The 56,235-nt window shown below is 63.2% G+C and carries 53 protein-coding genes (2 of these 53 running past the window's edge); 25 read left to right on the forward strand and 28 right to left on the reverse strand.

Annotated elements, in window-relative coordinates:
- Window positions 1-133: the end of a penicillin-binding protein 1C gene (gene pbpC / locus FP2506_RS13305; RefSeq protein WP_007068043.1), read on the forward strand. The gene continues 2,015 nt to the left of window position 1, outside the view; 133 of the gene's 2,148 nt are visible here — the last part of the coding sequence; its start codon lies beyond the left edge, outside the window; it ends in the stop codon at window positions 131-133.
- Window positions 134-230: 97 nt separating this feature from the next.
- On the opposite strand, the gene FP2506_RS13310 is transcribed toward pbpC, so the two are convergent.
- The 6 genes from FP2506_RS13310 to dctP all read right to left on the reverse strand — a co-directional run bounded on the left by FP2506_RS13310 (window position 231) and on the right by dctP (window position 6,154).
- Window positions 231-1,604: an aspartate aminotransferase family protein gene (locus tag FP2506_RS13310; protein ID WP_007068044.1), complete on the reverse strand. Its 1,374-nt coding sequence runs from the start codon at window positions 1,602-1,604 to the stop codon at window positions 231-233.
- 190 nt (window positions 1,605-1,794) lie between these two features.
- Entirely contained in the window at window positions 1,795-2,322 is a 528-nt protein-coding gene (locus tag FP2506_RS13315; protein WP_244404194.1) for an Lrp/AsnC family transcriptional regulator, read from the reverse strand.
- A gap of 69 nt (window positions 2,323-2,391) precedes the next feature.
- A complete protein-coding gene (locus tag FP2506_RS13320; protein WP_007068046.1) occupies window positions 2,392-2,832 on the reverse strand; it encodes a universal stress protein in 441 nt (146 codons plus the stop codon).
- 38 nt (window positions 2,833-2,870) lie between these two features.
- Entirely contained in the window at window positions 2,871-4,148 is a 1,278-nt protein-coding gene (locus FP2506_RS13325) for a TRAP transporter large permease (RefSeq protein WP_007068047.1), read from the reverse strand.
- Between the two features lie 93 nt (window positions 4,149-4,241).
- Window positions 4,242-4,901 carry a TRAP transporter small permease gene (locus FP2506_RS13330; protein ID WP_007068048.1) on the reverse strand — a complete coding sequence of 220 codons (660 nt, stop codon included), beginning with the start codon at window positions 4,899-4,901 and terminating at the stop codon, window positions 4,242-4,244.
- 119 nt (window positions 4,902-5,020) lie between these two features.
- Window positions 5,021-6,154 (reverse strand): TRAP transporter substrate-binding protein DctP, encoded by a 1,134-nt coding sequence (gene dctP, locus FP2506_RS13335; RefSeq protein WP_148227572.1) that lies wholly within the window; start codon window positions 6,152-6,154, stop codon window positions 5,021-5,023.
- Window positions 6,155-6,689: 535 nt separating this feature from the next.
- Between dctP and FP2506_RS13340 the strand changes: the two genes are divergently transcribed.
- The 6 genes from FP2506_RS13340 to FP2506_RS13365 all read left to right on the forward strand — a co-directional run bounded on the left by FP2506_RS13340 (window position 6,690) and on the right by FP2506_RS13365 (window position 12,491).
- The gene (locus FP2506_RS13340; protein WP_007068050.1) at window positions 6,690-7,490 is read left to right on the forward strand and encodes an aspartate racemase/maleate isomerase family protein; all 801 of its coding nucleotides are present in this window, start codon (window positions 6,690-6,692) and stop codon (window positions 7,488-7,490) included.
- The gene (eutB, locus tag FP2506_RS13345; RefSeq protein ID WP_425277085.1) at window positions 7,487-8,473 is read left to right on the forward strand and encodes a hydroxyectoine utilization dehydratase EutB; all 987 of its coding nucleotides are present in this window, start codon (window positions 7,487-7,489) and stop codon (window positions 8,471-8,473) included. Before FP2506_RS13340 ends, eutB begins: the two co-directional genes overlap by 4 nt.
- Complete coding sequence (locus tag FP2506_RS13350) at window positions 8,473-9,465, forward strand: cyclodeaminase (RefSeq protein WP_007068052.1); 993 nt, start codon at window positions 8,473-8,475, stop codon at window positions 9,463-9,465. Before eutB ends, FP2506_RS13350 begins: the two co-directional genes overlap by 1 nt.
- Window positions 9,466-9,488: 23 nt before the next feature.
- Window positions 9,489-10,670 (forward strand): ectoine hydrolase DoeA, encoded by a 1,182-nt coding sequence (gene doeA, locus FP2506_RS13355; RefSeq protein ID WP_007068053.1) that lies wholly within the window; start codon window positions 9,489-9,491, stop codon window positions 10,668-10,670.
- A gap of 5 nt (window positions 10,671-10,675) precedes the next feature.
- Window positions 10,676-11,689 (forward strand): N(2)-acetyl-L-2,4-diaminobutanoate deacetylase DoeB, encoded by a 1,014-nt coding sequence (doeB, locus tag FP2506_RS13360; protein WP_007068054.1) that lies wholly within the window; start codon window positions 10,676-10,678, stop codon window positions 11,687-11,689.
- 181 nt (window positions 11,690-11,870) lie between these two features.
- On the forward strand, window positions 11,871-12,491 hold the full coding sequence (locus FP2506_RS13365) for a DUF922 domain-containing Zn-dependent protease (RefSeq protein WP_007068055.1): 621 nt from the start codon (window positions 11,871-11,873) through the stop codon (window positions 12,489-12,491).
- A 166-nt stretch (window positions 12,492-12,657) separates the two neighbouring features.
- Here the strand turns inward: FP2506_RS13365 and FP2506_RS13370 are convergent, their stop codons facing one another.
- From FP2506_RS13370 to FP2506_RS13395, 6 genes are all read right to left on the reverse strand, one after another.
- On the reverse strand, window positions 12,658-13,911 hold the full coding sequence (locus tag FP2506_RS13370; protein WP_007068056.1) for a molybdopterin molybdotransferase MoeA: 1,254 nt from the start codon (window positions 13,909-13,911) through the stop codon (window positions 12,658-12,660).
- A gap of 185 nt (window positions 13,912-14,096) precedes the next feature.
- Window positions 14,097-16,046 (reverse strand): molybdopterin biosynthesis protein, encoded by a 1,950-nt coding sequence (locus tag FP2506_RS13375; RefSeq protein ID WP_007068057.1) that lies wholly within the window; start codon window positions 16,044-16,046, stop codon window positions 14,097-14,099.
- Window positions 16,043-17,164 carry a molybdopterin-binding protein gene (locus FP2506_RS13380; protein WP_007068058.1) on the reverse strand — a complete coding sequence of 374 codons (1,122 nt, stop codon included), beginning with the start codon at window positions 17,162-17,164 and terminating at the stop codon, window positions 16,043-16,045. Before FP2506_RS13380 ends, FP2506_RS13375 begins: the two co-directional genes overlap by 4 nt.
- A gap of 135 nt (window positions 17,165-17,299) precedes the next feature.
- Window positions 17,300-19,531, reverse strand: a complete 2,232-nt coding sequence (locus FP2506_RS18095; RefSeq protein WP_007068059.1) for an HWE histidine kinase domain-containing protein — start codon at window positions 19,529-19,531, stop codon at window positions 17,300-17,302.
- Between the two features lie 84 nt (window positions 19,532-19,615).
- On the reverse strand, window positions 19,616-20,071 hold the full coding sequence (locus FP2506_RS13390) for a response regulator (RefSeq protein ID WP_007068060.1): 456 nt from the start codon (window positions 20,069-20,071) through the stop codon (window positions 19,616-19,618).
- Between the two features lie 248 nt (window positions 20,072-20,319).
- The gene (locus tag FP2506_RS13395; RefSeq protein ID WP_007068061.1) at window positions 20,320-21,360 is read right to left on the reverse strand and encodes a LacI family DNA-binding transcriptional regulator; all 1,041 of its coding nucleotides are present in this window, start codon (window positions 21,358-21,360) and stop codon (window positions 20,320-20,322) included.
- Between the two features lie 201 nt (window positions 21,361-21,561).
- On the opposite strand from FP2506_RS13395, the gene FP2506_RS13400 reads away from it, so the two are divergent.
- From FP2506_RS13400 to FP2506_RS13430, 7 genes are all read left to right on the forward strand, one after another.
- Window positions 21,562-22,347, forward strand: a complete 786-nt coding sequence (locus FP2506_RS13400; RefSeq protein WP_007068062.1) for a ThuA domain-containing protein — start codon at window positions 21,562-21,564, stop codon at window positions 22,345-22,347.
- A complete protein-coding gene (locus FP2506_RS13405; protein WP_007068063.1) occupies window positions 22,344-23,456 on the forward strand; it encodes a Gfo/Idh/MocA family protein in 1,113 nt (370 codons plus the stop codon). Before FP2506_RS13400 ends, FP2506_RS13405 begins: the two co-directional genes overlap by 4 nt.
- 177 nt (window positions 23,457-23,633) lie before the next feature.
- Window positions 23,634-24,911 carry an ABC transporter substrate-binding protein gene (locus tag FP2506_RS13410; protein WP_007068064.1) on the forward strand — a complete coding sequence of 426 codons (1,278 nt, stop codon included), beginning with the start codon at window positions 23,634-23,636 and terminating at the stop codon, window positions 24,909-24,911.
- A 124-nt stretch (window positions 24,912-25,035) separates the two neighbouring features.
- Complete coding sequence (locus FP2506_RS13415) at window positions 25,036-26,034, forward strand: carbohydrate ABC transporter permease (protein WP_007068065.1); 999 nt, start codon at window positions 25,036-25,038, stop codon at window positions 26,032-26,034.
- Between the two features lies 1 nt (window position 26,035).
- Complete coding sequence (locus tag FP2506_RS13420; protein ID WP_007068066.1) at window positions 26,036-26,863, forward strand: carbohydrate ABC transporter permease; 828 nt, start codon at window positions 26,036-26,038, stop codon at window positions 26,861-26,863.
- A gap of 36 nt (window positions 26,864-26,899) precedes the next feature.
- Window positions 26,900-28,576, forward strand: a complete 1,677-nt coding sequence (locus FP2506_RS13425; protein ID WP_007068067.1) for an alpha-glucosidase — start codon at window positions 26,900-26,902, stop codon at window positions 28,574-28,576.
- Window positions 28,577-28,612: 36 nt separating this feature from the next.
- Window positions 28,613-29,704: an ABC transporter ATP-binding protein gene (locus tag FP2506_RS13430; RefSeq protein ID WP_007068068.1), complete on the forward strand. Its 1,092-nt coding sequence runs from the start codon at window positions 28,613-28,615 to the stop codon at window positions 29,702-29,704.
- 39 nt (window positions 29,705-29,743) lie between these two features.
- On the opposite strand, the gene FP2506_RS13435 is transcribed toward FP2506_RS13430, so the two are convergent.
- The 5 genes from FP2506_RS13435 to FP2506_RS13455 all read right to left on the reverse strand — a co-directional run bounded on the left by FP2506_RS13435 (window position 29,744) and on the right by FP2506_RS13455 (window position 33,982).
- Window positions 29,744-30,460: a fumarylacetoacetate hydrolase family protein gene (locus FP2506_RS13435; RefSeq protein ID WP_148227574.1), complete on the reverse strand. Its 717-nt coding sequence runs from the start codon at window positions 30,458-30,460 to the stop codon at window positions 29,744-29,746.
- A gap of 1 nt (window position 30,461) precedes the next feature.
- Window positions 30,462-31,214, reverse strand: a complete 753-nt coding sequence (locus FP2506_RS13440; RefSeq protein ID WP_007068070.1) for an ABC transporter permease — start codon at window positions 31,212-31,214, stop codon at window positions 30,462-30,464.
- 3 nt (window positions 31,215-31,217) lie between these two features.
- Window positions 31,218-32,030: an ABC transporter ATP-binding protein gene (locus tag FP2506_RS13445; protein WP_007068071.1), complete on the reverse strand. Its 813-nt coding sequence runs from the start codon at window positions 32,028-32,030 to the stop codon at window positions 31,218-31,220.
- Window positions 32,027-32,632: an ABC transporter permease gene (locus FP2506_RS13450; RefSeq protein ID WP_244404198.1), complete on the reverse strand. Its 606-nt coding sequence runs from the start codon at window positions 32,630-32,632 to the stop codon at window positions 32,027-32,029. The genes FP2506_RS13445 and FP2506_RS13450 overlap by 4 nt, the downstream gene beginning before the upstream one ends.
- Window positions 32,633-32,989: 357 nt before the next feature.
- On the reverse strand, window positions 32,990-33,982 hold the full coding sequence (locus tag FP2506_RS13455; protein WP_007068074.1) for an ABC transporter substrate-binding protein: 993 nt from the start codon (window positions 33,980-33,982) through the stop codon (window positions 32,990-32,992).
- Window positions 33,983-34,304: 322 nt separating this feature from the next.
- Between FP2506_RS13455 and FP2506_RS13460 the strand changes: the two genes are divergently transcribed.
- Window positions 34,305-35,042: a FadR/GntR family transcriptional regulator gene (locus tag FP2506_RS13460; RefSeq protein WP_007068075.1), complete on the forward strand. Its 738-nt coding sequence runs from the start codon at window positions 34,305-34,307 to the stop codon at window positions 35,040-35,042.
- Window positions 35,043-35,078: 36 nt separating this feature from the next.
- Here the strand turns inward: FP2506_RS13460 and FP2506_RS13465 are convergent, their stop codons facing one another.
- Genes FP2506_RS13465 through FP2506_RS13475 form a run of 3 tightly spaced genes read right to left on the reverse strand, consistent with a single transcriptional unit; the run spans window position 35,079 to window position 37,415 of the window.
- Window positions 35,079-35,669: an NADPH-dependent FMN reductase gene (locus FP2506_RS13465; protein ID WP_007068076.1), complete on the reverse strand. Its 591-nt coding sequence runs from the start codon at window positions 35,667-35,669 to the stop codon at window positions 35,079-35,081.
- A gap of 60 nt (window positions 35,670-35,729) precedes the next feature.
- A complete protein-coding gene (locus FP2506_RS13470) occupies window positions 35,730-36,395 on the reverse strand; it encodes an alpha/beta hydrolase (protein WP_007068077.1) in 666 nt (221 codons plus the stop codon).
- Between the two features lie 60 nt (window positions 36,396-36,455).
- Window positions 36,456-37,415 carry a ring-cleaving dioxygenase gene (locus FP2506_RS13475; protein WP_007068078.1) on the reverse strand — a complete coding sequence of 320 codons (960 nt, stop codon included), beginning with the start codon at window positions 37,413-37,415 and terminating at the stop codon, window positions 36,456-36,458.
- A gap of 85 nt (window positions 37,416-37,500) precedes the next feature.
- On the opposite strand from FP2506_RS13475, the gene FP2506_RS13480 reads away from it, so the two are divergent.
- From FP2506_RS13480 to FP2506_RS13490, 3 genes are all read left to right on the forward strand, one after another.
- On the forward strand, window positions 37,501-38,508 hold the full coding sequence (locus FP2506_RS13480; RefSeq protein ID WP_244404200.1) for a LysR family transcriptional regulator: 1,008 nt from the start codon (window positions 37,501-37,503) through the stop codon (window positions 38,506-38,508).
- 101 nt (window positions 38,509-38,609) lie between these two features.
- Window positions 38,610-39,446 carry a fumarylacetoacetate hydrolase family protein gene (locus FP2506_RS13485; RefSeq protein ID WP_007068080.1) on the forward strand — a complete coding sequence of 279 codons (837 nt, stop codon included), beginning with the start codon at window positions 38,610-38,612 and terminating at the stop codon, window positions 39,444-39,446.
- Between the two features lie 50 nt (window positions 39,447-39,496).
- Window positions 39,497-40,642 (forward strand): alpha-hydroxy acid oxidase, encoded by a 1,146-nt coding sequence (locus FP2506_RS13490; protein ID WP_007068081.1) that lies wholly within the window; start codon window positions 39,497-39,499, stop codon window positions 40,640-40,642.
- Window positions 40,643-40,693: 51 nt separating this feature from the next.
- Here the strand turns inward: FP2506_RS13490 and putP are convergent, their stop codons facing one another.
- The 6 genes from putP to FP2506_RS13520 all read right to left on the reverse strand — a co-directional run bounded on the left by putP (window position 40,694) and on the right by FP2506_RS13520 (window position 48,473).
- Window positions 40,694-42,199 carry a sodium/proline symporter PutP gene (putP, locus tag FP2506_RS13495; RefSeq protein WP_007068082.1) on the reverse strand — a complete coding sequence of 502 codons (1,506 nt, stop codon included), beginning with the start codon at window positions 42,197-42,199 and terminating at the stop codon, window positions 40,694-40,696.
- Between the two features lie 87 nt (window positions 42,200-42,286).
- Entirely contained in the window at window positions 42,287-43,630 is a 1,344-nt protein-coding gene (gene glcF / locus FP2506_RS13500; RefSeq protein WP_007068083.1) for a glycolate oxidase subunit GlcF, read from the reverse strand.
- A gap of 84 nt (window positions 43,631-43,714) precedes the next feature.
- Entirely contained in the window at window positions 43,715-44,962 is a 1,248-nt protein-coding gene (gene glcE, locus FP2506_RS13505; RefSeq protein WP_007068084.1) for a glycolate oxidase subunit GlcE, read from the reverse strand.
- Window positions 44,959-45,576: a Uma2 family endonuclease gene (locus FP2506_RS18100; RefSeq protein WP_007068085.1), complete on the reverse strand. Its 618-nt coding sequence runs from the start codon at window positions 45,574-45,576 to the stop codon at window positions 44,959-44,961. The genes glcE and FP2506_RS18100 overlap by 4 nt, the downstream gene beginning before the upstream one ends.
- Window positions 45,576-47,069: an FAD-linked oxidase C-terminal domain-containing protein gene (locus FP2506_RS13515; protein ID WP_007068086.1), complete on the reverse strand. Its 1,494-nt coding sequence runs from the start codon at window positions 47,067-47,069 to the stop codon at window positions 45,576-45,578. Before FP2506_RS13515 ends, FP2506_RS18100 begins: the two co-directional genes overlap by 1 nt.
- A 123-nt stretch (window positions 47,070-47,192) precedes the next feature.
- Window positions 47,193-48,473, reverse strand: coding sequence for a DUF3422 family protein (locus FP2506_RS13520; protein WP_148227575.1), 1,281 nt, complete (start codon window positions 48,471-48,473; stop codon window positions 47,193-47,195).
- 152 nt (window positions 48,474-48,625) lie between these two features.
- On the opposite strand from FP2506_RS13520, the gene FP2506_RS13525 reads away from it, so the two are divergent.
- The 7 genes from FP2506_RS13525 to FP2506_RS13555 all read left to right on the forward strand — a co-directional run bounded on the left by FP2506_RS13525 (window position 48,626) and on the right by FP2506_RS13555 (window position 54,071).
- On the forward strand, window positions 48,626-49,420 hold the full coding sequence (locus FP2506_RS13525) for a (Fe-S)-binding protein (protein WP_007068089.1): 795 nt from the start codon (window positions 48,626-48,628) through the stop codon (window positions 49,418-49,420).
- The gene (locus FP2506_RS13530) at window positions 49,417-49,956 is read left to right on the forward strand and encodes an O-acetyl-ADP-ribose deacetylase (RefSeq protein ID WP_007068090.1); all 540 of its coding nucleotides are present in this window, start codon (window positions 49,417-49,419) and stop codon (window positions 49,954-49,956) included. Before FP2506_RS13525 ends, FP2506_RS13530 begins: the two co-directional genes overlap by 4 nt.
- A complete protein-coding gene (locus tag FP2506_RS13535; RefSeq protein ID WP_007068091.1) occupies window positions 49,953-50,156 on the forward strand; it encodes a DUF29 family protein in 204 nt (67 codons plus the stop codon). Before FP2506_RS13530 ends, FP2506_RS13535 begins: the two co-directional genes overlap by 4 nt.
- A gap of 8 nt (window positions 50,157-50,164) precedes the next feature.
- Entirely contained in the window at window positions 50,165-51,616 is a 1,452-nt protein-coding gene (locus FP2506_RS13540; RefSeq protein ID WP_007068092.1) for a LutB/LldF family L-lactate oxidation iron-sulfur protein, read from the forward strand.
- The gene (locus tag FP2506_RS13545) at window positions 51,613-52,284 is read left to right on the forward strand and encodes a LutC/YkgG family protein (protein ID WP_007068093.1); all 672 of its coding nucleotides are present in this window, start codon (window positions 51,613-51,615) and stop codon (window positions 52,282-52,284) included. Before FP2506_RS13540 ends, FP2506_RS13545 begins: the two co-directional genes overlap by 4 nt.
- Window positions 52,285-52,379: 95 nt before the next feature.
- Window positions 52,380-53,633, forward strand: a complete 1,254-nt coding sequence (locus tag FP2506_RS13550; RefSeq protein ID WP_007068094.1) for a serine hydrolase domain-containing protein — start codon at window positions 52,380-52,382, stop codon at window positions 53,631-53,633.
- A 165-nt stretch (window positions 53,634-53,798) separates the two neighbouring features.
- On the forward strand, window positions 53,799-54,071 hold the full coding sequence (locus tag FP2506_RS13555) for a VHL beta domain-containing protein (RefSeq protein ID WP_081448338.1): 273 nt from the start codon (window positions 53,799-53,801) through the stop codon (window positions 54,069-54,071).
- 102 nt (window positions 54,072-54,173) lie between these two features.
- On the opposite strand, the gene FP2506_RS13560 is transcribed toward FP2506_RS13555, so the two are convergent.
- On the reverse strand, window positions 54,174-55,307 hold the full coding sequence (locus FP2506_RS13560; protein ID WP_007068097.1) for a carboxylate-amine ligase: 1,134 nt from the start codon (window positions 55,305-55,307) through the stop codon (window positions 54,174-54,176).
- A 179-nt stretch (window positions 55,308-55,486) separates the two neighbouring features.
- A protein-coding gene (locus FP2506_RS13565; RefSeq protein ID WP_187289082.1) for a metal ABC transporter permease crosses the window boundary here: on the reverse strand, window positions 55,487-56,235 show its 3' portion. The gene runs 67 nt beyond the window's last position; only the last 749 of its 816 coding nucleotides appear in the window; its start codon lies off the right edge, out of view; it ends in the stop codon at window positions 55,487-55,489.

Below are 56,235 nucleotides of genomic sequence, written 5' to 3' on the forward strand. Positions count from 1 at the left end.
CGACGGTGCGCCGATCGGCCAGGGAACCCTCGAGCGCCAGTCGGCGGTGGCGATTGCGGAACCCGGTTTTCTCGACATCTCGGTCGTCGATGCGGTGGGCGCCGCCGCGCGCACATCCGTTCGGGTCGAATAGCGCGGCGCGCGAAATCCGGCATCGGGCGACGCAAGTGCAACCCCCGACGCGTTCGAGACGCGTCGAAAGAGCCGGCCTCTCGCCTCTCCGAAGCGACCTATCCCAGCACGGATGCGACGGCTTCCTTCGCCTTGGCGACCACCGTGTCGGCTTCCTCGGCCGTCAGGCAGAAGGGCGGGGCAAAGCCCAGGATGTCGCCCTGGGGCATCGCGCGGCCGATGACGCCGCGCTCGGCAAGGGCCGCCGTGATCCGCGCGCCGACCTTCTCGTCGGCTTCGAAGAAGACGCGGTCGTCCCGGTCCTTCACGAATTCGACCGCCGCGATGAGGCCCTCACCGCGCACTTCGCCGACATTCGCGTGGTCGCCGAGCGCATCCTGCAGGCCGTTCCGGAAGCGTGCACCGACGGTCTTCACGTTCTCGATGAGGTCGAGATTGTCGATCAGTTCGAGATTGGCGACGCCGGCTGCCGCGCAGATCGGGTGGGCCGAATAGGTCCAGCCATGACCGATGGAGCCGAGTTGGTCCGAACCGGAGACAAGGACGTTCCACATGTCCTTGCCCACGATCGTGCCGGACAGCGGCGCGTAGGCTGAGGTCAGGCCCTTGGCGATGGTGATGAGGTCCGGCTTCATGCCGTAGTGCTCGGAGCCGAACATAGAGCCGAGGCGGCCGAAGCCGGTGACGACTTCGTCGGCAATGAGGAGCACGTCGTATTTGTCGAGAACCGCCTGGACCTTCTCCCAATAGGTCGCTGGCGGCGGCACAATGCCGCCGGTGCCGAGAACCGGCTCGCCGATGAAGGCGGCGACCGTTTCGGGTCCCTCAGCGAGGATCATCTCCTCCAGCTTATCGGCGCACCAGGTCGCAAACTCCTCCTCGCTCTGGTCGCGGTTCGGCCGGCGATAATAGTACGGCGCCTCGGTGTGGAGGATCGGCGCGCGCGGCAGGTCGAAGGCGTTGTGGAAGAGGTGGAGGCCGGTGAGCGAGCCGGTCATGACGCCTGAGCCGTGATAGCCGCGCCAGCGCGAGATGATCTTCTTCTTTTCAGGCCGGCCGAGAACGTTGTTGTAGTACCAGACGAGCTTGATGTTTGTCTCGTTGGCGTCCGAACCCGAAAGGCCGAAATAGACCCGGCTCATATGGTCCGGCGCCCGGTCTACGATCATCTTGGCGAGGCGGATCGAGACTTCCGTGCCGTGGCCGACATAGGCGTGATAATAGGCGAGCTCGTGGGCCTGCTTGGCGATCGCATCGGCGATCTCGGTGCGGCCATAACCGGCATTCACACAGTAAAGCCCAGCGAAGGCGTCGAGGCTTTCCTTGCCGTCACGATCGACGATGGTCGCGTTCTTCGCGGTCTTGATGATCCGCGTGGGGGATTCGCCGCGCGCATGGGTGCCCATATGCGTGGACGGATGGAAGAAATGGTCGCGGTCGAATGCGCCGAGTTCGTTGTTGCGGTCGAGCATGTCGGCTGCTTTCTCATTTGGAATCAATAGGAGGTTTCGCCCGCAGTAGTCGCGGCGCGATCGTGGCGTGAGGATATCAAAGGCCCGGCGGGAGGCTCCTGCCAAAGTGGTGCGGGCGCGGCGAACAAACGTCTGCCGATTGGCGGGCGAGGCGAGAATTCTTTCAACGGGCGAAGGTTGCTGCGCTCCGTCAGCGCGCCGTTTCGATCATCGCGATCGGAATGCCGGTTTTCTTCTTCTGACCGATCGCAGGGTAGGAAAAATAGCGTTTGACGCCCGCATTCGAGGCCAGCAGCCGCTCGACGACCTCCTGATAAGACGTCAGATCGCGGGTCACGAACTTGCAGAGATAATCGAACCCGCCGGACACGCACCAGCATTCGGTGACCTCTGGCGTCTGTTCGATCTCGGCTTCGAAGGCGGTGAAATCCTCGGTGCGGTGACTTTCGATCTCGATGAGAACGAAGAGGACGGTCATTGGTCCGTAGGCGCTCTCAGCGATCCGCGCGCCGTAGCCTTCGATGATTCCGGACTCTTCGAGGCGGTTGAGGCGTTCCCAGCAAGGCGTTGGCGAAAGGTTCACGCGCTCGGCGAGCGCTGCCTTCGAGATGCGGCCCTCCTCTTCGAGGATAGAGAGCATCCTGATGTCGCGATCATCCAGTTTGATGCCGCCCCGTGCCATGAGCGCCCCCGACGCGTCTTCCGAAGATCCCGACATAGAGCCATCGCCTTGCGTGCGTAAAGCGTTGTCTCACAGCATGGACTTCGGAAGTGCATTCTCGGACGGTCAGCGCACCACGAGACAGGGGATCGAGGCGAGCGAGGTGACCTTGTAGGAGACCGAGCCGAGGAGATAGCCGCCGATATCACCGGTGCCGCGCGCGCCAAGCACGATAAGGTCCGCCTTGTGGTCCTCGGCAAACTCGACGATCGCCCGCGAGGGCTGGCCGCGTTTGGCATAGGCGCGGGCATCGCCGAGCCCTTCGCGGATCGCTTCGTCGCGGGCATCGCCGGCGATATCGCTGGCATAGGCCTTCAGCGCATCGTCGGGCCGTTCGAGAAGCTTTGGTTTCACCATCGAAAGGGACGCCTCGAGAGGCGAATGATGGCGGTAGACGCAAAGCGTCAGAAGTCTTGCCCCGAAGGTCTTCGCCATCTCGATCGCGGTCCTGAGCGCCCGTTTCGACTGGTCCGAGCCGTCCACCGGCACGAGGATCGTTCCGTACATTCTAACCCCCAGACAGGTTCAAACGGAATGAGACTGCGTCAGCGGAAGGCCAGATCGCGAAGGAACAGAGCGATCGGCGGATAGATGATCAAAAGCGCGCTGACGATGAGCAGGATGAAGACAAAGGGCGGCGTACCGCGAATGACCTCCATATAGGGCCGCCTGAAGATCGCGATCGCCGTGAAGATATCGCACCCGAAAGGCGGCGTCGCCGAACCGATCGCGACCTGCAGTGTGATGATCGTTCCGACGAGCACCGGATCGAGCCCGAGCCCGTCGATCAGAGGCGCGAAGATCGGCGTCAGCACAAGAATGACGACGATGGGGTCGACGAACATGCAGCCGATGAAGAAGGCGATCGAGATGGCGATCAGCACCGTGTAGGGTCCGGCCTCGGCAAGACCGAGCGCGCCGAGGATCGCCTGCGGAATCTGCTGAAAGGAGATCACCCACGAAAAAGCCGCGCCGGCCGCGACGAGGATGAAGACGACAGCGGTGATGAGACCCGTCGACTTCGCGATGTCGAGGATGTCACCAAGCTTCAGGGACCGGAAGATGACGAGTTCGAGGAGCAGCGCATAGCCGACGCAGACCGAAGCCGCCTCGGTGGGCGAGAAGATGCCGCCATAGATGCCACCGACGACGATGACCGGGAACCCGAGCGGCCAGACCGCAGCGCCCGCCGCCTTGATACGCTCGTTCCAAGAGGCCTTCGGCTCGGTCGGGATGCCATTGATACGCGCGTAAATATAGGCGTAGGCGGAAAACAGGATCAGGATCAGGATGCCCGGTCCGACGCCCGCAATGAAGAGCTCCGAGATCGAGGTGCCAGAGACGACGCCATAGATGATCATCGCGATCGAGGGCGGGATCAGCATTGCGATGTCGGAGGAATTGATGATCAGCGCCAGGGTGAACGGATCGGAATAGCCCGATTTCAGCATGCGCGGACGTAAGGGGCCGCCGATCGCGACCACGGTCGCCTGGGTCGAGCCCGACACCGCGCCGAACAGCGTGCAGCTCGCCGCCGTCGCAACGCCGAGTCCCCCGCGCACATGGCCGACGAAGCGCATAACGAGATCGATCAGACGATCGGCGGATTGGCCCTTGGTGATGATGTCGGCCGCCAGGATAAACATCGGCACCGCGATCAGCGCCGCGGGGCGGATGCCGGCCAGCATCTGCTGGACCATGATATCGGCCGGGATTGGCAGATAGATGAGAAAGCCGACCAGCGTCGCCGCGATGAGCGGGATCATCATCGGAAAGCCGAGGAGAAGGAGAACGATCATCGTGACGATCATCGCGGTCGCCATGTCAGAAAACTCCTCTCGCTTCCGACTTGCGTCCGGATCCGCACGCGCCGCCGTTCACCTTGAAAGTGCTTGGCATGGGGAGAAGAGCAGCGCTCAAACCGCCGTCTCCCTGTCATCGTAGGAATCCACGACCGATACCGACAGATAGACGTCTTTCCGAGTGAGATTGGCGACCACGGTCAGAAGATACTGGATGCCGGTGATGATGAAGCCGATCGGCAGCCAGACCAGCGTCAGGAATATCGGGATCTGCGTAACGGGAGCGATTCGACCGGAATCGTAGACGCTGAGGACGTAGAGCAGCGAATACCAGGCGAGTAGGAACATGATCGCCGCCGTTACAAGCGCGATCACGATCATCAGCGCCTTGCGCGCCTTGTCCGGCAACTCATCATAGATTGCTGACATCCGGATATGCCGGCCATGCCGGGCGGCGAAACCGATTCCGGCGAATGTAACGAGGATGACGAGAAACTGCGTCGCCTCCTCGGCGAAATAGAGGCTCTGGCCGAAGCCAAAACGCCCAATGACATTCGCCACCGAAATGATCGCCATGGCAAGGATACCGGTGACGAGGATTGCAGCCTCGAAAAACGCAAGCGCGCGGTCGATCAGGCCGAGGGGCCTGAGGATGCCGGTGAAACCTGGCGTCGTTTTGCCCGAATTTGCCTCGGCCGCAGCGCCCGTCTCGGTCGAGGCATGGGGAGGTTCGCCCGGATCGGGCTTGCTCTTGTAAGCTTCGGCGTTCGGCATTCGCGATCCCGGCTTGAAGTGTCTCATCGGCGGCGCCGAACGATCCGGCGCTACCGTTTACGGGCGGTGAGCGCTCGGCGGCAGGCCTTTTGCCGGCCGCCGAATCTTCACGGTCTCGATCAGTTGGCGCTGGTCTCGCCCTCCATCGCCTCCTCGCCGCTGGCGGAGGCTTCGGTTGCCTCCTCCGAGGCCGCACCGTCGGACGAACCGCCACCAACGCGCTCCTCGGACGCTTTGATGTCCTTCTCGAAGCCGTCGAGTATCGCCTGTCCGCTCTCGCCTGTCATCTCGGCGTAGCTCTCACGCACCGCCTGGGCGGCCTCGCGGAACGGCTCGCGCTGCTCGTCCGTGAGACGCGTGACCGTCATCGAGGGCTTGGCCTCCATGATCTTGTCGAGCGACTCTTCCTCAAGGCCCTTCTGGTAGTCGATGATGTAATCGTAGGCCTGATCGGCGGCCTCCTGCACCAGCGTCTTGTCCTCTTCGGAGAGACCTTCGTAGAAGCTCTGGTTCGCCGCGACGGCGGTCGTGAAGGTGTTGTGGCCCGTGAAGGTGATGTGGTCGGTCACCTCATACATCTTCGTCGATTCGACGAAGAACATCGGGTTTTCCTGGCCCTGGATCATGTTGAGCTGCAGGGCGCCGAAGACTTCGCCCCAGGGGAGCGGCGTCGCGGTTGCGCCGAACTGATTGTAAGTCTCGACCAGGAGCGGCGTCGTCATGACGCGGAACTTCACGCCGTTGAGGTCGGCCGGCGCTTCCACCTTCTCCTTGGTGGTCATCACCACCTCGCCCTCGGGGAACATGTCGATGAGACGCAGCGACTGCTTCTCATAGAGCGCGGCGAGATCCTCGTTGATCGTCGGCGAGGTCTTGTAGAAGTCGGCAAGGACTTCCGGATCCTCGGGAAGCGTGTAGGGCAGGAGGAAGACCTGCAACTCGGGGATCAGGCTACCGGTGAAGCCTGGCGATAGATCGACGAACTGGATCGCACCCATCTGTGCGAGTTCGGTCGTGTCGGCGGACTCACCGAGCGTGCCGAAGGGAAAGATCGAGACCGTGTGGTCCGAATTCGCCTCGACATATTCCTTGAACTTGGTGGCGTAGACGCCCTGAACCTCGTCGATGGCCTCCTCGATGGCGTATTTCCATTCGGCGGCGGACGCGGAGCCGACCGAAAGCGCGAGGGTCGCGGTCGTCGCAAGAGCGGCGGCGAGCGCGCTGCGGCGGGTCAGGCGGAAAAGGTCGGTCATAGGCTGATCTCCTCGATCGATGGAGTTGAAGGATGGCCGGTGCACCGAAAAAGCATTCGAGCCGACGCGCCGGTTCGCCTGCCTGCCCATTCAGCGGCATGCGGACCGCCCCTTCGGTGGGGTCCGGTCGGGGGCACCGAGCCACGGAAAGACGTCGCAGATCGAGTAAAGCCGAGGGATCGTCCGGGTCCCCGTGTGGCCGGGCAAAAGCGTTGCCGCGATGGGCGGAATAGCATGCCGGGCACGGGATATCTCGGACGGTGCAACCTCGTTGGGCCTCTCTTCGATCGGGGCGACGTGTGGCTGGCCACAGATGGTTACCCAGCGACCGATCCAAGTCGAGCGAACGATGTCCTGTAGAGCCGACAATAAGCAGACGATCTATCTAGCAAGACTAGTTTAAGCCGAGGATCTGCCGCATTTCGCGGCATGCCTTGATCGGAGGCAGATTCTGGGTCTGAAGTCTTGCGACCTGTACCGGCGCAAAGCGAGTCGCTCGGCCGGTCTCTTCAAACGAAATCGAGAGACGAAAGCGATGTGGAACGAGTGTGCGGTCGATGCGAGCGCATTGCGCTTCGAGGTCGAAGCGCCGCGCCGTGTTGGTCTCGTTGCGCTTTCGACAGACGAAACAAGCGAGCGCGACTATGCCCGCGCCTTCTTCGGAACCGGCATCGAGCTCGTCGTCAACCGCATCGCCTTCGCCAACCCAGTGACCCATGCAAACCTCCTGGCAATGGCTGACCGTCTGACGGATGCCGCTTCGGCTCTTCTCCCCGGCCAGTTGATCGACGTCCTCGCCTTTTCCTGCACTTCCGCTTCCGTACTGATCGGCGATGGCGTCGTCGACGCTGCCCTGAAAACGGCGAAACCCGGTGCCGCCGTCGTGACGCCGCCGCTGGCCGTCGCAAAGGGGCTGAAAGCCCTCGGGGCACGGCGGATCAGCATCCTGACGCCCTACAGCTTCGAGGTCAGCCGGCCGATGGCGACCTATTTCGAGGTGAAGGGCTTTGCCGTCGACCGCTTAACCGCGCTCGAAATCGAAGACGACGTGGCCATGGCGCGCTTGAAGCCGGACGTGATCGCAGAGCTTGCGGCGAATGCGATTTCCGACAATTCGGACGCCCTCTTCATCTCCTGCACTGCGCTCCGCTCCCTGGATGTGGTCGACCAGATAGAGGCGGCGATCGGTAAGCCGGTGATTACCAGCAATCACGCGGCGACCTGGGAATGCCTGGACCTGCTTGGAATTCAGCCAGCTTCTTTCGCGCCCGGCCGGTTGATGCGGCGGAGTGTTGGTTCCGCGTGCGCCGGCTTTCCCGAAGTTGCCGCATCGTGACGACAATCTCTCTTGCCGACATCGAGGCCGCGGCGGCCCGGATATCCGGCCATGTTCGGCATACGCCCGTGGAGGTCTCGCCGAGCCTTTCGGCCAGAGCCGGAGTGTCCGTTCATCTCAAGCTCGAACATCGGCAGATCACAGGTGCCTTCAAGCTGCGCGGCGCGACGAACGCGGTTCTGCGGCTGGCGGAGAAGTCCCGGCCCACCGGTGTTTCCTGTGCCTCCACCGGCAATCACGGTCGCGCGCTCGCCCACGCGGCGAAAGCTGCCGGCATTCCGGCCGTCATCTGCATGTCGAAACTCGTGCCGCAAACCAAGGTCGAGGCCATCGAAGCGCTCGGGGCGGAGGCGCGTATCGTCGGCAGGAGCCAGGATGAGGCGCAGGTGGAGGTGGACCGGCTGGTGGCCGAGGAGGGCTTTGCCGATATCCCGCCTTTCGACCATGCCGACATCATCGCTGGGCAGGGCACGATCGGGCTGGAAATTGCCGAGGATTGCCCGGACGCTGAGACGGTCGTGATCCCGCTCTCCGGCGGTGGGCTCATCGCCGGAATTGCCCGGGCGGTGAGAGCGCGCTTGCCGGGAGCGCGGATCGTCGGCGTCTCGATGGAGCGCGGTGCGGCGATGCAGGCGAGCCTTGCCGCCGGCCGTCCCGTCGAGGTTGAGGAAATGCCGAGTTTCGCCGACTCCCTCGGTGGCGGGATCGGGCTGAAGAACGCCTACACGTTCGAGATGGTGCGCGACCTTGTCGACGAGGTGATCTTGCTCACCGAAGCCGAGATCGCCGGCGGCATGCGCCACGCTTATTTTGAAGAGCGCGAAATCATAGAGGGCGGCGCTGCGGTCGGCATTGGCGCGCTGCTTGCCGGCAGACTGAGGCCGAAGGGGCCAACGATTCTCCTACTCTCGGGCCGCAATGTCGACATGCGCCAGCATCGCGCCGTCATCAACGGAGCGAACAGTCTCGAGGAGATCGCCTGATGCCGGATGTTCGAATCCTGACAGAGCGCGAGCTGAGAGCCGAGATCGGGTTGGATGTCGCCCTCGTCAACGCCATCGAGGACGCGTTTCTCGCGCTCGCGACGAAGCCGGTCGTCATGCCGCCGATCCTGAGGCTCGACATTCCCGAGCATCGCGGCGAGATGGATGTAAAGACGGCCTATGTGCCGGGCCTCTCGGGCTTCGCGTTGAAGGTCAGTCCGGGCTTCTTCGACAATCCGAAACTCGGGCTGCCGAGCGTCAACGGGCTGATGATGCTCCTGTCGTCCACGACCGGTCTCGTCGAGGCCCTGTTTCTCGACAACGGCTATCTCACCGATCTGAGGACAGCTGCCGCCGGTGCCGTTGCGGCACGGCATCTGGCGCGCGCCGATGCGAAGAGCGCGGCAATCCTAGGCGCCGGAGTCCAGGCCGGCCTTCAGCTTGAAGCCCTGATGCTGGTCCGACCGATCGAGCGCGCTGTCCTCTGGGCGCGCGATACTGAGAAGGCGACAGCAAAGGCACGAGCTCTTTCCGAGAAGCTCGAAATCCCTGTCGAAGCAGTGTCTTCAGCACGGGAAGCCGTCGAGAGCGCGGACGTCATCGTTACCACCACGCCGTCAACCGCCCCTTTAATCGAGGCCGGATGGCTTAGATCCGGACAGCACGTGACGGCGATGGGCTCGGATGCCGAGCACAAGAACGAGATCGACCCACAGGCCATCGCCGGAGCCGATCTCTACGTCGCCGACAGCCTCTCCCAGACGCGACGCCTCGGCGAACTGCATCACGCGATCGAAGCCGGCCTCGTCTCGAACGATGCGAGCTTCCCAGAACTCGGCGCCGTCATCGCCGGAAGCGCGTCCGGCCGCCCGTCCGACACCGCCTTCACCATCGTGGACTTGACGGGAACCGGCGTTCAGGACACGGCCATCGCAACCCTTGCCCATGCGCGGATCGTGAGGTCCGGCGCCGGCACGACCATCCACAACTGACCCCACCTCAGAAAGCGCCGCAGATGCGTGAACCCGACCTTAAATTCACCCGCGCCGAATATACCGACCGCCTCGGGAAGACCCGCAGGGCCATGGCGGCGAAGGGCATCGACTGCCTCTACGTGTCCGATCCCTCCAACATGGCCTGGCTGACAGGCTATGATGGCTGGTCGTTTTACGTCCATCAGGGTGTCATCGTCGGGCCGGAGGGCGAGCCGGTCTGGTACGGCCGCAATATGGATGCCAACGGGGCCAGGCGTACCGCCTATCTCGCCCATGACAACATCGTCGGTTACGCGGACCACTACGTTCAGTGCACCGAGCGCCACCCGATGGACTATCTCGCGACCGTCATCGCCAATCGCGGCTGGGATGGCATGACCATTGGCGTCGAGATGGACAATTACTGGTTCTCGGCCGCCGCCTTCGCCGCGCTCCAAAAGCATCTGCCGAACGCGCGCTTCGTGGATGCGACGGCGCTTGTGAACTGGCAGCGGGCGGTGAAGAGCCCCACAGAACTCGACTACATGCGTATTGCGGGCAGGATCGTTACCAAGATGCACGAGCGCATCGCCGAGGTGATGGAGCCCGGCATGCGCAAATGCGATCTCGTCGCCGAGATCTACGACGTCGGCATCCGAGGTGCCGACGGTCATGGTGGCGACTATCCCGCGATCGTGCCGATGCTGCCCTCCGGCCCCGATGCCGTCGCGCCGCATCTCACCTGGGACGACAAACCGATGAAGGCCGGGGAAGGCACCTTCTTCGAGATCGCCGGCGCCTATCACCGCTATCATTGCCCGCTGTCGCGCACGGTCTTCCTCGGCAAACCGCCGCAGATCTTCATCGATGCGGAAAAGGCAACGCTCGAAGGCATGGAAGCCGGCCTCGAAGCCGCCAAACCCGGCAATACCTGTGAGGACATCGCCAACGCCTATTTCGCGGTCCTGAAGAAGCACGGCATCCAAAAGGACAGCCGCACCGGATATCCGATCGGCCTCTCCTATCCGCCGGACTGGGGTGAGCGGACGATGAGCCTGCGCCCCGGCGACACGACCGTGCTCGAATCCGGCATGACTTTCCACTTCATGACCGCGCTCTGGCTCGAGGACATGGGCCTCGAGATTACGGAAAGCCTCGCGATTACCGAGACCGGCTACGAACTGCTTGCCGACGTGCCGCGCAAGCTCGTTGTGAAGGACTGAACACCATGCTCGCCCCCGATGATCTGCCGCCTTCCGCCGTCTTCTCGACCGTCGATTTCGACAGGGACGGCAAGCAGCACGGCTTCCTGCGTCTGCCCTTCAGCCGCGACGAGAGCGCCTGGGGCGCAATCCTGACGCCGATCACCTTGGTAAAGAATGGGACAGGACCGACCGCGCTCTTCACTGGCGGCAATCACGGCGACGAGTACGAGGGACCGATCGCACTCTTCGATCTCGCGCGCTCGCTGGACGCCGACGCAGTATCGGGACGCGTCATGATCGTCCCCGCGCTCAACTATCCGGCATTCCGGGCCGGGACGCGCACGTCCCCGATCGACAAAGGCAATCTCAACCGTTCCTTTCCCGGCAGGCCCTTCGGCAATCCCACCGAAAAAATCGCCGATTACGTGACGCGAAACCTTTTGCCGATGGCCGATCTGGTGCTCGACTTTCACTCCGGCGGCAAGACGCTGGATTTCCTACCCTTTGCGGCCGCGCACATCCTCGACGACAAGAGTCAGGAAGAGGCGTGTTTCGCGGCCGTCCACGCCTTCGGGGCTCCCTACTCGGTCAAGATGCTGGAAATCGACGCCGTCGGCATGTTCGACACGACGGCCGAGGCGATGGGCAAGACCTTCGTCACCACCGAACTCGGCGGCGGCGGTTCGACGACCGCCCGCACGGTGTCGATCGCCAAGCGCGGCGTTCGGAATCTTCTGAAACATGCCGGCATTCTTACCGGCGAACCAGAGATTGGCCCGACAAACTGGCTCGACATGCCGGACGACCGCTGTTTCACTTTCTCCGAGATCGACGGGATGGTCGAGCCGCTGGTCGACCTGGGTGACGCAGTAACCCGAGGCCAACCGATCGCGCGGGCATGGCCGATCGACCGGACGGGCTCCGAGCCCTACGAGTTCTGGGCCAAGATGGACGGCGTCCTTGCCGCCCGGCACTTCCCCGGCCTCGTCAAGGCAGGCGACTGCATCGCCGTCCTCGCCGTGAAAAGCGAGGTTTGAGCGTCGCGCACGCCCGCTGCTTGACGATCCAGTCGCTCACTCTGCGGATATTCGCCCTTCCGCACTGCATTTGTCCGGCGCTGCTTTAACGCTTTGCTAACTTATCTTATTTTCGCCATTGTTCTCGGCGGCCGCGCGACATAGCATTCTTCTAAGGCAATCTACGGAAGGTGCGTGAGCGATGACGAAGCATTCGACCCGTATTCTAGCCATCTGCGCAGCGGTCGCCGGAACAGTGCTTACAGCATCCCCGTCGTTATCCGGAGAGGTCAGCCAATCGACCCAGTTCTTCGCGGTACACGGTGGTTCGCTCGCAGAGATCGACCGCAGTCTTTCGCAGTCGGGTCCAATGATCTCCGGCAGCGGCCAGCGCCATCCCGGCGCGACCTCTGTTCAGTTTGACGGACGAGTAAGCTACAAACGCGTCAACGGCGGATGCGCGGTCGATCGGACCGAAATCAAGCTGAAACTCAAGACGACTCTGCCCAAATGGTACCGTCCCAAACGGGTCGATGGCCGCACCGCACTCGTCTGGCGCACGCTAGCCGCAGACATCCAACGTCACGAAAAGAAGCATAGCGACATTGCGATATCCTATCTGAAACGGCTTGAAAGCGCCCTCAAGAATCTGCGGACCGAGCGAACTTGCCGTCAGATGGAGGCAGTGGCCAACACCGTGATGTCACGCTACCTCGCCGATCACGAACGAGCCCAGCGCGAATTCGACGTTATTGAGGGCCGCGAGGTAAACCTGAGGCTGAATCGCGCATTGCAGCGATCTCTGTATAGTGCACCACGCTAAGGCCGAAAGGACGCTCCTTCAAACCAGAATGTCACCGTAACGCGCCCTTCGGTGCGTCGGGACTGCTTCTCAATTCTTCGACGAGTTCTCCGCTTTTACCGCACATGACGAAGTGTGTTTTGGCTTTTCGTAAGACAATACTTTTTCTATTGAAACTGCCTATGGATTAGAAAAGTGTATCATAAGGGATAAACGAGACAGTGTCGCCTGCAGCGACCTCGCGCAATTCCTCCGGTAGTTCGACGAGACCGTCCGTGCCGACGAGGGAGGAGATGAGGCCAGCTCCTTCACGTGGAAATTTCACGGCTTCTGGCAGGCCATCAGACCCCGTTCGGATGCTGGCGCGGACATATTCGCGCCGGTCCTTCTTCTTGCGATAGGCGAAAGCCGCGCGAACCGGCAGAGTCAGTCCCGCGGTCGCTTCACCGCCTGCCAGAGCCAGTATCGCCGGTCGCGCCACATGGGCGAAGGTGACGAAGCTCGCGACCGGATTACCCGGCAGGCCGATGAGCGGTGTACCTGCAACCACGCCCATGACGACCGGGCGACCTGGTTTGATCGCGATGCGCCATAGAACGAGCGATCCGGTTGCCTGAAGTGCGTCCTTAACAAAATCGGCATCGCCCGTCGAAACGCCCCCCGAAGTGAGAATGATATCATGCTCACGCGCCGCTCCCACGAGTGCGTCCGCGATCGTCGCGCGATCGTCGCGCAGTATGCCGAGGTCGGTGACTTCGGCCCCGAGTCTTCGGGCCATGGCCATCAGCATTGCGCGGTTGGAATCGAAGAGTTGGGCACGGCCGCGTGTCTCTCCGGGCTCGACGAGTTCGTTGCCGGTGGAAAAGATCGCGACCCGCACACGGGTGCGCACCCGAAGATGGGTAAGGCCGAAGGCAGCTGTAAGCGCGATGTCCTGCGGACGAAGACGCCGTCCAGCAGAAAGGATGGTGTCGCCGCGAGCCACGTCCTCACCCGCGGGACGTGCGTTGGAACCGCGCGTAAGGCCGACCGGCAGGTGGACGAAGTTTCCCGCATTGAGCCGGACATCCTCCTGCATGTAGACGGTGTCGGCGTTCTCCGGCATCGGTGCGCCGGTGAAGATGCGCGCAGCGCTACCGGCGTCGAGGCGCTCGGGCGACGTGCCGGCTTGGACGGGGCCTGAAACTGTGAATGCCGCCTCGCTCTCCGTAGGGATCGAAGCACCATCGATCGCATAGCCGTCGACGGCGGAATTGGCGAAGGGCGGAAGGTCGAGCGGGGCGGCGATATCCTCGGCAAGGATGCGACCGTCGGCTTCATAAAGGGCGACGGTTTCGATCCCACCGACCGGCCGAAGGCGTTCGCGGATGAGGCTTTTAGCCTCGGCAACCGTCATCATGGGCCCGCCGAAGGCAAAGCAATCGTCGGAAAGTTGCGCCATCGAGGTTCGGTCGGTCCTGAGAAAGTCTGATCGTTCCGCGACCTAGCAAAGAATGCAGGGTCTCTCCAGTCTCCGATTATGGAGCGGTAGCACGGCAGCCTTTGCAAATTGTCGGGTGTTCCGTGCCAAACAAAGCGAGACGCAAGGGACAGCAAGGATGTTTGAGGGGCGGTCGCGTGCTTCGGTCAAACGGGCTCGAAACCGGCTCGACGGATCGCCTGTCGACCCGCTTCGGACTGAAGCGTCTCGATAAAGCGCTGCACCGCTGGTCGATCGCGCCGGTTCGTTTGAATGGCGAAATCGTAGTGTTCTTCGGCGACGGGCAGGAAACCGAGACCTGCAGCATCCGCGACCGGTGCAATCGTCATGCCCCAGTCTGCGCGATGCTGCGCAACTGCAACGGCGACGGCGTTATGGGAACGGGGCTGGTTGGAGTAGCCTGACGGGCGCGCGGCCTTCAGGAGCTTGTCAAGCAAGATGCGCGTGCCGGAGCCTGCATTGCGATTGACCATCAGGCAGTCCGGATCGGCAAGCGCGCGCCGTAGCGCCTCCTCCGCACTCGTCCCCTCGAACCGCGCATCCCCAATTCGGAACGCGAGGCCCTGCATGCGCCGCCAGCCGGGAATGAGTTCCATGCCTTCGCCGAGGAAGGGCGCGTTGTAGCGCCCGGTCTTTTCATCGAGGAGATGGATCGGGGCAAGATCGCATTCGCCGCGTTTGACCGCCTTGAGCCCACCGAGGCTTCCGACCGCAATCGATCGTGCCGTGACCCCGCTCCGCGCAAGGAGGCCGAGAATTCGGTCGAGGCCCGTACAATGGCTGCCGATCACGACAAGATCGGGCAACCGAAGATTGGACGAGAACAACGAGACCTCGGCCTCCTTGCCGGCCGGCCATTCGTCGGCGAGCGGCTCGATCCGTACGAAACCGTCTGCTTGGGTGAAGGATGTGATGGCGCCCGATCCCTTGCCGGTCGGAAAGGCGACGAGACCGTCCTCACCCTTCACCAGCGAGACCATGGCAAATTCCGCACGACCAAGTTCGGAGGGAATCTGGACAGCGACCCGCGCCGGGACCGATGCATCCGAGCGCGGCGGCAGGCCGGCTAGACGGCGGAGCACCGGTACGATCATGTCCTGAAAGGTGAAGATCGCAGAAGTCGGGAAGCCCGGTAGCACGACAACGGGCTTACCGTCGCAAACCGCAAGGCAGAGCGGTTTGCCAGGCTTGAGCGCGACACCGTGGGCTATGATGCCTGGTTCGCCGAGGCGATCGAGGATGCGATAGGTGACATCTCCGGCGCCCTTGGACGTGCCTCCGGAGAGGACCAACATGTCGTGCCGCGCGAGCGCCCCGCGCATGGCAGCTTCGAGCTTCTCTTCATCGTCGGGGAACGCACCGAGAAACTTGGCATCCGCCCCGTTCTCGCGGATCGTGGCGCAGACGATCGCACCATTGGCGTCGTGAACCTGAGCGGGGCCGGCTATTTCGCCCGGTTGAACGAGTTCGTCGCCGGTCGAAAGGACGGCCACCGAGGGCTGGCGAACGACCGGGACGCGGTCGATACCGCAGGCGGCCATCATTCCGATTTCAGGTGGGCCGATCCGCGCGCCAACGCGCAGAAACGTTTCGCCCAACGCAAGATCGGAGCTGGCGAAGGCGATGAAACGGCCGGGAGCAACGGCACGGCGGACCTCGATCCGAACTTCGTCCAGCGGCTCGGTGTCTTCGACCATCAGAACCGCGTCCGCTCCGCGAGGGATCACCCCACCGGTAGAAATTGGCGTGGCGGTTCCGGTCACGACCGCGATGCGGGGCGCGATACCACAGGCGAGGATCTCGTTGTTGAGAGCGAGCGTGACGGGCCTCGCCGGACCGGCCGTCTCGATATCCGCGGCCCGCACCGCAAATCCGTCGACATTGGCGCGGTCGAAGCCGGGGACGTCACGCGGCGCCGCAACATCTTCCGCGAGGACTCGGCCGAGCGCGGCGTCGAGCGAGACGACCTCGCTCGGCAGATCGCGCGGGAAGAGCGCGGCCTCGAACCGCTCGAGCGCCTCCTCGCGGGACAGGATCGTCAGGAACTGCGATTGCGGTGCGGTTTTCGGCGTGCGGGAGGTCTCGCTCAAGATCAACCTCCAAGTGCCCAGGCATCGATCGCGCTGCCGCTCGCGAAGCCTTCCGAGGCCGCCTCGACCAAGGCCCACGCATCACATCGCGCCAGTGCGGAGAGAGGCAGATGCCCGACGGCGATCGGGTCACATGCTGAGCCGGCGCGCTCGAAGAGAGCCAGTTCGGCAAAACCGATCTGCGATGCGATCTTGCGCTTGAGCGTGAGCGATCGCGACTCGGGTTCCTTTGTCCCAGTCAGACGCCTCAGAGCCGGAAGTAGAAGCACGAGGGCAATGGCAAATGCATCTGGCGTGCGGCCCGGAAGGGCAATAACGGACATCTTACCGACCCTGCCGAGCGCCGTCGTCGTGCCCGGTCGGATCGCCAGCCGATGGGCCGCAAGCGCGCCTGCCTGGCGAAGGGCATCCGCGGCGACGTCGTCCTTGCCGCCGCCTGTAGCGCCGATCGTTACGACGAGATCTGCCTCCGCTGCTTTGAGGCGCGCGGTCAACGAATCAACACTGCGCGACGCTCGATCCAGCATCACCTGGCCGCCTGCCTCTCTGATCAGCGCGCAGACGACGGCTGTACTCGGCCCCCTCTCTTTTTCGTCGGTTACGTCGATGACGAGAACGTCAGGACGGCGTATCGAAAGATGCGTCAAACCCAAAGCTAGTCCCAAGCCGACCATCGTGTCGCCGATGAGGTCTCCAGCGCGAAACAAGAGAGCCCCATCCGCGACATCGTCGCCTGCACGAAGCACACCGTCGCTGGGGGCCGCGGAGATTCGCACCTCGGCAAGAGGGCCCTCGATAGAGACGAACTTCTGCTCGACCACGCAGTCGCAGGTATCTGGCATCGCATCACCGACTGCGACGAAAGAAGGTAGGGAGGTCAGCATCGCCGGAGCATAGGCCGAAGCGGTGACGAGATCGCTCGACTTCATCGCCCAGCCGTCAAGAGCAGCCAGGTCCTCGGCGGGTATGGCCCTGGCAGAGGAAGCGGGGGCGGCGATCACGGCACCGACCGCCGTCTCCAGCTCTACCATGATGGGCGAAACAGTCGAAAGCTGCGAAAGCCAAGCCGACGCCGTTTCGGCGAATGGAAACAGACCTGATCGAGGAGCGCTTGCGTCATTCATCGCCCGACGCTGATGGCATGGAACCTTGCGAACGACAATGGCCGACGCTGGCGTTCGCGGCAAACTCGAAACCGCAGAGAATGGATACTGCGCACGACAGCTTGCTTACTGTCCGCGAACGCGCTTCGAAGTCGTTCAGGCGCTCGACGCCGGTCGATGCGGCAGTTCCACGGTGATCGACGCAGAGAGTCCCGCCGGATCAAAGTCGAAGCTGCATTCCGCCCCGATCTGGTCGACGAGGACGCGCTGCAGGAGCTGCGAGCCGAAGCCCTTGCGCTCTGGCAGTGACACGGGTGGCCCATTTCGTTCGAGCCAGCGCAATTCGAGGATGGGGCGCTCGTCGCTCTCTGCGATCCACCAGCGAATCGTCAGGCGGCCCGCCGGGACGCTCAGCGCACCGTATTTTACCGCATTTGTAACGAGTTCGTGCAGCCCCATGCCGAGTGGCACCGCAATCGTCGCGGGGAGCTCGACCGATGGCCCGTCAAGTCCGATACGCGCCCCGGTCGCGCCCGATTGAGACGTGACGGCATAGGGCGCAACCTCGTTTTCGATGATCTGCTTCAGATCGGCCGACTGGCGCATACCCTCGGTCAGGATCGTGTGTGTGGCGGCGAGCGAAGATAGACGATTGACGAAAGTTTCGGTGAAGGAACTGACGTCGGAGGCCGATCGCGACGACAGCTTCAACACCGCCTTGATCGTCGCGAGCATGTTCTTCACGCGATGGTTCAACTCGTCGATCAGGATGCGCTGTTCGTCCTCGGCGGCCCGACGCGCGATGATCTCGCGTTGGGCATCCTCAAAGAGACCTGCATTGTCGAGGGCGATCGCACCTTGCGCAGCAAGTCCGCGGATCAGTTCTTCGTGCCGCATGCTGAAGCGACCCGGTTCCGGATGTCCAAGAAGAACCGCGCCATGGGCCTTTCCCTCCCAGTTGACCACCGGAACCGCGAGATAGCTGCGAACCGGGAGATGGCCATGCGGCATACCGCCGGTATAATCGGCACTCGCCGCTGTCCGGCTCTCGGTCCCTCCAACGCCGCGCGCGTAGCGTGGGTCTTTCGTAATATCGTCAGAGCGTACGACGCGATTGTCAGCGAAGGTCGGCGCAAAGACGGCCGTCTCGCGCGGATCGGCGAACTGCGCGAAATCCTCCTTTTTCGCGCCGGACAGGACATGGAGCCGAAGGTGCTCACCGTTGGGCTGATGCTTGAGGTAGAAGAAGGCGCCGTAGCGCGCGCCTGAGAGGACCGTTGCCGAATCGACCACCATCTGCACGATGCCGTCTTGGTCGAGCTTGGCGCTCAGCGACAGCCCGGATCGGTTGAGCGTATCGAGGAGGCGCGTCTCGGCACGAAGGTCGGCTGTACGCTGACGGACCTCGCGGTCGAGTTGCAACCGTGTCCCTTCGGCGGAAACGGCCATGCGCCAGGCGACAGCCATGAGGGCGAGAAGTGGCAGAAGACCGAACCCGGCGAAGAGCATCAGCGGACGAAAGCGCTGCCAGAACTCTTCTGCCAGAGCATCGCTCGACTGCGTCACACGGACATAGACCGCCCGATCGCCAATGCGATGATAGGAGCCAAATCGGATATCGTCGTTCTCGACGAATTCCATCTCCCCGGTCTTTGCGGCCTCGGTAATCTGTTCGGTAAAGCCGCCGGTGTCGGGAGGGCTCGGCACTGATTCCGGCCACGAGGTCAGGACGCTCATGTCCTCGGCACGGAACACAGTGACTCGCATGCCATCCGACAATGTCAGCTGGGTCCAGAAATCATTAAAGTAGCCGAGATCGACGGTCGCCATCGCGGTTCCCGCGAACCCGCCATCCTCGTTGACGATCCGCCTCGATACCAGGAAGGTCCCCCGCGAGGTGACACGTCCCGTGATTGGGCCGCCGACATAAAGGCCCCCATCCCCTTCGATCTGTGCTTTGAAGGCGTCGCGGTCGGCTGCACTGCTCGGTGGCGTCGGAAACCGGAAACTGGTCAGGCGAAGACGACCGTCGGCGTCGTTCAGCCAGAGATCTTCGATATAGCTGATGTCCTCCCGGATCGAGACCAGCGCCTCATGGGCCGTCCGCGAGTTTCCCACACGGCCCCAGTCGCCGCCGTCCGCGATCTGAACGGCCTTTTGCAGAGCGAGATCGGAAACGATGAAGAGCTGCTCGGCATGCTGGGAAAGGAAGAACGCCGTCCGGCGGGCCTCCGAGGTTGCCCGGTCGACCGACTGATCCCACTGACTGCGCCAGACGGCTACGCCGAGTCCCATGACGATGACGATGCCGACGAGGCTCGCCAGAAGGATCGATCGGGCAAGCGTCAGGTCCCAGCCGTGACGCGGCGGGCGGCCGGCAGATGACATTTCTTGCTCTGACAGCTTCGACACTCCTTCAAACCCGGGGGTCTGCACGTCGGTGCAGCGGGTCCGGTCCAACCTTTCAGAACGTCAATTGCGTGTTCGCATGACCGAGGCGAGCGCTTCGACGAGTTCATCGGCCCGGAAGGGCTTGGACAGCATGGCAATCGGTTCGAGATCGACCAGGCGCTTGCGGGTCGTAGAGTCGAGATTGCCGCTGATGAAGATCGAGCGGATGCCGAAGCGATGCAGGATTTCCCGTGCCGCATCGCCGCCGAAGGACCCGTCGGCGAGCTTCAGGTCCATCAACACGACATCGGGTCGGCGAAGTTCGACCGCCTTGACGGCCGCGCTCGCCGTCGTCTCGATCCCCATCACGCAGTGGCCGGCGTCCTCGACCGACTGTTCGACATCCATCGCGATCAGAACCTCGTCCTCGACGATGAGAATCTCCAGCGGACGCGGCTTGGCATCGGTCGTCCGCCCGCTGTGTCCCGAAGAGACGGGAGCGGAGGATCGACTCTCATCGGGAGCTGCACTGGTCATGGGTCGGCGATCACCTCTGTTAAAGTACCGATGTTTATGTGCATTTCGGCAGCGCGAGTAAAGCTTTAACCTGGCTTCCAAGATCGCTGTGGCAAGACGTGGTTCTATAACCGCGCACATGAGAGCACTCCTGCGCGGACGCGTGCGTTCGATTTGCGGTCTAAGTGCGCCGAACACCCAATCGTGTTCCGAGCGTCAGACTCGGTCACGCCGTCGGCCGCTCTTCTGCTTCGAAGAAGGCCTGCGATTCAGTCGAGGTGCCGAACCGAGCCGCGTTCCACAAGATCTGCCTTCCAGACCTCGGCGTAATCTGTTGGGACGTCGCCTCGAATCCGCCCCTGCAGGAGTTCTGCAACGCGGCGACCAGCCGCACGAATCGACGACGACGTCGTGGTGAGCGCCGGCGTCGTCATGATCGGCGGCAGGGCGGCAACCTGATCGTCATGGGCGATGATCGACACGTCGCGCGGGACTTCAAGGCCCCGCTCCCTGAGAGCCGCGATCGCACCGAGCGCGAGCAGGATTGACGAGCAGAGGAGCGCCGTCGGCAGCGCGGTCCTCCCGGCTTCGCCCACCGATCGATGTTGGTCGATCGCGTTGAGTGTAACCTTCCGGCCCCGTTCGAAGCTCATATCGCCCGGGGAAGCGAGGACGAGGCGCGCATCCTCGACGTCCCGCAGGGCCGCCTCGACACCCGCCAGCCGGTCCATGGCATAGGCCTGGTGCTCGTCTCCGTTGAGAAGTCCGATCCGCCGATGACCCCTCGCGAGGAGGTATCCGGCGGCCACGCAGAAAGCGTTGTGATTGTCGATCGAGATCGAGGGTACTGGCGTGCCGGTGAGCGGCCGACCGTGAGCGACGATGGGGAAGTTCAACGTGGCGAGTCCGGCCGTCCGCTCGTCCTCCAAAAGCGGCGAGAAGAGGATCAGGCCGTCGACGGTGCCGCTGGCGATCAGACTGTCACAGCCTTCGCGCTCGCGCCCTTCCTCGACCTGCGAAAAGACTAGGTTGAGCCCGTCCTCGGTCAATTTGTCCGAGACGCCGGTGAGGAAATCCGTGACAATCGGGCTTGCAAGCGTGCGGCGCGACCGGGGAGAGACGACCCCGAACGCTCCGGCTCGGCCGGTCGCCAGCCGCCGCGCCACGGCGTTCGGACGATAGTTGAGCTTCTCTGCGGCCGCGAACACACGCCGGCGGGTCTCGACGCCAACCTCCGGATACCCATTGAGCGCGCGGCTGACGGTTGTCTGGGAGAGGCCGAGTTCGCGGGCGATGTCCTTCAGTGCCATCCGATCCTCCCAACGCTGCCAGCTGAACGCGCACCGCACACCCGCATTCGCGATTACCCTCTCAAAGTCGCACCAAACTCACGCAAACGTCAATCAAAGCGCTTAGAAAATGTTTCAAAGCGCTTTGACAAACGAAAATCGACGTTGCATGCTGACGAAAGAGAGCCGTAAAGGCCGGACCGACGGAGGAAGGAAGCAGCGATGGCGATTCGCACCGTCGTATGGAACGAATTCATCCACGAGCAGAACAATTCCGTCGTTCAGGCCATCTATCCGGACGGCATCCAGAACGAGATCGCGCGGGTCCTGTCGGCGGATCGAGAGATCGAGGTATCGACTGCGACATTGCAGGAGGACGAACATGGTCTTCCGCAATCACGGCTCGACGAGACCGACGTCCTTCTCTGGTGGGGTCACAAGGCCCATGGCGATGTCTCGGACGAAGTTGTCGACCGGGTGCAGCAGCGCGTCGCCGAGGGCATGGGACTGATCGTCCTCCATTCCGGCCATTTCTCGAAGATCTTCAAGCGGATGATGGGAACCCCCTGCTCGCTGCGCTGGCGCGAAGCCGGCGAGCGCGAGCGGCTCTGGGTGATCAACCCGTCCCATCAGATCACGCAAGGCATCGGCCCGGCGATCGAGTTGCCCCATTCGGAAATGTATGGCGAGCCCTTCCTGGTTCCCGAGCCGATGGAGACGCTCTTCGTCTCCTGGTACGAAGGCGGCGAAGTCTTCCGATCGGGCCTGACCTATCAGCGCGGCGCGGGGCGCATCTTCTATTTTGCGCCCGGCCACGAGACCTACCCCATCTACAAGGACGAGAACGTCGGCAAGGTTCTGCGCAACGCCGTTCGCTGGGCCTATAACCCAGCTAAACCCTGGAAGGACGTCTCCGACGCGCCGAACGTGCCTCACGATAAGGCTCCCGAAAAGCTGGAGCCGAAAGGCGCGTCCCTGCATAGGGCCGGCGAGGCGGGTTTCCGATGAGCGGCGCCGACCGGCTCATCATCCTCGGCACCGGCGGCATTGCCGCCCGGCATGCCGAGAAGTTCGGCGAGATCGAAAGCATCGAGATCGTTGCAGCGGTCGACATGAACTGCGAGCGCGCAAGGACCTTCGCTGACCAGCACGGAATTCCGCACAGTTTCGGGAGCCTTGCGGAGGCGATCGACTGGGGCGGGTTCGATGCAGCGGTGAATTCGACGCCGGATGCCGTACACAAGGCGACGACGCTCGAACTTCTCGCGGCCGGAAAGCACGTCTTCTGCGAAAAGCCCCTCGCGCCGACCTATGAGGATGCGATGGTGATGACGGACGCGGCGGAAAAGGCCGGCGTCGTCAACATGGTCAATCTCACCTATCGCAACGCTCATGCCATCCAGCGCGCGCGCCAGATGGTGGAGGCAGGCGAGATCGGCTCGATCCGGCATGTCGATGCCAACTATCTGCAAAGCTGGCTGACGGGAAAGCACTGGGGCGACTGGCGCACGGAGGAGCGCTGGCTCTGGCGCCTGTCGGGCTCGCACGGATCGAAGGGCGTTCTCGGCGATATCGGCATCCATCTTATTGACTTCGTCACCTTCGGTTCCGGACTGGAAATTGCCGCACTCCAGGCGCGGATGAAGACGTTCGACAAGGCGCAAGGCGGCGCGATTGGCCCGTACCGTTTCGACGTCAACGACTCCGTCGCCATGACGGTCGAACTGGCGAATGGTGCCCTCGGCGTCGTCCACATGTCACGCTATGCAACCGGCAATCTCAACGACTTGCACCTGACGATCTACGGGGATCGCGGGGCCTTGCGCGTCTGGGCCAACCAGTTCGATTCAAGCCTCGACGTCTGCCTTGGTGCGAACATCGACACGGCGACTTGGGAGCGGGTCGCATGCAACCCGACGCCACGCAACGAACGGCGCTTCGCCGAGGCTCTGCGCGCAGGTGTTACAGGAGACCCGAGCTTCCGGCGTGCTGCCGAAGTTCAGAAAACGCTCGACCTTTGTTTCGTCTCCGATGCCGAGAAAAGGATGGTCGCGACCGGCCTCGGCTCCGAAATTCCGATCGAAGCTCATGATCTGACGCAGCGGAGGGCGTCATAGCGATAGGGTCCGGCGTTCGGAGCCTGTTCTTCAGAATAGCACCATGCAACCTTGAACGGAAAACTCCGATGATCACGCCCAGGTCGTAGAACCTCGGCAAAGTTGTCGGAAGGGAAATACCAACAGGCATCGAGCAGCGGCAAGGGAGCGATCTGCCTCGATGTCCCAAAGGGAGGAATGAAAATGATCCGACTATCCACACTCGCGGCCTGCGCCGGACTCGGCGCCCTGCTGGCCGCGCAGCCGGCCATTTCCGCGGAACTGTCGATCGCCCTCGGCTCGATCGGCAAGGACGTCGAGGAGATGCGCACGCAGCTCTCCAAATTTACGGAGGAGACCGGGCACACGGTGAAGATCGTCGAGATGCCGGCCTCGACCACCGATCAGTTCGGCCAGTATCGCCTGTGGCTCGCCGCGCAGAACGCCGATATCGACGTCTACCGGACCGACGTGATCTGGGCTCCGCAGCTCGCCGCCAATCTCGTCGATCTTTCGGAGGCAATGGCCGACCGCGTCGACCAGCACCTTCCTTCGGTGATCCAGTCGCAGACGGTCGACGGCAAGCTCGTCGCCTTCCCGATGTACACGGATGCGCCGGCGCTCTACTACCGCACGGACCTTCTGGAAAAATACGGCAAAGAAGTCCCGACGACCTGGGAAGAGCTCGCCGCGACGGCCAAGGAAATTCAGGACGCCGAGCGCGAGGCCGGCAACAGCCAGATGAACGGCTTCGTCTTCCAGGGCGCGCCCTACGAGGGCTTGACCTGCGACGGGCTCGAATGGGTCGCCTCCCATGGAGGCGGGACGATCGTCGACGAGAACGGCGAGATCACCATCAACAACGAGAAGGCGGCTGCGGCTTTGGAAAAGGCCAAGGGCTGGGTCGGCTCGATCGCGCCGTCCGGTGTGCTCTCCTACAAGGAGGAAGAATCGCGCGGCGTCTGGCAGACCGGCAATGCGGTCTTCATGCGCAACTGGCCCTATGCCTATCCGCTTGGCAATGGCGATGATTCGGCTGTGAAGGGGAAGTTCGACGTCGCGCCCCTGCCGGCTGGCGCCGAAAGCGGCGAGTCGGCCGCCTGCCTCGGCGGCTGGAACCTCGCGGTGTCGCAATATTCGGAGGATCAGGAGGCCGCGATCGAGCTCGTCCGGTTTCTCACATCCGAGCAGTCGCAGAAGGAGCGTGCGATCATGACAGCGCGGCTGCCGACGATTGCCGCCCTTTATGACGATCCTGAGGTCGCAGAAGCCCAGCCCATCGTCGCCGAATGGGACACGGTCGTGGAAAGCGCTGTGCCGCGTCCATCCGCCCCGACCAAGAGCCAGTACAACGAGGTTTCGAAGGAATTTTGGACCGCCGTCAACGAGACGCTGGCCGGTCGCGGAACCGCCGCCGACAATCTCGACCAGCTCGAAAATCGCCTGCGCCGCCTGAAACGGAGCGGCTGGGAATAAGTCTGATTATTGCGGATGGCGCAGAAACGCGCCGTCCGCTTAAGGACCTGACGGGAGGTGAAGCGCCCGAAGAAGCGCGGCCTCCCAGGGGTCCAGGGAATGTTTTCGCGTTCGGGAGGACGACATGGCGAATGTTTCGATGGGAGCCCCGCCGACCAGGAAGGCGATGGAGGCCGAGGAGCGGCCGGCCGCGCGCTCCAACCTGTCCCGCGAACGGCTGAGATCGGCCTGGCTTTTCTTGACGCCGATGCTCCTCGTGCTCGCCCTAGTCGCCGGCTGGCCCCTGATCGAGACGATCTACTACTCTTTCACCAATGCGAGCCTCTCCAATATCGACGGCGCCGAATGGGTCGGCCTTCGCAACTATTGGGAATACGTGGATTACGGCGACGGAGAGGGCGAATATTTTGGCCTCTTCTTCGACAGCCAGTGGTGGAACGCCGTCTGGAACACGGTCTACTACACCGTGATCTCGGTCTCGATCGAGACTGTGCTCGGCCTCGCCTTCGCCCTCGTCCTCAACGCTGAGTTCAAGGGCCGCGCCTTAGTGCGCGCCGCCGTCCTCATCCCTTGGGCGATCCCGACCATCGTCTCGGCCAAGATGTGGGCCTGGATGATGAACGACCAGTTCGGCATCCTCAACGACATGCTGATGACGGTCGGCATCATCTCCTCGCCCGTCGCATGGACCGCCGATCCGGACACCGCGATGTGGGCGGTGATCATGGTCGACGTCTGGAAGACGACGCCATTCATGGCGCTGCTCATCCTCGCTGGCCTGCAGATGGTGCCGGGCGACGTCTACGAGGCCGCGAAGATTGACGGCATCCATCCAGTCAAGGTGTTCTGGAAGGTCACGCTGCCGCTGATCCGCCCGGCCATCCTCGTTGCGGTGATCTTCCGCGCCCTCGATGCCCTGCGCGTCTTCGATCTCATCTACGTGCTGACGCCCAACAACACCGATACCAAGACGATGTCGGTCTTTGCCCAGGAAAACCTCTTCCAGTTCGACAAGTTTGCCTACGGCTCGGCGGCCTCGACCTTCCTCTTCCTGGTCATCGCCTTCATCACCCTCTTCTACATCAAGGTCGCCCGTCTCGACCTCGGCGGGAAAGGACGCTGACATGGAAGCCATCGCGAAACGGGTGGGTTTCTACGCCCTCGTCGTCTTCATCGTCCTCTTCTCCGTCTTTCCGTTCTACTACGCGATCCTGACGAGCTTCGAATCCGGCACGGCGCTGTTCGACGTCAACTATCTGCCGACCGAGTTCTCCCTCGCCAACTACCGCGATGTCCTGACGAACGGCGTCTTCCCATTGAACATCCTGAACTCGGTCATCGTCGCGGTGACGGTGGTCGTCATCTCGCTTTTCCTGGCTGTGACGGCGGCTTACGCCCTGTCGCGGATCAACTTCCGCGGCCGGGGCCTGCTCCTCCTCACGATCCTCGCGGTATCGATGTTTCCGCAGATCGCAGTGCTCGCCGGCCTTTTCGAGATGATCCGCTCGGTCGGGCTCTACAACTCGCTGTTCTCGCTGATCTTCGCCTATATGATCTTCACCCTGCCCTTCACGGTCTGGGTGCTGACCACCTTCATGCGTGATCTGCCCGTCGAGATCGAGGAGGCAGCGATCGTCGACGGCGCGTCGCCCTTCGTCATCGTCACGAAGGTGTTCCTTCCGCTCATGTGGCCTGCGCTGGTGACGACCGGGCTTCTCGCCTTCATCGCGGCCTGGAACGAATTCCTTTTCGCCCTCACCTTCGTGTCGAACAACGAAACCCGCACCGTGCCCGTGGCGATCGCGCTTCTCTCCGGGGCCTCCGAGCAGGAGATCCCCTGGGGCACGATCATGGCCGCATCGGTCATCGTTACGGTGCCGCTGATCGTGCTCGTCCTTGTCTTCCAGCGCAAGATCGTGTCCGGCCTGACGGCGGGCGGCGTGAAGGGCTGATGTTCATTCTCAAAATCCAGCGAGGTCTTCGAACCCGTGCTTGACCAGGTTCACGACATCCAGCTCTCGGCGACAGGCCAGCTGATCCAGGACCCCGACTGGTGGCGCGGCGCGGTGATCTACCAGATCTATCCACGCTCCTTCCAAGACACCAACGGGGACGGGATCGGCGATCTCGCCGGCATCACGAAGCGGCTCGACTATGTCGCCTCGCTCGGTGTCGACGCGATCTGGCTGTCGCCCTTCTTCACCTCGCCGATGAAGGATTTCGGCTACGACGTCGCGGATTATCGCGACGTCGATCCGATCTTCGGCACGATCGCCGATTTCGACGCGCTGGTCGAACGCGCGCATGCACTGGGTCTGAAGGTGATCATCGATCAGGTGATCTCCCACTCCTCCGACAAACATCCGTGGTTCGAGGAAAGCCGGCAGAGCCGGGACAACCCCAAAGCCGACTGGTACGTCTGGGCCGATCCGAAGGAGGACGGCTCGCCGCCCAACAACTGGTTGTCGGTGTTCTCGGGGCCGGCCTGGCGCTGGAGTTCGCGCCGGCGGCAATACTATCTCCACAATTTTCTCACCGAGCAGCCGGATCTCAACTTCCACAATCCGGAGGTTCGGTCGGCGCTTCTCGGCGAGATGCGCTTCTGGCTGGAGCGCGGCGTCGACGGTTTCCGGCTCGACACGGCGAATTTCTACTTCCACGACGCGGAGCTTCGGGACAACCCGCCCCTTCCGGAGGCAATGCGCTCGGAGACCTACGCCTCGCGCGCCGACCCGTACAATTTCCAGCACCACGTCCACGACCGCAACCGGCCCGAGAACCTCGATTTCCTAAAAGAGATGCGGCAGGTTCTCGACGAATACGGCGCAGTTGCCGTCGGTGAGATCGGCGAACGGACGACCGGCATCGAGATGATGGGCGAGTACACCTCCGGCGGCGACAAGCTGCAGATGTGCTACGCCTTCGAGTTCCTGTCCGGCGCGATCCCCGAACCGCAGACGATCCGCGGCGTGATCGAGCGCTTCGATGCGGCCGGACCCGACGGTTGGGCCTGCTGGGCCTTTTCGAACCACGATGTCGTTCGCCACGCTTCCCGCTGGACGAAGGGGCGCGAAAAGCGGGACGCCATACTCAAGCTCGCGGCCGGAATTCTGATGACGCTGCGCGGCTCGGTCTGCATCTATCAGGGCGAGGAACTGGGTCTTCCGGAAGCCGAAATCCCGCGCGACAGGATGGTCGACCCGTCCGGCATCGCGCTTTGGCCGGACGTGAAGACGCGCGACGGCTGCCGCACGCCCATGGTCTGGCTGACCGACAACCGGCACGGCGGCTTTTCCGATGCCGAGCCCTGGCTGCCGACGCCGAGCGAGCATCTTCCGCTCGCGGTCTCGGAGGCAGAGGCCGATCCGAACTCGCTGCTCGCCTTCTACCGGCGACTGATCGCCTACCGGAAGGCGACGCCGTCTCTTGTGAAGGGGACTCTCCGCTTTCTCGACGCAGCGCCCGGCATTCTCGCATTATTGCGCGAACATGAGGGCGAAGCCGTTCTCTGCGTCTTCAATCTTGGCGACGAGACGGGCAGCTTCCGGGCGCCGGAGGGGATGACCATGAACGAGCCCGTACCCTACCTCTTCGGTGGCCGGCTCGATGGCAACACGATCCGGCTCGCTGCCCATGACGGCTTCATCGCGCAAATCGAAAAATAACGACGAAAACGAAAGACCGACGGGAGGAAGTTCAGGATGGCCAGCGTCAAGCTCACCAAGGTCGAAAAGGCCTTTGGGGCGGTCAAAGTCCTGCACGGCATCGATCTTCAGATCGAACAAGGCGAGTTCATCGTCTTCGTCGGTCCTTCGGGTTGTGGGAAGTCGACCCTCCTGCGCCTGATCGCGGGGCTTGAGGACATCACCGGCGGCAACCTCGAGATCGACGGCAAGGTCGTCAACGACAAGAGCCCGAAGGAACGCGGCATCGCGATGGTGTTCCAGTCCTATGCGCTCTACCCGCACATGACGGTTTACGAGAACATGGCCTTCGGCCTGAAGCTCGATAAGTCGACCGGCAAGGACGAGATGGACACGCGGATCCGCGAGGCGGCGCGTGTTCTCCAGATCGAGGACTATCTCGAACGCCTGCCCAAGGCTTTGTCCGGCGGCCAGCGCCAGCGCGTCGCGATCGGCCGGGCGATTACCCGCAATCCCAAGGTCTTCCTCTTCGACGAGCCGCTGTCCAACCTCGACGCCGCGCTACGCGTCCAGACGCGCATCGAGATCGCCGGTCTCCACGAAAAGATGTCCGACACGACGATGATCTACGTCACGCACGACCAGGTCGAGGCGATGACGCTCGCCGACAAGATCGTCGTCCTCAACAAGGGTCATGTGGAACAGGTCGGCTCGCCGATCGATCTCTACGAACGGCCAAACAATCTCTTCGTCGCGCGCTTCATCGGCTCGCCGGCGATGAACATCCTGCCGGCAAGAATCGGGTCGGAAGGCGATCGGGCCCAGGCGACGATCGATGGGCTCGCCCCTCTCACGCTACCCGAGCCGCGGACAGTAGCGGCCGGCGGCAGCGGCTATCTCGGCGTCCGCCCCGAAGACCTCGCTCTCGCGGGCGAGGAAGAGGCCGACTTTATGGGCCGCGTCTCGCTGGTCGAACGGCTCGGCGAGGTCACGCTTCTCTATGTCGACATTGGCACAGCCGACGCGCCACTGGTCGCCAAGATTCCGGGCAGCGTTCCGGTGGAGCGCGACCAGAGGATCGCACTCAAGGCCCGCCGAGAAGCGCTACAGCTCTTCGACCAGGACGGCGACGCCATCCATCCGGACTGAGGGTGCACGTCTGGCCCGCAGGCGACGGGTCGGCGCCGGTCAGACCACCTTTACGGTGATCTCGCCGACCCCTGCGACCTTGCCGGTGAGGGTCTGCCCCTTTTCCACGGGACCGACGCCGGAGGGCGTGCCGGACATGATCATGTCCCCCGGCTGAAGCTCGAAATATTCCGACAGGATCGAAATCATCTCGGGCACCTTCCAGATCATCTGGTTGAGATCGCCGCTCTGGCGCCGCTCTCCGTCGACGTCGAGGCTGACCTCGCCCTCGGTCGGATGGCCGATCCTGTCGGCCGGGACCAGCGGGCCGCAGGGCGCGGATTTCTCGAAGGCTTTGCCAACTTCCCACGGACGGCCCAACTTCTTGGCCTCGCCCTGAAGATCGCGCCGCGTCATGTCGAGACCGACGGCATAGCCGTAGACGTGGTCGAGCGCGCTTTCGACCGGAATGTTGGTGCCGCCGCTCTTGAGCGCGACCACCATCTCGATCTCGTGGTGAACGTCGGAGGTCTTGGTCGGATAGGGGAAGGTCTCTTCCGTCGAGATGTTGGAGGGCGACTTGAAGAAGAAGAAAGGCGGCTCCTTGTCCGGATCGTGCCCCATCTCGACGGCATGGGCGGCATAGTTACGCCCAATGCAGAAGACCCGGTTTATCGGGAAGACCGCGTCCGTCCCCTCCACCGGCAAGGCGGCGACCGGAGGCGGGGAAATGACGAAGTCGTCGGATGCGGGTTTGGTCATTGTGCTCTGAGACATGTCAGCTTCTGGCTCCTGCATAGTATTCGATGCGTTTTTCGAAGCGCGCGACGATTTCCGCGAAGGTCAGCGCAAGGGTGAAGAGGAGCAGAACCAGCGCCCAGAAATGGGCCATCAGGAAGTTCTGCTGGTAGAGGGAGAACAGCGCTCCGACGCCGATGATCGAGACGAGAAGCTGTCCGATGACGACGCCCTTGACGCCGCGGATCATGCCGAGGCGCACACCGGCGAGGATCTCCGGCAGCGCCGCGAAGAGGGTGATCTTGAAGCGCTCGAAGCGCGAAGCGCCGAACGAGCGCGACATCTCGATGAGCGAGGGCGAGATGTTCTGGACGCCCGCGCGGGTGTCGAGGGCGATGATCCAGACGGCGAACATGAAGACGGTGACGATGACGGTCGGCGTGCCGAGGCCGAAGAGGATCATGAACACCGGAACGAGCGCCGAGAGCGGCGCCGACAGGAAGGTGTTCACCCACATGTTCAGCATCTTGTCGGCGGTCGGCACGAGGCCCATCAGGAAGCCGAGGGCAATGCCGACGACGAGCGCGATCGCGAGGCCCGCGACATAGGAAATCGCCGTGATCCGCATCGCCTCCGCGAAGCTCGAAGAGGTGAGCACATCGCCGAGGGCGAGGATCACCTCCGAGAACGGCGGAAACAGCAACAGGAGCTCGAGCCGGCCGATGATCTCCCAGAGGATCACCCAGACGATGAGCGAGCTCATCATCGGCAGGCGGTAGCCGAAGAGCGTCATGGCCTACTCCACATATTTCCGGATGCTGCGCCAGATCTCCTCGACCGTGTCGAGATAGGTGCCGTTGCGGCGCAGTTCGTCCGGGCTGATCCCGTCCGGGATATCCGGGTCGATGATCTCGGAGATCCGGCCCGGCCGCGGCGACAGCATGACGATGCGGTCCGAGACGTAAACGGCCTCCTCGATGGAATGGGTCACGAAGAGAAAAGTCTTGTTCTCGACCTCCCGCAGCCGGATCAGGTCCTCCTGGAACTTGCGCCGGGTCTGCTCGTCGACGGCAGAGAACGGCTCGTCCATCAGAAGGACGTCTGCATCGACGGCGAGCGCGCGGGCGAGACCGACGCGTTGGCGCATGCCGCCGGAGAGTTCGTGCGGATATTTCTCCTCGAAGCCGGCAAGCCCGACCTCGCCGATGTAATGCCGCGCCTTTTCCAAGCGCTCTGCCTTTCCGACCCCCTGCATCTTGAGGCCGAAAGCAGCGTTCTGGAGGACGCTCGCCCAGGGCATCAGCGCAAAGTCCTGGAAGACGAAGGCGCGTTCCGGACCCGGCCCTGTGACCTTCTTGCCCTTCACGAGAATTTCGCCATCCGTCGGCTGGAGAAGGCCGGCGACGATCTTCAAGAGCGTCGTCTTTCCGCAGCCCGAGGGCCCGAGAAGCGAGGTGAGATGTCCGGTCTCGAAACTGAGATTGATCTTATCGAGCGCGTGAACCGCGCCGCCATAGACCTTCGAGACGTTCCGCACCTCGATGATCGGGTTCGTTGGCTTCGGTACGGATCGTTCGGCGGTGTTGTCCGCGGCAAGGGCGACGGTCATGCGGCACTCCGTTTCTCGGGCCGGAAGAGCTTGGTCTCGACCCACTGAAGAAGGCCCACCGATACGATGGCGAAAAGCACGATGGCGACGATGGTCGCGTACATGTGGGCGAAGTTCGCGACCGAGCGGTGGAAAGTGATGAGGTCGCCGATGCCGGTCGGCGTGATGAGGAGTTCGGCGAGGACCGCACCGGAGAAGCCCTCCGCCACGCCGAGGCGCAGGCCGGCGAACATCATCGGGCTGGCCGCCGGGATGATGATCTGAAGGATCTGCTGGCGCCGGTTGCCCATGAAGGAATGGCACATGGAGACGAGCGAGGGCGGCACGTTCCGCACGGCCTTGTAGCTGTTCATCGCGATCACCGGCAGCGAAAGCATGACGACCGCGAGGACCTTGGCGGTGAGGCCGATGCCATAGACGAAGGTGACCAGGGGAATGAGCGCGGCCATCGGTGCGGCCTGCATGACGATGAAGACCGGCAGCGAAAGCCATTCCGCGTCGGTCCGCAACCCCATGGCGACGCCCGAACCGATGCCGACCACCAGCGAGATGGTGAGCCCGATCGCAAGCGGCTCCATGGTCTTGAGGAAAGCCGAACCCATCGAGCCGTCGACGATCATGTCGAAAAAGGACCGAAACAGTTTCGAGGAAGGTCGGGAAGGAGAAGTTGAATTCCGTGCGGCCGGCGATCTCCCAGACGAGGCAGAAAGAGATCACCGAGAGGACTTTCCAGAAGAGCGGCATCGCGCCGACCTGGCCGAAAAAGCCCGGCATTTCGGACCGGTCTGGGGTCACGTCCTCGACGGCGTGCGGTACTGACATGGATGTGTCCTCGACCTCGCCGGGCTTGGGTTCGGAGGGGCTTTCGCTCCGTACATCCCGGACGAGGGTACGATTGAGATCATCGACGGGCCGGCGCCTCAGCCTTGAAGGCCTGACGCGCCGGCCCGTCGATCCCGTTACTGGCGGGCGCTATCGAGCGGTGCGAAGCTCCAGTACTGCTCCGGATCGAAGTCCTCTCCCGGAGCCTCGACCTGACCGGCCGCGGCAAGGAAGTCGAGATCGTCACGGGCATCGCCCGGCTCGCCGCCGTCCGTCGGAAAGACGCCGCCCTCGACGGCTTCCTGATAATAGGTTGTGATGTCGCCGGCCGCCTGATCCGGCAGGTCGGGCAGAAGGCCATATTCCTCACGCAGCTCGGCGACGATGCTCGGATCCTCGTTGATATCGGCCCACGTCCGCATCAGTTCGCCGACGAAGGTCGCAATGTCTTCGGACCGCTCCTCGAGGACAGTAGTGTTGGTGTAGAGCGCCTCGTCGGTCGCGTTCACGCCCTCGACGGAGAGCCGCTTGAACTTCTCCCCACCCTGTTCCTGCAGGAGACGGAAGGCCGCCGCATCGACGATCGTCGCGTTGATCGTGCCTTGCAGCATGGCGCCGGCGCGGACCTCCGAGCCCGGAACGTAGCTGACATTGGAATAGCTGATCCCGTTTTTCTGCTCCATCAGGCGCATCAGAGCCTCAGTGCCCGAGCCGCGCGAGTGGACGGCGACTTCCTGACCGTCGAGATCGGCCCAGTCCGAATAGACCTCCGAATTCACGACCGGGAAGAACAACAGCGTGCTCATGCGATAGAACATGCGGATTGGAGCGCCGGAATTCTGAATGAAGGCATAAGGCGCACCGACGCCGATATCAGCCTGGCCGCTGACGACGGCCTGGGTCGCGACGTCTTCGGAATTGAAGAAGGTGATATCCATCGGGATTCCCTTCTCCTTGGTCCGCTCCATCGCGATCAGGAGTCCGAGGCTTTCCACGCTCGCAATGTCGCCCATGGCGACGGAGAGCGGTTCCTTGTCCTGGGCTGCGGCCGTAGCGGTGTGGCCGAAGGCCGAAAGGCCGAGGGCGATCGCGCCGGCGGCGGACACGAATCGACGTCTTGAGAACGGCATGTCATTTCCTCCCTGTGCATGTGCGTTCGGCCTGACGGCCCTTGCGACGAGGCGCCTCCTCGCGCTCGCCAATTTGCATATTGGTTAGAAGTAAACACAGCATTGGTTCTTGGTCAATGCTGAGATGGCGCACGAAAGGAGTTGCAGTGCACCCCGGTCGGGATGGCACCCTCGGGGCCGTGTCTGAGGACTCATCTCCAGTCGAACCAAAGAGTATTACTATCGGAACCGCTTACAGTTGACAGATCGCCGCAGCGTTGACAGACGTGCGCGGACGGCCTAACCATTTGACCAATCAATATTGGTTAAACGGTCCTACCATATGGATAGACGAGCAGAGGACGAACGCGACGTCGCCGCCGCTGCGGATTGGGACGAGGGAAATGATGGCGCGCTCATCCAGTTGCGCGCCTGGCTGACCCGCCACGACTTCCCGCCCGACACGCGGATTCCGCCTGAGCGGGAACTCTCCGAAATCCTTGGTGTCTCGCGTGGCGACTTGCGCAAGGCGCTTGCGACCCTCGAAGCCGAAGGTCAGCTCTGGCGCCATGTGGGCAAAGGGACTTTCACGGGCTCACGGCGCATCGAGGTGATGAGCCTCGCGGATATCGACCGCGAAACGAACCCCGCCGAAGTCATGCGGACCCGTATTCTGATCGAGCCGATCATCGCCCGCGAGGCCGCGCTCAACGCCACATCACGCCATATCGAAGCGCTGCGGCGATGCCAGCGCCGCACCCAGCGGGCCGCGACGTGGCGGCAATACGAGACCGCCGACAACGAACTCCACCGATGCATCGCCGAGGCGGCCGACAACCGGCTTCTCCTCGCGCTGTTCGACGCTCTGAACGCAGTGCGCCGCGCCGTCGTCTGGGGTCTGCTGCGCTCCTCGACGGACCGGCCGACCGAGAACCACCATTCGTTTTCCGAGCACGACCGGATCATCGAGGCGATCGAGACTCGCGACGTCGAGGGCGCAGGCCGCGAGATGTATCATCACCTGCGGGCCGTGGAGCGCTCGCTCCTCGACCGCGACTTCGGAGCCCCGCCGCCGCGCTAGCCATCCCCGATCGCAGATGGCCGGCCGCAGCGGCGATCAGTACGGCGGCGGCGTCGACCGCTTCTTCGTCTTCGCGGCGTCCGCCCACCATTCGAGGTCGGCGGCGAAACGCTCGAAGCTCTTCTCCAGCGCCTCACCCGCCTTGCCGGTCGGCGTTGACGCCTCGTCGAGCGTCGCCGCGATCGGACCGACCGCAAGCGTCGAGGAAATGACGACCATCCCCATCTCGGAGAGTGTCCCGTGCCAGGCGAGGCCGGCTCTCGCGCCCGACAGGCGCCCTGCGGAATAGCTGGCGATCGCGGCGGGTCGCCAGAACCATTCCTCAAGGAAATGATCGGTGAGATTTTTCAGACCCGGCTGGACGCCCCAATTGTATTCGCCGGTCACGAAGACGAAGCCGTCGGCGCCGACGATCTTGTCCGCGAGCGCCTGCAATGCCTCCGGCGCTTCGCCTGGCGAATATTCCTTGTACATCTTGTCGAGCATGGGCAGCCCGATCGCCTTGGCGTCGATCAGCTCGACGTCGTGGCCGCGCCGCGAAAGCCCCTCGACGAGAAAGTTCGCGAGACGGATGCCCACCCGGTCTTTCCGGTAGGAGCCGTAGAGGACGAGGATGCGGTGAGACATGTTGTGTCCTTTTCCGTGTAGGCGACGTACCGCGATTTTGTGATCCGGCGGATCCCCGGCTCAGATTGGCGCTTTCTCCCAACTTGCGCTCAGGCCGGATCCGAACCGATCGTACCATGCCTTGGCGAGGCCGACGTCGATCTGCCCGAGCGCGTGACCGCCGGGGACAACGCGATGCTCGACGGCAGCGCCCCGTGCCCGCAAGTCCGCGACGAGGCGCTCAGTGTTCTCCGGCGGGGCGAGTGGATCCATCGCCCCGGAAAGGACGAGGACCGGTTTCTCCGCAAGGGGTTCACCTTCGGGCGGCTCGGCGAACGGTGCCATTGCCCGAATGAGGATGGCGCCAGAAAGGGCTTCCGGCCGCAGCATCAGCATGGCCGCCGCGATATTCGCGCCATTGGAGAAGCCGAGCGCGATAGGCGCGTCGATGGCGTAGGCATCCCGCGCTGCCTCGACGAAATCGGCAAGTTCGTGGGTGCGCCGGACAAGATCCGCCTCGTCGAAGACACCCTCTCGAAGCCTTCGGAAGAAGCGCGGCATGCCGTTTTCGAGAACAGCCCCGCGCGGCGACAGGACCGCTGCCCCTTTGGCGACGATCCCCGCGAGAGGCAGAAGGTCGGCTTCGTCGCCGCCGGTTCCGTGCAGCGTGAGAAGCGGCCTCAGGCCCGCCGACGCACCAGCGAGAAAACGATGGTGGTGGCTCGTTGGAGGGGAAGCATTGGTCACGATCTGTCTCCATGGCGTGAGTCGGGGCCACTGCGGCCCCGGCTCGATCCCTGGCATGGCTCAGGCGAGCGCCGGGACGCCGGCCGGTTGCGCGATTGCGGGCAGCGCCGCCTCGATGGTCTCGCGGTGCGCTTCGAGGCCCGCGGGCAGCTTCAACGCCTCGCCGAGGCTTTCGCGCGGCTCGTCGATGTCGAAGCCCGGCACATCCGTTGCGATCTCGAAGAGCACGTGGCCCGGCTCGCGGAAATAGACCGAACGGAAATAGTTCCGGTCCCGCTGCTCGGTCGTCTCGATGCCGTGGTCCTCGGCGAGCGTTCGTACCATCGCAGCCTGTTCGTCGTCGTCCGCGGCGCGAAAGGCGATATGATGAACGGAACCCGCCCCGAAGCGTGGCTTCAGGAAGCCGCCGACCGCCCGGATATCGACGATACCACCGATCGGATTGCCCTCGACCGCATAACGCGTGGTCGTCTCCTCCGTCGCGATCTCGCTGAAGCCGAGGACGCCGGTAAGGATCGCCGCGGTCGGCGCCTTTTCCTCAACCAGAAGACTGACCGAATGGAAGCCACGGATCGCGACATCGGCGGGAATATCTTCCGTCGGCCAGCTCGTCTCGCTCGAAGCGCCGGGAACGGCTGCGAGCGCCAGCCGCATGCCGTCGGGGTCACGGAAGGCAAGCACCGTCTCGCCGAACCGCTTTACCGGCTTGTCGTGCGCGACACCGTGTTCGATCAACCGTTGGATCCACCAGCCGATCGCGTCCTCCGGCACGCGAAGGACGGTCTCCTGCGCCTCCCCGACGCCGAGGCGGCCGGAGGCGGCATGCTCCCAGGGAAAGAAGGTGAGAATCGTGCCGGGCGAACCGGCCTCGTCACCGTAATAGAGGTGGTAGCTGCCCGGATCGTCGAAATTCACCGTCTTCTTGACCAGCCGCATCCCGAGGACGCGGGTGTAGAAGTCGACGTTCCGGCCGGCCGGGCCGGCAATGGCCGTGACGTGGTGAATGCCGTGCGTCTTCATCGAACGATCTCCTTTCAGACTTCGATGTTCGGGATGAAGATAGGCGCAATATTTCCTGAAGGGTATGGGCAAACACATTGCGAATATGCAATCCTCTGATTGCAATGCCGCGACCCCGGTCGTCGATGGAAACGAGGCGAGGATGAAGGACGGTCTCGACACCCTCACCTGGGAGGACATCCGGCTGGTCGGCGCTATCGCGGAGACCGGCTCGCTGCCGGAGGCGGCCGCCCGTCTCGGCACCCATCATTCGACGGTGTTCCGGCGCCTGCGTCAGGTCGAGGCGGGGACGGGCTGTCCGCTCTTCGAGCGCACGGGCCAGCGGCTCACGCCGACGGCATTGGGCGAGGAGATCGCCGCACTCGCTGATCGCATCGGCTCCGATGTCGATCGCACCGCGATGAAGATGGCGGGACGCGAGGCGCTTCCGTCGGGCGAATTGCGCGTCACCACCGCCGACTCGCTGCTGCAGCACCTGCTGACGCCGATCTTCGCCGATTTTCAAAAGGCATGCCCCGATGTGCAGATCGACATCGTCGTCGCGAACCAGGCGCTGAACCTTTCCAAACGCGACGCCGACGTCGCGATCCGCGCCTCGGACAGTCCGCCCGAAACGCTCGTCGGACGCAGGCTCGCCCGGGTCGCCTGGGCCCTCTACGGCCGAGCGGACACAGCCAGTCCATGGCCGGGCGGCGACGCAAACGCAGACCATGACTGGGTCGCGCTCGGCGACGGCATGGCCGCCATGGGGGTGGTCCGTCATGCCGTCGAGACGGCAGCGCCCGGACGCCTGCGCTACCGGGTCGACACCGTCCTCGGGCTTGCGAGCGCGATCGAGGCCGGCATCGGCATCGGCCATCTGCCTTGCTTCATCGGCGATCGGTCGCCGGTCCTCGTCCGCCTCGAACCACCGGAGCCCGCCTTCGCAGCGGATCTCTGGCTTCTGACCCACGAGGATCTGCGCCGAGCCGCACGGGTCCGTGTATTCCTCGATTTCGTCGCGTACGCCGTGCGTGAGCGGATCGACCTCATCGAAGGGCGCGAGCCGCGGTCGATGGACGCCCTCTCCTCGCGCTCGGCGGCGCGGGATTGAACCGGTACCTCTGGCTCGGCTATCAGGAGCGGCGAACGACAGCGGCGGAAGCACCCGCGGACCGGGCGCGCGGCACGACCAACGACGAGGACGACAGGCCCATGAAACTTCTGCGCATCGGCGAACCGGGAGCCGAAAGGCCGGCGATCCTCGACGGCGCGGGCAAGGCGCGCGATCTCTCCGGCATCGTCGCGGACATCGCAGGCGAGGCGTTGACGCCGGATGGGCTTTCGCGCATCCGGGCCGTCGATCCGGCGGACCTGCCGATCCTCGACGGCCGGATCGGACCCTGCGTCGGCCGGATCGGCAAGTTCCTGTGCATCGGTCTCAACTATGCCGACCACGCCGCCGAGAGCGGCATGGTCCTCCCGAAGGAGCCGATCATCTTCGGCAAGGCGACCTCGGCCGTCTGTGGGCCGAACGACACCGTGCTGATCCCCCGCGGCTCGGAAAAGTGCGACTGGGAGGTCGAGCTCGGCGTCGTGATCGGCAAGGGCGGCGTCTATATCGAGAAAGACGCGGCGTTCGATCACGTTGCCGGCTATTGCGTCGTCAACGATGTGTCCGAGCGCGCCTTTCAAGCCGAGCGCAGCGGACAGTGGATCAAGGGCAAAAGCGCCGACACCTTCGGCCCGATCGGTCCCTGGCTCGTCACAAAGGACGAGGTGCCCGATCCGCAAAACCTGAAGCTCTGGCTCGAAATCGACGGTCACCGCTTCCAGGACGGCACAACGGCAACCATGGTCTTCGGCGTCGCTCATCTCGTCCACTATGTGAGCCAGTTCATGTCGCTGCAGCCAGGCGATGTCATAGCAACCGGAACGCCGCCCGGCGTCGGACTGGGTCGCAAGCCGCCGGTGTTCCTGAAGGGCGGCGAGACCATGCGCCTCGGCGTCGACGGGCTTGGCGAGCAGACGCAGACGGTCGGCCGAGCCTGATCCATTCGCCCATCTCGAACCTGATATCCGAACCTCGAAGGCCTTGAGCGATGCGGCTGACCGACTGTCACAACTTCAACGATTTCCGAAAACTGGCGAAACGCCGGCTCCCCGGACCGATTTTCAACTATATCGATGGGGCCGCCGACGACGAGACGACCTATGCCCGCAATACGGCGGCCTTCGATGAGGTCGACCTCGTCCCGAACATTCTCGGCGGCGTCGCGGAGGTCGATCTGTCGACCACGGTCCTCGGCCAGAGGCTCGATTTGCCCGTCTACTGTTCGCCGACCGCCCTCCAGCGGCTCTTCCACCACGAGGGCGAACGCGCGGTCGGCGCGGCAGCGGAGAAGTTCGGCACCATGTTCGGCGTCTCATCGCTTGGCACGGTGAGCCTCGAGGAGCTGCGCAAGAAGCATTCGAACCCGCAGGTCTACCAGTTCTATTTCCACAAGGATCGCGGTCTTAACCGCGCCATGATGGAGCGCGCGAAGGAGGCCGGCGTCGAAGTGATGATGCTGACGGTGGATTCGATCACCGGCGGCAATCGCGAACGCGACAAGCGAACCGGCTTCTCGATCCCGTTCCGCCTCAACGCCCGCGGCATCGCCGAATTCGCCCTCAAGCCGGCCTGGGCGATCAACTATCTGACCCACGAGAAATTCGCCCTGCCGCAGCTCGATGAGCATGTGGACATGGGCGGTGGCACCGCCTCGATCGGCCAGTACTTCACCGAAATGCTCGATCCGGGCATGACTTGGGACGACGTCGCCGAGATGGTCGAGCTCTGGGGCGGACCGTTCTGCTTGAAGGGCGTGATGGCGCCGGATGATGCCGTGCGCGCCGCCGAGATCGGCTGTGCCGGCATCGTCATCTCGAACCATGGCGGGCGTCAGCTCGACGGCTCGCGCGCCTCCTTCGACCAGTTGGACGAGATCGTCCAGGCGGCTGGCGACCGGCTCGACGTGATCCTCGACTCCGGCGTCACCCGGGGCACCCATGTCCTGAAGGCGCTTTCGCTGGGAGCCAAGGCCGTAGGGCTGGGGCGCTACTATCTCTTCCCGCTCGCCGCCGCCGGGCAGCCAGGCGTCGAACGCGCCCTCACACTGATGCGTGACGAACTCGTCCGCGACATGCGGTTGATGGGGCGGACGCGGATAGACCAGCTCTCCAGGGAAAACCTGCGCTTCCGCTGACAGACTACGATCGGACCCGCCCGGTGGGTGGGCGGGTCTTACAAATGCGCCCTACTCGGCCGCCTGGGCTCTGCCCTCCGGCCGGAACTCACCGCTCGTCTCGGTCTGCTTGGAGACGACGACGATCGCGATGAGTGCGAAAAGGAAGCCAGGAATGATCTCGTAGATGCCGGGACCGCCGAGGAAGCTCGAATTCCAGCCGAGCGTGATCCAGACGATGACCGTGACGGCACCGGTGACGAGACCCGCGACCGCACCCGCCCCCGACATGGCAGGCCAGGTGAGCGCGAGAATAATCAGCGGACCGAACGCGGCACCAAAACCGGCCCAGGCGTTGGAAACGAGGCCGAGCACCTGCGAATTCGGGTCGCTTGCGATAAAGGCGGCAACGACCGCGACCAGCACCACGCAGACACGCCCGACATTTACCATCTCCATCTCGCCCGCTTTTTTCCGGAGGAACAGCCTGTAGAAGTCCTCCGTCAACGACGATGAAGCGACGAGGAGTTGAGAGGAGATCGTGCTCATGATCGCGGCGAGCAGCGCGGCGAGCAGGAAGCCGGTGATCAACGGATGGAAGAGGAGTTCGGCCAGCACGATGAAGATCGTCTCCGGATCCTCCACGTCGAGCCCGTTGCGCTGGGCATAGGCTCGTCCGAAGACGCCGACGCCGATGGCACCGATCAGCGAGACCGCCATCCAGCTCATGCCGATATTGCGGGCTTTCGGAACCTCTCTGACCGACCGGACCGCCATGAATCGCACGATGATGTGCGGCTGGCCGAAATAGCCAAGTCCCCAGGTGACTGCCGACAGGAAGCCGAAGAAGGTCAGCCCGTTGAACAGCGAAAGAAAGTCTGGATCGACGCCCGAGAGCGTGTTCGACGCGCCGGAAAAGCCACTACCCTCGCCGGCATAGAGGACGACCAGCGGCATGATGACGAGGGCGAGCATCATGATGCAGCCCTGCACGAAATCGGTGAGCGATACCGCAAGGAAACCGCCGACGACCGTGTAGGCGAGCACGATCGCGAGCGTCAGCCAGATGCCGGCCGAGTAGTCGCTTATCCCGCTGATATTGATGAACTCGCCGAAGGCGCTCTCGAACAGCTTGCCACCGGCGACGAGACCGGAGGCTGTGTAGACGGAGAAGAAGACCACGATGATGACGGCAGAGATCGTCCTCAGCGCCGTCGCCTTGGTGGGGAAGCGCTTGCCGAGAAAGGCCGGGATCGTCAGGGAATTGTCGTAGCGCTCGGTCTGCTCGCGCAGGCGTGGTGCGACGACGATCCAGTTGACGAAGGCACCGACGAAAAGGCCGATGCCGATCCAGGCTTCGACAAGGCCGGATGCGAAGAGAGCGCCCGGAAGACCGAGCAGGAGCCAGCCCGACATATCCGAGGCACCAGCCGACAGCGCAGCGACCGAGGGGCTGAGTTGCCGTCCCCCCAGCATGTATTCTTCAGAACTCGACGTCGATTTTCGCCACGCGTAGAACCCGATGGCGAGCATCAGGACGAAATAGGCTGCGAGGCTGATCCAGACGCCGATCTGCATGATTCGATGCTCCGTCGTTTCGATCGATCAAGTGGCAGCTAGCGGGAAGCCTTTGCGCGTCAACACATTTCCGTCATCGGTCCGCCGTCATTCCGCCGCGATCGCGGAGGCGCCTCGATCTGGCTCGATCCCCTCGAGTACCGCGGGCTTTTCGCCGCCATAGGCCCAGTCCAGCAGCTCCGCCGTATGCAGGATCGGGATTCTGGTGCCCGATGCGATCTGCGTGATGCAGCCGATGTTGCCGGTGGCGATCGCCTGGGGCCCGACGCTCTCGATATTCTTCACCTTCCGCGCCTTCAGCTGCGCGGCGATCTCCGGCTGCGTGATGTTGTAGGTGCCCGCCGAGCCGCAGCAGAGATGACCCTCAGGGATCTCGAAGACTGTGAACCCCGCCTTCGTCAGCAGTGAGCGCGGCTGAGTTTTGATGCGCTGGCCGTGCTGCATGGAGCAGGCGGAATGATAGGCGACGTCGAGTCCGGTTTCATTGATTGGCTCCGGCATGTCGAGGGTCGCGAGATATTCGGTGATGTCGAGCGTCTTCTTCGAGACGGCGGCGGCCTTGTCCCTATAGTCCGGATCGAGCCGCAGCATGTGGGCGTAGTCCTTCACCGTCGTCCCGCAGCCCGAGGCCGTGATGACAATCGCATCAAGTCCCTCGTTCTCGATCTCGCGCATCCAGGTGTCGATGTTCTGTTTGGCGAAGGCATGGGCGTCGTGTTCCTTGCCCATGTGGTGGACCAGCGCGCCGCAGCAGGTCTCGCCCTTCGGCACCACCACCTCGACGCCGAGCCGGTTGAGAAGGCTCACGGTCCGCTCGTTGATCTTGGGATCAAGCACCGACTGCGCGCAGCCCCGCAGGATCGCCACGCGGCCCTTCTTCTGGCCCTCTGCCTTGCGCACGCCCGGCTCGTTGATTTTCGATTTCGCCGGCACCCGATCCGGGGCTAGACGCAGCATCGCGCCCATGGGTTTCAGCGGCTTGATCGTCTCGATCAGCCCCGCAAAGGGCCGGCCGAGCCTGGCGAGCGTCAGGCTCGCGCGGAACCTGTCCGGATAGGGCAACACAAGCGCCAGCAGCTGTCTCGTGATCCGGTCGATCAGCGGGCGCTTATAGGTCCGCTCGATATGGTTCCGCGCATGATCGACCAGATGCATGTAGTTGACGTCGGCCGGGCACGTCGTGATGCAGGCAAGGCAGGAAAGGCAGCGATCGATATGGGTGACGACCTCTTTGTCCGCCGGCCGGTCATTTTCCAGCATTTCCTTGATCAGATAGATGCGTCCACGCGGTGAATCGAGCTCGTTGCCGAGCGTGACATAGGTCGGGCAGGTGGCCGTGCAGAACCCACAATGCACGCATTTGCGGATGATCCCCTCCGAATGGGCGACTTCCGGATTGTCGAGCTGTGCGGGTGTGAAATTGGTCTGCATAGGTCAGGCTCCTCCCGAAGCCGGTCGTGTCGGACGAGCTTTATCTCGAAGTGCGGATAGGTGTCAGAGCCCAGTGCTTGGCACTCAACCCATTCGACCCGGGTTTAGGACGCCAACCGGATCGAACTGCTCCTTCAGTCGACGTGCGAGGTCCGCAAGCGCTGCCGGTTGCGGCTGGAACACCTCTGTCGCAGCTCGCACCTGTTCGCTGGCGCGGACCAGCGTCGCATGACCGCCGCCGATCTCTTTCACTCCTGCGCGGACGAGTTCGGCCTCAGCCTCGCCGCCCTCCATACGCAGCCAAACGAGACCGCCCTGCCAGTCGTAGAAGGCATCGATCGCGGCATGGCGGCGCAGGCCCATGACGAGACTGTGGCCGACGGTCGGCGCGACCGAGACCCTCCAGACCGGGCAGTCGGTTCCGTCGGCGAAAGGTTGGACGTCCCTGATGTCGCGCCAGAGTGCTTTCGATTCCGCGCCGTGAAGGTGTTCGAGCTTGCCGCGCTTCTCGAGAACCTTGCCGAGATGCGAGGCCCGCGCTTCGACCGAGGGTCCGAATCCGTCGAGACGGATCAAAGTCGCAGGATCGCTGCCAAGAGTACCGTCGCTCACCCGCTTGGCGACCAAAGCCGGCAAATGGGCCGCGCCGGAAGCTTCGGCTGGCGAGCCCATCGCTTGGGCCATCGCCGCGCTCGCTTCCTCGTCGGAGAGCCCGCGCAGGACAAGCGTCGTCTCGGCTTCGGCCTTCGGCAGGACCTTGATCGTGATGTCGCTCATCACGGCGAGCGTGCCATAGGATCCGGCAAGACCTTTGGAGAGATCGTAACCGGTGACGTTCTTCACCACCCGGCCGCCTGACTTGAAGGCCTCCGCACGTCCCGAAACCGCGTGGACGCCGAGGATATGGTCGCGCGCCGCGCCCTGCTTCAGCCGCCTTGGTCCCGCGAGATTACAAGCGATCACGCCGCCGAGAGTGCCGAGGCCCGGGCCCATTCCATGCAGCGGCCCATAGTCGTTCGGCTCGAATTCCAGGCGCTGGCCGGCCTTGTCGACCATCTCCTCGATCTCTGCGATTGGCGTCCCGGCTTTCGCCGACAGCACGAGTTCGTCCGGCTCGTAGAGGGTGACGCCCGAAAGATTGCGCATCGAAAGCGTCGCACCGGCCTGAACCGGCCGCCCGAGCCCGGATTTCGAGGCGGTGCCCTCGACGGCAAGCGGGATCTCTTCGGAAACCGCAGCCGCAATGACCTCCCGCAACTCCTCGATCGAGTGCGGCGCATAGGTCCGGCTTTCGGATTGGTCGGATTGCTGGGCCTGTCGAAGCTGGCTCATACAAGATCCGTTCGAGCATAGAGGTCTTTGAGGCGGCAGGAGAAGCCGAATTCGGGAAGTTCGATGGGGTCGTCCGGATCGGCGTGAACGGTTTCCGCCCAGTCCGCCGATCGCGCCCAATGGCGCAGCCGCATCTCGTCCTGCTCGATGAGGATCACGTGCTTGCAGGTGGGGAGCTCCAAATAGCGACGGCGCTTGAAGAGCAGATCGTGATGCCGTGTCCTTGGAGAGAGAACCTCGGCGACAAGTTGGCATGTCTGGAAGAAAAGGTCCTTGTTCCGACCCTGTCGCTCGGCCGCATCGTAGACGATGAGATCGGCGACGGGCCGAAAAAATTCGTCGGTCGGATGCCGTACACCCGCCTCCCGCTGCACATCGAGATTAAGTTCGCGAGAAATCAGCGCGCCGAGAAGCAGACGCTCGAAATTCTGAGCAATGATGCCATGGGCGATCGTGGCTGGCGGCATGTCGATTGGGAGCCCCTCGATTAATTCCCAGCGGCCGCCTTCGCCCCAGCCCGACGCGCCTCCGTTGTTCTCGAGAAATTCGACGAAGGCCGCTTCGTCGAATTTGGCTACATCCAGACGTTCGAGCTCTTCGACCGCACTCATCATCAGAACCTCGGCAGGTCGGGAAAGGCGACCTCGCCCTTGTGGACGTGCATGCGGCCGAGTTCGGCGCAGCGGTGGAGCTGGGGGAAGACCTTTCCGGGGTTGAGCAGGTGCTTGGCATCGAAGGTGCATTTGACGCGCTGCTGGTGATTCATGTCGGTCTCGGAGAACATTTCCGGCATCAGGTCGCGCTTCTCGACACCAACCCCGTGTTCGCCGGTCAGAACGCCGCCCACCTCGACGCAGAGTTTGAGGATGTCGTTGCCGAATTCCTCGGCCCGTTCCAGTTCGCCGGCATTGGCATCGTAGAGAACCAGCGGATGCAGGTTGCCGTCGCCCGCATGGAAGACGTTGGCGCATTTCAGCCCGTACTTCTTCTCCATCGCCTTCATGCCGGCGAGCACCTTGGGCAGTTCCTTACGTGGAATTGTGCCGTCCATGCAGTAATAGTCCGGCGATATGCGACCGACAGCCGGGAACGCCGCCTTGCGACCCGCCCAAAACGCCGCACGCTCTTCCTCATTCTGCGAAACACGCGTCGTCGTCGCGCCGTTCTCGCCCGCGATCGCCTCCACCTCGGTCAGCAGATGATCGACCTCGGCCTTCGGACCGTCGAGTTCGACGATGAGAAGCGCCTCCACGTCGCGCGGATAGCCCGCATTCACGAAATCCTCCGCCGCGTGGATCGCCGGCCTGTCCATCATCTCCATGCCGCCGGGAATGATGCCCTTGGCGATGATCGAGGCGACGCATTCACCCGCCTGCTCGGACGACGGGAATCCGATCAACACGGCCCGCGCCGTCTCCGGCGCTTGGAGGATGCGGACAGTCACTTCGGTCACAACGCCGAGAAGCCCTTCGGAGCCGGTCATCAGGCCGAGCATGTCGTAATGCCCGTCGGCATCGAGATGCTTGCCGCCGAGCCGTACGATCTCACCCTCGATGGTCACGAATTCGATGCCGAGCACATTGTTGGCGGTGAGACCGTATTTGAGACAATGAACACCGCCCGAATTCTCCGCGATGTTGCCGCCAATCGAGCAGGCAATCTGGGACGAGGGATCGGGCGCGTAGTAGAAGCCGCGATGCTCGACGGCTTTTGTGATGCCTAGATTGGTCACGCCCGGCTGCACGACCGCACAGCGGTTGTCGAAGTCGATGTCCAGCACCTTGTTGAACTTCGAGAGCACCAGAAGCACGCCGTCTTCCAGCGGCAGCGCGCCGCCCGACAGCGATGTGCCCGCCCCGCGCGGAACAACCGGAATGTCGTTCTCGTGGCAGTATTTCAGGACCCTCGAGACTTGGCCGACATTGTCCGGCAGAACGACGACGAGAGGCAGCTGCCGATAGGCCGTGAGGCCGTCGCTCTCGAAGGCCTTCATCTCGTTGGTGGCATCGACCACACCCTCGCCGGGAACGATCACGCGCAGGGCCGACACGATCTCCTCGCGCCTGGACAAGACCGCCTCGGACGGTTTCGGCATCGCAATCGACATGGGGCCAACCTCCTCGAATTCCTGTATGTAAACTAAGCACCAAGCCTCGGCGCGTCCACTGCGAGGTAAGCGCGCGGACATCCCGGTCAGAAAGCAGACCACGTGTTGGCCACGCCTCAAACTCTAATCGGCGTGATGCCTGCGAATACGACGAACGACGAGCCAGACGGCGAGTAGCGCGACCGGCACGAATGCGGCCGTCATCGTGGTCGAGTGGATGGGAAAACCTTCTTCCTCCAACGCTTTCGCGAGATAGCCGAACAACCCGACCACATAATATCCAATCGCCGCCACCGAGAGACCTTCAACGGTTTGCTGGAGCCGTAATTGCAGCCGCGCGCGCCGGTCCATGGAGGTGAGAAGGTCCCGGTTCTGGTGCTCCAGCTCGACGTCGATCCGCGTTCGCAGAAGGTTAGCGGCGCGCGAAAGTTTTTCAGAAAGCGTTGCCAGACGCCGGTCGATCGACTGGCAGGTGCGCATCGCCGGCGCGGTTCGCCGCTGCAGGAAGGCGCTCCAGCTTTCAGAGCCCGGCACCGGCTGTTCGCCGACGGACGAGAGGCGCTCGCGCACGATATCGTCATAAGCCCTGCTCGCGCCGAAGCGATAGAGAACGCGCGCTGCGGCAGCCTCCACCTCGGCGGCCGCGAGGGTCATTTCCTGCAACAGCGCACGGCTATCGTCGGTCCCGCCCTTCATCTCGTCGGTGATGTGAACGAGTTGCTCTTCGAGGTCCTGCACGGTCGGTCCGATATCGTGGGCGAGCGGTAGACCAAGGAGCGCCAGCGTGCGATAGACCTCGATATCGATGAGGCGCATGGCGAGTGCGCCGGCGCGGGCCGGCGTCAATCCGTCACTGAGGACGAGCATGCGGGTCAGGCCATCGGAGTCCTGACGGAAGTCGGTCGCGGCGAAGGCGAGCCCACCCTCCATCTCCGAATAGCAGAAGCTCGTCTTGTCGAAGATGCCGAGCGCGGCTTCGCTCTCATCGTCCTTCGGGCGGATCTCCAGATGGACGCCGGCGATCATCGGTCCCGGCGCGTCGAATTCTGCACCGAAGGGATGCCCTTCGACCGGCTCCCCGAAGCGGGACGGCGGCGGGCCGTCCCAGGAATAGGTCGAGAATTCGGTATGGCTTTCCCAGCGCAGCCGTCCGCGTCCGAAGATGAAGGAATGCGTCCGGGCATCGGCAGCGGGCGGCGGCACGCCCTGCCGTCTGGAAAGCTCGGCGAGAGCGGCACGATCCCGATCGCCCCCGTCCTCGGTCATGAAGGCGATGGTGACGACGACGCGCGGAAGATTGATCAGCGGAAACGGACGCGCGTGAATCTCTCCGAGCACCGTTGCGCGTCTGGGATCGGTCGGGAACCGGTCCCTGCCCATCTGTCGCAGCGTCCTGTCGCTCATTGTCTGCACCGCTTCTTAAGTGTCGAAGATGCGATACGGTGAAACGGGCCGTGAAGTCCATCGCGTTTGCGCTTTGAGAGCGAACGGGCCAAATTCGAAGCGATCGGAATGCATGCGATGATCCCGAAGCCAAGATCCGACGAAGGCAGCCCTTGACCCCCGACAAACCCGACATCCGCCATCGCTCTCAGACGGCGCCGGACGTCGCGCTGTTCGTCACCTGCCTCGTCGATCTCTTCCGGCCGAGCGTCGGATTTGCAGCGATAAAACTTCTGGAGTATGCCGGCTGCCAAGTGAGCGTGCCGGAAACCCAGACATGCTGCGGCCAGCCGGCCTACAATTCCGGTAATCGCGAGGATACGAAAGCCATCGCGAAGGGCGTGATCGAGGCGTTCGAGGGCTCCGAATACGTCGTCGCGCCCTCGGGCTCCTGCGGATCGATGATCAAGACGCATTATCCGCAGCTCTTCGCCGGAGATCCCAACTGGGGTCCGCGCGCGGAATCCCTTAGCGCGAAGACGTTCGAACTCGTCAGCTTCCTGACCGACGTCCTCGGCGTCGATGAGGTCGCCGCGAGCCATTCCGGTACCGTAACCTATCACGACGCCTGCGCCGGCCTTCGCGAACTCGGGGTGCGCGAGCAGCCGCGCCAGCTATTGAAGAGCGTTTCGGGCCTCACCCTGAAGGAGCTGCCGGACGCCAATGTCTGCTGCGGCTTCGGCGGCACCTTTTGTGTCAAATATCCCAACATCTCCAACGTCATGGTCACAAAGAAGGCGAACAGGATCGCCGAGACCGGGGCCGAAACGCTCCTCGCCGGCGACCTCGGCTGCCTCATGAACATGGACGGCAAGCTGAAGCGCACAGACGCGACGGTCGCTGTCCGCCACGTCGCCGAAGTCCTTGCCGGCATGACCGATGCGCCGCCGATCGGAGGCACGAAATGATCAGCCGGATCGAGCTGAACGACACGGTCATCGAGGTTCTGACCGGCGACATCACGGCGCTCGACGTCGAAGCGATCGTCAACGCCGCCAACGAAAGCCTTCTCGGCGGCGGCGGTGTCGACGGTGCGATCCACCGGGCGGCTGGTCCGCAGCTTCTGGAGGAATGCCGCACGATCGGCGGCTGTCCGACGGGCGAAGCACGGATCACCAGAGGCTACGATCTTGCCGCCCGCCATGTCATCCACACGGTCGGCCCGGTCTGGCGCGGCGGTGACGGCGGGGAGCACGATCTCCTCGCCAGCGCCTATCGGCAGAGCTTCGCCCTCGCCCACGAGCATGACCTTGCCTCCATCGCCTTCCCGGCAATCTCCACCGGGGTCTACGGCTTTCCGAAAGACCAGGCCGCCCGGATCGCCGCCCGGGAATGTCTCGCCGCTGCCGAACGCGCCACCCTGACCCACATCGTGCTATGCTGTTTTTCCGATGGCGACGCAGCAGTTTACGCCGAAGCGCTGAACGAGGGGGTCGATGGATGAGGCTCGAAGGTAAGACGAGCGCTCGATACAAGGCTCGCGATCCAAGCCTCGCCGCGTGCGGGTCGGAAATAGTTGAGGAAATCTATCGCGACGCCCTCTTCGAGGACTCGGTCGGAGCCTGCATGTCCATCGAGACTTTTCCCGAAAACTGCCCCTACAAGTCGGACCAGCTTCGCGATCACGACTTCAGGCCCGAGTAAGCCCACCGATGCAGATCACCTCTCCGCAGTTTCGGCAGAACACCATCACGGCACTGGCCGACAAGGATCTCCAGCGGGCGCTGGCGAATGTCGAAAAAGGGTTCATCGGCAAGCGGCAGAAGGCGGTCGACAAGCTGCCGGAATTCGATGCGCTGCGGGATTCCTCGGTCGCGATCAAAGAGCACACGCTCAAACATCTCGATCTCTACATCGAGGCCTATGTCGCGAAGGTTGAGGCCTCGGGCGGCCACGTCCATTTCGCCGAGGATGCTGAACAGGCCCGGCAGATCTTCCTCGACATCGCGCGGAAACGGAACGCTGAGACTGTCACCAAAGGCAAGACGATGATCTCCGAGGAGATCGGTCTCAACGGATTTCTCGAGGAGAACGGCATCACGCCGGTCGAGACCGATCTCGGCGAATATATCATCCAGCTACGCGGCGAGCATCCGAGCCACATCATCGCGCCGGCGATTCACATCAATCGCGATCAGGTGGAGGCCGATTTCCGGCGCTTCCATACCGATCTCGAAGTTGGCCGCGATCTCACCGCGCCGGAACTGCTTCTCGCCGAAGCCCGCGGCGTCCTCAGGAAGCGCTATGGCGAGGCCGATATCGGCGTCACCGGCGCGAACTTCCTCATCGCCGAAACCGGCACCTCCGTCATCGTCACCAATGAAGGCAATGGCGATCTCACCCAGCTTCTCGGCAAGTGCCATGTGGTGCTCGCCTCGATCGAGAAGCTCGTGCCGACTCTCAACGACGCCTCTCAGATCCTGCGCGTTCTCGGCCGTTCGGCGACCGGGCAGGAGGCGAGCGTCTACACGACCTTCTCCACCGGGCCGAAGCGCACCGAGGATCCCGACGGGCCCGATGAATACCACGTCATCCTCCTCGACAACGGCCGCACCAACATGCTCGGCACCGAGTTCGAGGACATGCTGCGCTGCATCCGCTGCGGCGCCTGCATGAACCACTGCCCGGTCTATCACGCGGTCGGCGGCCATGCTTACGGCTGGGTCTATCCGGGTCCGATGGGCGCGGTGCTGACGCCGGCGCTGATCGGCGTCGAGGACGGCAAGCTTCTCCCCAACGCCTCCACCTTCTGCGGGCGCTGCGAGGAGGTGTGCCCCATGCATATTCCGCTACCGAAGATGATGCGGCACTGGCGTGAGCAGGAATACGAAAAGCATCTGCAGCCGAAGCCCGCCCGCACGGGCCTCGGCCTCTGGGCCTTCTTCGCGCGCCGGCCAAAGCTCTATCGCGCGGCGGTCTCCTTCGTCGTGCCCGCCCTGAAGCTGCTGGGCGGGCGCAAGCGGCGCTTCGCCGCCCTGCCGCTCGCCGGGGGATGGACGCAGTATCGCGATTTCCCCGCTCCTGAGGGCCGCACCTTCATGCAGGCCTACAAACAGGCGAAGGGTCGACCCGAACAGCCTGCGAGAACGGAGACGAAGCATTGAGCCTCTCCGCAAAGGACGCCATCCTCGAACGCATTTGCCGCGCCAACGGCGCGAGCGCCGGTGATGCGGCGCGCCGAAAAATCGTGGAGGAGCGCCTCGCCGGCCCGCCGCGCGGCATCATTCCCGAGCGCGGCCAACTCCCGCCCGCCGAACGCGTCGACCTCTTCGTGAAAATGGCGGAGGCCGCCGACGCCACCGTGAAACGCCTCGCCAGCATAGAGGCCCTGCCGGAGGAAGTCGCCCGCTATCTGCGAGACCGCAACCTGCCGGCGACGATCTGCATGGGATCGGACCCCCGTTTCGCCAGCCTCGACTTCTCGGCGACCTCCGTCGAGGTCACAATGGGCCCAAGCGCCGGCGAGGATCTCAACTCACTCTCCCACGCCGAAGCCGGCATCGCCGAAACCGGAACCCTCGTCCTCTCCTCCGGCCCCGCCAATCCAACGAGCCTGAATTTCCTGCCTGAAAACCACATCGTCGTCATCTCCCCCGCCAGCATCGAGGGCGCCATGGAGGACGCGTTCGGTGCCCTTCGCGACAGATGGGGCGATCCGATCCCGCGCACGATCAACACCATCACCGGTCCGTCCCGCTCGGCCGATATCGAACAGACCCTCCTTCTCGGAGCCCATGGGCCGAAAGCGCTCCATATCGTGATCGTCGAATGATAGTCCTGGCCCATCGGGCTTCGGCGTTCGACCTGTCGCTTCATTCGCACTGAGCCATCTCTTTTTCGTGACCGACGAAATCGAGGAGAGAAGACATGGCGTATTCGGATGGTCCGATCGGGCGCGCCGCCTTGCGCGGCACGGCTCTGCTTGTGATCTTCGCCCTGTCTTCGGCCCCGTCTTCCGCGCAGGAGGCGACGGCCGCGTCAGACGGCGAGATCGGTACCGTGCGCGAGATCTACGACGGCCGGCTCCTGCCTGATATCCAGGTCCGAACCTTCCGGAACATCGACAAGCTCTTTCCGACGCGAACGGTGGAAGCTTCGGACACTCCACGCCCACTCCCTGAGGGCGAACCGGCCGATCTCACCCAGCTCGAATTCACCGTCGAGGACGAAACCTACGATCTCTTCGAAGCGATCAGCCTCAACCGCATCTCGGGCCTGCTTGTCCTGAAAGATGGTGAGATCGTCTTCGAGGACTACGAGCTCGGCAACGATCGCGACACCCGCTGGATGTCGATGTCGATCGTCAAGTCGATCACGTCGACACTGATCGCGGCTGCCATCGAGGACGGCTCGATCGCCAGCATCGACGACACGCTTCCGACCTATGTGCCCGAGCTTGAAGGATCGGCATACGGCCCAGTCACGGTCAGCCAGCTTCTCACCATGTCCTCGGGCGTTCAGTGGAACGAGACCTATACGGACCCGTCCTCGGACCGTCGCCAGATGCTCGATCTCCAGATCGAGCAGGAGCCGGGCGCGGTGCTCGATTTCATGGCCTCGCTGCCACGGATCGCCGAAGCTGGCAGCGTCTGGAATTACTCGACTGGCGAGACCTCTGTCGCCGCCGCACTTGTCGAGGGCGCGACCGGCAAGCACCTTGCCGACTATCTCTCCGAAAAGATCTGGAAACCCTACGGCATGGAAACCGACGCCACTTGGTGGCTCGCCTCGCCGGACGGCATCGAGATCGGCGGTAGCGGGCTCTCAGCCACCTTGCGGGACTATGCCCGCTTCGGCCAGTTCGTCCTCGAGGGCGGCGTGATCGACGGCGAGCGCGTGGTGCCGGAAGGCTGGTTTCCGGCCGCCGGCCAGCCGCGCGAGATCGGCGGCGAGATGACCGATTACGGCCAGATGTGGTGGCCGGTCGCCAAGGGCGAAGCCTTCCGGAACGACGACGCCTTCGCCGCCATCGGCATCTTCGGCCAGCACGTCTACATCAACCCGGCCCGGAACGTCGTCATCGCCATGTGGTCCGCGCAGCCGAAGCCACTCTATTCCAAACCGGTAAGCGAATACAGCTTCCTCGAAGCCGTGACGGAGTTCGTCGCGCCGAGCAGATAACGTCGGATTAAGCGCGCGTCACCGATCGCCCGAGCGCGACAGTTCGTGCTGGATTCCTGATAGGCCGCCTCCACTGACGGCGGCAAAACCTCTTGTGGGAACTCGCGAAATAAGACAACGTGACGCTGCGTCATACTCACGATGCTGGTCACGGGAGGCACATGAATGTCTATGTTTCGCCGATCTGCAGTCGCCGCCACCGTCACATTCAGCCTTTTGGCGTCTACGGCCGTGCCAGCGCTCGCCGACAGTTCATGCCGGCAGTTCGGACAACTGCGATCGCAAAATTCGCAGGTGTCGGTCACTGTGACTTTCTTCAACGGCAGCGGCGAGTTCCGTCATGTCGACTGGCTCGACTTCAACGGGCAACCGGTGAACTATGCCGGCCTCAACCCCGGCCAGCAGACGACAATCCAGACCTATCTCTCCCATCCCTGAATGTTCACGGACGGTCCGGGCAACTGCAAGCAGATCATCATGCCCTCGGCGAACGGCCAGGTCGTCTCGATCCGGTAAGGTGCCGGCCGGTCGGTCGAAGTCTCAAAGCCCCTCGGCGAATTCCTCGATGAGGGCGGAAACGACACCGTGGATCGCTTCGGCATCGTTCGCGCCCTCGCCTTTCAGCATCTCGAACAGCTTCGTCTGCCGGTCAGCGCTCGTACCCTCCGCCGCGATTGTTCGAATGCGCTGCACCTCGGCGACGCAGCCTAGTTCCTCGGCGTGGGGCCCCACCAGCGCGATGATTTCCTCGACGAGATCGGCGAAGGGCACCACTTCGCCGATGCCGAAGTCGATCAGCCCATTCGACATGCCGTAGCGCTGTGCGCGCCATCGGTTCTCCTGAACGAGAAACCGATCGTAGCGGCGCCAGGCCATATTCGAAGTGCGAAGCGTATAGAGCAGGCTGAAGAGCGACTGGGTGAGCGCGGCGACAGCGAGCGTATCTTCCATCCTCGGCATCACGTCGCAGATACGCGATTCCAGCGTCGGGAAGTTCGCCGACGGCCTGACGTCCCACCAGATCTTCGAGCAGTCTTCAATCAGCCCCGTGTTGATGATGATCTGCGCCGAACGCTGGTAGTCCGCCCAACTGTTGAAGCTCGGCGGCAGTCCCGTGCGCGGCAGGTTGTCGAACACCGTAAGGCGATAGGATTTCAGCCCGGTCTCCTGCCCCTGCCAGAACGGCGAGGACGTCGACAGCGCCAGGAGGTGCGGCAGGAAATAGGAAAACTGGCTGAGGAGATCGATCCTCAGATCGTCATCTTCGATCCCCACATGCACATGTGTGCCGCAAATCAGCATGCGGCGGGCGACAGCGGCGAGATCCTCTTCCAGCCCGCGATAGCGTTCCTTGTCGGTCAGGCGCTGATTGTCCCATTTGGCAAAGGGATGTGTCGAGACCGCAAGTGGCGCAAGGCCGTAGCGCCCAGCGATCCTCTTGACGGTGCGCCTCAGGCGGCCGAGATCCTTCCGCGCTTCCGAAATGCTTTTGCAGACGCGGGTGCCGATCTCCAGCTGGCATTTCAGGAATTCCTGGGTGACCTGCTCACCGAGCTCCTTCTCGCACTCGGAAAAGACCGCATCGGGCACGGAAGCGAGGTCGAGTGTGTCGCAATCGACGAGAAGATACTCTTCCTCGATGCCAAGCGAAAAGCTCGGCGGGTTCTCCCGCATGGCCTCGCACCCTCCCCGCCGTCCTGACATCCGACGACCCGACCGAACGATGGACAGCCTCCGAAGGCGTTTAGTCCTGCCGCATGGGCTCGTGTCCGCCAGTCTTGCGTGTTCGCCGGCGCGAAGGCAAGACCATCGTTTATTCAGACGTTTGCGTTCGTTGTCCCGTACGGAAAGCCTTACCGGCCTCGCGCCTCTATCGCTGCGACCTGACGGCGGACCTGGGGCTGAAAAATTCGCAGCGCGAAGGCAAAAATGAAGACCAATGTGAGAACGAGAACGATCGTGGGAGCCGGGGCGCTGTCGAGAAAGAAACTCAGATAAACGCCCACGATCATCGAAACGAGGCAGATCGTGACAGCGACGAAGAGCATCTTGCCGAAACTTCGCACGAGGAGAAAGGCGATCGCTCCAGGCGCAATGATCAGCCCGACGGCAAGAATGAGTCCCGTAGCCGAGAGCGTCGCGACGATCGTCAGCGAGAGCAGCGTCAACAACCCGTAATGAAGCCAGTAGACGGGAAGCCCGCTCGCCTTTGCCTGCGCCGGATCAAAGGCATGCAGCAGAAAATCCTTCCACTTGAGAGCGAGGACGCCGGAGACGGCGAGAGAAATCAGGCCGGCGGTCCACAGATCCTCGCCGCCGACGCCAAGCATGTTGCCAAACAGCACGTGGTCGAGATGCTCGTTCGTATGGATCGACGTGTAGAGGATGATCCCGACCCCGAACATGCCGGAAAAGACGACACCCATGACCGTATCCTGCTTCACGCGGCTGTTGGCGCTGAGATATCCCGTCAGAAGGGCGCAGGTCATTCCGGCGCCGAAGGCACCGAGGATCAACGGCAAGCCGGTAATCCAAGCGAGCACGACACCGGGCAGGATCGCATGTGAGATCGCATCGCCCATCAACGCCCATCCCTTCAGGA

It is taken from the genome of Fulvimarina pelagi HTCC2506 (assembly GCF_000153705.1).
Taxonomy (GTDB): domain Bacteria; phylum Pseudomonadota; class Alphaproteobacteria; order Rhizobiales; family Rhizobiaceae; genus Fulvimarina; species Fulvimarina pelagi.

What these genes read in the sequence shown, in the direction of transcription:
- FP2506_RS13310 (WP_007068044.1), bottom strand. Translation starts at nt 1,604, where the DNA reads ATGCTCGACCGCAACAACGAACTCGGCGCATTCGACCGCGACCATTTC.
- FP2506_RS13315 (WP_244404194.1), bottom strand. Translation starts at nt 2,322, where the DNA reads ATGTCGGGATCTTCGGAAGACGCGTCGGGGGCGCTCATGGCACGGGGC.
- FP2506_RS13320 (WP_007068046.1), bottom strand. Translation starts at nt 2,832, where the DNA reads ATGTACGGAACGATCCTCGTGCCGGTGGACGGCTCGGACCAGTCGAAA.
- FP2506_RS13325 (WP_007068047.1), bottom strand. Translation starts at nt 4,148, where the DNA reads ATGGCGACCGCGATGATCGTCACGATGATCGTTCTCCTTCTCCTCGGC.
- FP2506_RS13330 (WP_007068048.1), bottom strand. Translation starts at nt 4,901, where the DNA reads ATGCCGAACGCCGAAGCTTACAAGAGCAAGCCCGATCCGGGCGAACCT.
- dctP (WP_148227572.1), bottom strand. Translation starts at nt 6,154, where the DNA reads ATGACCGACCTTTTCCGCCTGACCCGCCGCAGCGCGCTCGCCGCCGCT.
- FP2506_RS13340 (WP_007068050.1), top strand. Translation starts at nt 6,690, where the DNA reads ATGTGGAACGAGTGTGCGGTCGATGCGAGCGCATTGCGCTTCGAGGTC.
- FP2506_RS13350 (WP_007068052.1), top strand. Translation starts at nt 8,473, where the DNA reads ATGCCGGATGTTCGAATCCTGACAGAGCGCGAGCTGAGAGCCGAGATC.
- doeA (WP_007068053.1), top strand. Translation starts at nt 9,489, where the DNA reads ATGCGTGAACCCGACCTTAAATTCACCCGCGCCGAATATACCGACCGC.
- doeB (WP_007068054.1), top strand. Translation starts at nt 10,676, where the DNA reads ATGCTCGCCCCCGATGATCTGCCGCCTTCCGCCGTCTTCTCGACCGTC.
- FP2506_RS13365 (WP_007068055.1), top strand. Translation starts at nt 11,871, where the DNA reads ATGACGAAGCATTCGACCCGTATTCTAGCCATCTGCGCAGCGGTCGCC.
- FP2506_RS13370 (WP_007068056.1), bottom strand. Translation starts at nt 13,911, where the DNA reads ATGGCGCAACTTTCCGACGATTGCTTTGCCTTCGGCGGGCCCATGATG.
- FP2506_RS13380 (WP_007068058.1), bottom strand. Translation starts at nt 17,164, where the DNA reads ATGAATGACGCAAGCGCTCCTCGATCAGGTCTGTTTCCATTCGCCGAA.
- FP2506_RS18095 (WP_007068059.1), bottom strand. Translation starts at nt 19,531, where the DNA reads ATGTCATCTGCCGGCCGCCCGCCGCGTCACGGCTGGGACCTGACGCTT.
- FP2506_RS13390 (WP_007068060.1), bottom strand. Translation starts at nt 20,071, where the DNA reads ATGACCAGTGCAGCTCCCGATGAGAGTCGATCCTCCGCTCCCGTCTCT.
- FP2506_RS13395 (WP_007068061.1), bottom strand. Translation starts at nt 21,360, where the DNA reads ATGGCACTGAAGGACATCGCCCGCGAACTCGGCCTCTCCCAGACAACC.
- FP2506_RS13400 (WP_007068062.1), top strand. Translation starts at nt 21,562, where the DNA reads ATGGCGATTCGCACCGTCGTATGGAACGAATTCATCCACGAGCAGAAC.
- FP2506_RS13405 (WP_007068063.1), top strand. Translation starts at nt 22,344, where the DNA reads ATGAGCGGCGCCGACCGGCTCATCATCCTCGGCACCGGCGGCATTGCC.
- FP2506_RS13410 (WP_007068064.1), top strand. Translation starts at nt 23,634, where the DNA reads ATGAAAATGATCCGACTATCCACACTCGCGGCCTGCGCCGGACTCGGC.
- FP2506_RS13415 (WP_007068065.1), top strand. Translation starts at nt 25,036, where the DNA reads ATGGCGAATGTTTCGATGGGAGCCCCGCCGACCAGGAAGGCGATGGAG.
- FP2506_RS13420 (WP_007068066.1), top strand. Translation starts at nt 26,036, where the DNA reads ATGGAAGCCATCGCGAAACGGGTGGGTTTCTACGCCCTCGTCGTCTTC.
- FP2506_RS13430 (WP_007068068.1), top strand. Translation starts at nt 28,613, where the DNA reads ATGGCCAGCGTCAAGCTCACCAAGGTCGAAAAGGCCTTTGGGGCGGTC.
- FP2506_RS13435 (WP_148227574.1), bottom strand. Translation starts at nt 30,460, where the DNA reads ATGTCTCAGAGCACAATGACCAAACCCGCATCCGACGACTTCGTCATT.
- FP2506_RS13440 (WP_007068070.1), bottom strand. Translation starts at nt 31,214, where the DNA reads ATGACGCTCTTCGGCTACCGCCTGCCGATGATGAGCTCGCTCATCGTC.
- FP2506_RS13445 (WP_007068071.1), bottom strand. Translation starts at nt 32,030, where the DNA reads ATGACCGTCGCCCTTGCCGCGGACAACACCGCCGAACGATCCGTACCG.
- FP2506_RS13450 (WP_244404198.1), bottom strand. Translation starts at nt 32,632, where the DNA reads ATGGGTTCGGCTTTCCTCAAGACCATGGAGCCGCTTGCGATCGGGCTC.
- FP2506_RS13455 (WP_007068074.1), bottom strand. Translation starts at nt 33,982, where the DNA reads ATGCCGTTCTCAAGACGTCGATTCGTGTCCGCCGCCGGCGCGATCGCC.
- FP2506_RS13460 (WP_007068075.1), top strand. Translation starts at nt 34,305, where the DNA reads ATGGATAGACGAGCAGAGGACGAACGCGACGTCGCCGCCGCTGCGGAT.
- FP2506_RS13465 (WP_007068076.1), bottom strand. Translation starts at nt 35,669, where the DNA reads ATGTCTCACCGCATCCTCGTCCTCTACGGCTCCTACCGGAAAGACCGG.
- FP2506_RS13475 (WP_007068078.1), bottom strand. Translation starts at nt 37,415, where the DNA reads ATGAAGACGCACGGCATTCACCACGTCACGGCCATTGCCGGCCCGGCC.
- FP2506_RS13480 (WP_244404200.1), top strand. Translation starts at nt 37,501, where the DNA reads ATGCAATCCTCTGATTGCAATGCCGCGACCCCGGTCGTCGATGGAAAC.
- FP2506_RS13485 (WP_007068080.1), top strand. Translation starts at nt 38,610, where the DNA reads ATGAAACTTCTGCGCATCGGCGAACCGGGAGCCGAAAGGCCGGCGATC.
- FP2506_RS13490 (WP_007068081.1), top strand. Translation starts at nt 39,497, where the DNA reads ATGCGGCTGACCGACTGTCACAACTTCAACGATTTCCGAAAACTGGCG.
- putP (WP_007068082.1), bottom strand. Translation starts at nt 42,199, where the DNA reads ATGCAGATCGGCGTCTGGATCAGCCTCGCAGCCTATTTCGTCCTGATG.
- glcF (WP_007068083.1), bottom strand. Translation starts at nt 43,630, where the DNA reads ATGCAGACCAATTTCACACCCGCACAGCTCGACAATCCGGAAGTCGCC.
- glcE (WP_007068084.1), bottom strand. Translation starts at nt 44,962, where the DNA reads ATGAGCCAGCTTCGACAGGCCCAGCAATCCGACCAATCCGAAAGCCGG.
- FP2506_RS18100 (WP_007068085.1), bottom strand. Translation starts at nt 45,576, where the DNA reads ATGATGAGTGCGGTCGAAGAGCTCGAACGTCTGGATGTAGCCAAATTC.
- FP2506_RS13515 (WP_007068086.1), bottom strand. Translation starts at nt 47,069, where the DNA reads ATGTCGATTGCGATGCCGAAACCGTCCGAGGCGGTCTTGTCCAGGCGC.
- FP2506_RS13520 (WP_148227575.1), bottom strand. Translation starts at nt 48,473, where the DNA reads ATGAGCGACAGGACGCTGCGACAGATGGGCAGGGACCGGTTCCCGACC.
- FP2506_RS13530 (WP_007068090.1), top strand. Translation starts at nt 49,417, where the DNA reads ATGATCAGCCGGATCGAGCTGAACGACACGGTCATCGAGGTTCTGACC.
- FP2506_RS13535 (WP_007068091.1), top strand. Translation starts at nt 49,953, where the DNA reads ATGAGGCTCGAAGGTAAGACGAGCGCTCGATACAAGGCTCGCGATCCA.
- FP2506_RS13540 (WP_007068092.1), top strand. Translation starts at nt 50,165, where the DNA reads ATGCAGATCACCTCTCCGCAGTTTCGGCAGAACACCATCACGGCACTG.
- FP2506_RS13550 (WP_007068094.1), top strand. Translation starts at nt 52,380, where the DNA reads ATGGCGTATTCGGATGGTCCGATCGGGCGCGCCGCCTTGCGCGGCACG.
- FP2506_RS13555 (WP_081448338.1), top strand. Translation starts at nt 53,799, where the DNA reads ATGTCTATGTTTCGCCGATCTGCAGTCGCCGCCACCGTCACATTCAGC.
- FP2506_RS13560 (WP_007068097.1), bottom strand. Translation starts at nt 55,307, where the DNA reads ATGCGGGAGAACCCGCCGAGCTTTTCGCTTGGCATCGAGGAAGAGTAT.